Source organism: Mycolicibacterium agri (assembly GCF_002553505.1).
GTDB lineage: Bacteria > Actinomycetota > Actinomycetes > Mycobacteriales > Mycobacteriaceae > Mycobacterium > Mycobacterium agri.
Genome location: NZ_PDCP01000008.1, coordinates 57,672 through 114,786, shown reverse-complemented (window position 1 = coordinate 114,786; position 57,115 = coordinate 57,672). Strand labels below are relative to the sequence as shown.

The following is a 57,115-nucleotide window of genomic DNA, read 5'->3' as shown; positions in this document are numbered from 1 at the left end:
CTGCGGCGAGCGGCGGCGCGACAGGGCCGCGACCTGATCGGCGATCTCCCGATGGCGCAGCCGCATCTTGCGCCCGCGGTAGACGACGACGTCGGCCAGTACCCCGGCCCGCAGATTGCGCGCCAGCACCTTGCCGTGGGGATGCTCGGCGGCCAGCCGGGAGAAAGTCAGCCCGCCGCGGCGCAGCCCGAACCGGTCGCCGTCGTCGCCGAGCCGGATCACGGCGTCCACCAGCAGCCGCGGCGACAGCCGAGATCCGAAGAGCCCGAACAGCTTTCGTACTGCCGCGAGCAGAGCCAACGTCGGCGTGCGGCGCCACATCCGGGCCATCAACTCATCGATGATCTCCCACTCGGTGCGGGCCTGCCCCACCGGTGCGACGACGGCCTCGGTGGCCTGCCGGAACGGGGTCGGCTGCAGCGTCTGGAACGCCAGCGGGAAATCGTCGCGCTCGTACATGCTGGCCGCGGGCAGCACATAGTCGCAGTGCGCGAGCGTCTCGTTGACGTAGAGGTCGATACCGACCGTCAACTCGAGGCCGCGCATCGCTTCTTCGAGTTCATCGCCGTTGGGCACCGACAGCACCGGGTTGCCCGCGCTGATGAACAACGCCTTGATCTGGCCGCGCCCCGGCATGGTCATCTCCTTGGCCATCAGGCCGGCCGGTTCGGACATCAGTACCGACGGGAACCCGCCGATACGGGAGCGCCTGCGCCGGTAGACGGCGCGCAGCAGCGCCGCGCCGGGGATGTTCAACCACCGCTCGCACGGCATCCCGAGCCGGCCGAACATGCTGCCGCCTGCGACGTCTAGATTGCCGGCCACCAGGTTCACCGCGTCGATCAAATACGTTGTGAGCGTTCCGTTTTGGCCTGTGCTGGTGCCGACGCGGCCGTATACCGCCGCGCGCGGGGTGCGAGCCAGGTCGCGCGCCAACGACCGGACGGTGTCGGGCGCGATACCGGTGTGCTGCGCAGTTGCCTCCGGGCTGAACGGTGCGGCCAGCCGCTGCAGCCAGTCCAGGCCGTCGGCCTGGCGGGCGATGCGGGCGCGGTCGGCGAGCCCTTCGTCGAACAGCACGTGCAGCACCGAAAGCAGCAGGAAGGCGTCGCCGTCGGGAACGATGCCCAACCATTCGAATTGCGCGGCCGTTTCGGTGCGGCGCGGGTCGATGACGAGCACGCGGCCGCCGCGCTTGACGATGTCGTGCATGCGGTCCTTGATCCGCGGCACCGTCAGCACACTGCCGTGGCTGACGACCGGGTTCGCCCCCATGACGACGAGGAAGTCGGTGCGCAGCGCGTCGGGCACCGGCATCGCCAACGCAGAGCCGTAGAGCAACTGGCTGGCGACGAACCGGTTGTTGACGTCCTGCGAGCCCGCGGTGAACAGGTGCATCCGCATGCCCGTCGCGGCGACGAACATCGGCAGCCACAGCGTGTGGCTGTAGCTGAACGCCCCGGGATTGCCGAAGTACCAAGCGATTCCGCCTGCGCCGTGCCGCCGGTGAATGTCGGACAGCCGCGCTGCGATGTCCGACATCGCCTCGTCCCAACTGACCGGGGTGAAGGACCCGTCGAGTCCGCGGCGCATCGGCGTCGTCAAGCGATCCGGGTCGTTGACGACCTCGGTGAACGCGATGCCCTTCTGGCAGGCGAACCCCGCCGACAGCGGATGGGTTTTATCGGGCCGCAGGGCGAGCAGGCGGCCGTCCTCGACGGTCGCGATCATGCCGCACAGCGGTTCGCAGATCCGGCAGAACGTCGGCTTCTGCTCGACGTTCATCGCGTCCTAAGTCAGCGCTCTCCAGCGACCGGGATACGGCCCGTGGGGGCGTCCTCCGTCGCGTGCCGCGCCGTCACCGTGTCCTCCGGCAACTCGTGGCTGGCGTACTTGTGCGTGCCCTCGAGGTCGTCGCGGATGGCTTCCTGTGCGCTCGGCGGCAGCGTGTGCAGGATTTCGCGCACGCGGGCCCGCCGACGTTCGACCGCCTGGCGCTCGGGCATACCGGGTGTCGCCGTGATCTGCGGCGGCACGCCGACGATCTCTTCGACGCCACCGTCGTGGTGGCCGGCGTCGACCATCGCCTGCTCCTCGGCCATCTGCGCCTCGTCCTTTTCCTCGGACATGCCGATCGGGCCGATGCGGCGGCCGTTGAGGAATTGGCGCACGACGGGCTCGTCGCTGGTCAGCAGCACCTCACGCGGACCGAACATGACGAGATGCTTGCGGAACAGCATGCCGATGTTGTCGGGCACCGTGCGGGCGATGTTGATGTTGTGCGTCACGATCAGGATCGTGGCGTCGATCTGGGCGTTGATGTCGATCAGCAGCTGGCTCAGGTAGGCCGTGCGGACCGGGTCGAGACCGGAGTCGGGCTCGTCGCAGAGGATGATCTGCGGATCGAGCACCAGCGACCGGGCCAGGCCTGCACGCTTGCGCATACCGCCGGAGATTTCGCCGGGGAACTTGTTCTCATCGCCGGCCAGACCGACCAGCTCGAGCTTCTCCATGACGATGTTGCGGATTTCGCTTTCCTTCTTCTTGGTGTGCTCACGCAAGGGGAAAGCGGTGTTGTCGTAGATGCTCATCGAGCCGAACAGCGCGCCGTCCTGGAACATGACGCCGAACAGCGTGCGGATTTCGTAGAGCTCTTTGGCCGAGCACTCGATGATGTTGGTGCCGTCGACGATGATCTTGCCGCGCTCGGGGCGCAGCAGGCCGATGAGCGACTTCAGGAACACGGACTTGCCGGTACCGGAGGGCCCAAGGAGCACGCTGACCTCACCGGCCGGCAGGTCGAAGGTGACGTCCTCCCAGATTCGCTGGGGGCCGAAGGACTTCGTCAGCCCCTCAATTTGGATTCCAATGCCCACGCGAGATCCTTCCGCCGGTAGCCTTCTGCCGCCACACGCTGCTCGCTTGTGGCTTGAGTCACTGTAGCGTACGACGTCCGTGCGGCGACACTCGTCGCAGGTCTCATATTGGTTTTACCAGCGCGAATAACGACTGTGGGGCTGATCCGTTTGCCAGATCAGCCCCACAGCGTTGGGAAACTACTTGACGGTGACCGTCGCGCCAGCGGCCTCGAGCTTGGCCTTGGCTTCCTCGGCGGCTTCCTTGTTGACCTTCTCGAGCAGCGGCTTGGGGGCGCCGTCGACCAGATCCTTGGCCTCCTTCAGGCCCAGGCCGGAGACGATCTCGCGGACGACCTTGATGACGCCGATCTTCTTGTCGCCGGCGGCCTCGAGAATGACGTCGAACTCCGACTGCTCCTCGGCGGCCTCGGCGGGCGCGCCGCCAGCGGCGGCACCGGGGGCGGCCGCGACGGCGACCGGGGCGGCGGCGGTGACGTCGAAGGTCTCCTCGAACGCCTTCACGAACTCGGAGAGCTCGAGCAGGGTCAGTTCCTTGAACGCGTCGAGCAGCTCTTCAGTGGACAGCTTTGCCATTGGGATGGTCCTTCCTTACTTCTTTACTTCTGCCTGGTGGGGTGGGTGTTATGCGGCTTCCTCAGCGGCCTTCTTCTCCTGCAGTGCGGCAGCCAACCGCGCAACCTGCGATGCGGGCGCTGCGAACAGCGCGGCCGCCTGGCTGGTCTTGGCCTTCATCGCTCCGGCCAGCTTGGCCAGCAGCACCTCGCGGGACTCGAGATCGGCGAGCGTCTCGATCTCGGAGACCGACAGCGGGCGTCCGTCCATGTAGCCGCCCTTGATGACCAGCGCCTTGTTCTCCCTGGCGAACTTCTTGATCGCCTTGGCCGCGTCGACCGCCTCGCCCTTGACGAACGCGATCGCGGTGGGCCCGACGAACAATTCGTCGAGGCCCTCGATACCTGCATCCGCCGCGGCACGCTTGGCCAGCGTGTTCTTGGCGACGGTGTAGGTGGCGGAGTCACCGAGCGAGCGGCGCAGATCCCGCAGGTTGGCCACCGTCAGTCCGCGGTATTCGGTGACGAGCGCAGCCGTCGCCTCCTTGAACTGCTCGGCGATGTCGGCAACCGCAGCGGCCTTGTCAGCCTTGGCCATGCATGCCTCCTCGTGGTTTACGACCGACGGGCGCGAGCAGGGCCGGAAATGACGAACGCCCCGGCGCAGACGGCCGGGGCGCGCTGATACACGACTACCTCGTCCTCCTGCGTGGGCCGCCGGGACAATCCCGGACCTTCAACCGATTTGTCTTGTGCTCGTCGCGCAAGCGCTCATCGGTGACCGACGGTCTTCGGTGGAACGCATCAAGAGTAGCCGATCGCCCCTCATAATGCGATTTCGGCGCGCTCAGCGGCGCTGAGCGCACGTTAGCGCGCCGAAATCGCGAGGGCGGCGGCGCCGACGAGGCCCGCGTTGCTCAACTCGGCCCGCACCACCGTAACGCCGCGCAGGAAGTCCAGCCCGGCGTGCACGGCCAGCGCCTCGCGCACAGGGTCGAACAGCAGCGGACCCGACTTGGCGACACCGCCGCCGATGACGACGCGGTCCAGGTCGCACACCGCGGCGACGGAGGCGATCATCGCGGCCACGGCCGTCGCGCCGCGCCGAAACGCTGCCAGCGCGACGGGGTCACCCGCGTTGGCGGCGTCGGCCAGTTCCTTGGCGTCGGCCTCGGGCGGGGCGTCCCATCCGTGCGCGCGGGCCCACCGGGCCATGTTCGGTCCCGACGCGATCGTCTCGACGCAGCCGCGACCGCCGCACGTGCACGGCGCGCCGTCAGGTTCGACGACGACGTGGCCGACGTGGCCCGCGTTGCCCGTGCGGCCGTCGTAGGGCACGCCGTCGAGCACCAGGCCGCCGCCGACGCCGGTCGATACCACCATGCCGAGCATGAACTGCGCGCCGCGGCCCGCGCCGAGCCATTGCTCGCCGAGCGCCATGCACAGGCCGTCGCCGCCGAGTCGGGCAGGCGTACCCGCCGCGGCCGTCACCCGCTCGACGATCGGAAACCGTTGCCACGCAGTGATGTTGATCGGGCTCACCGTGCCCGACGGCAGATCGATCGGACCCGCGGACGCGATGCCGACGGCGCCGACTCGGCCTCCCGCGGCGACCAGCGCTTCGGTGACCAGGGTGTCGACGACAGCCCAGATCGCCTCGGCGTCGCCGTCGGGTGTCGGCAGTTGCGCGTGGTGTACGAGCTCACCGCCGCCGTCGACCAGGGCGACGGCGATCTTGGTGCCGCCGATGTCGATCGCCAGTGTCGGGTCGGCCATCAGTGCCGGTGGGTGTTGTCGGGCTGACGCGGGTCGCCGGGATGCTCATAGCCGGGCGCGAGCCGGACGAGTTCGGCGCATCGCGCGTCCAGCCAGCGGCGGAAAGCGCGCCTGCGGGCGGCGCCCCGCAGATGTTCGACGAGCAGCGGGCGCACCGACTCCAGCGGCGGCGGGTCGATCGGCTTTGTGCGCCAACCATTTCCGGCATCCGTCGCCGCGGCGAAGCGCAGCGGGTTGCGAGCGTGGTAGTCGGCGACCTCGTCGCCGCCGACGTCGACGGACGCGGTGACGTGGACGAACATCGCCCGGGCAAGCGGATCGGCCAGGGCCGCGGCGGCGACGCTGCCGATCTCGAGCCGCGCCGAATTGTCCGGCAGCAGTTCGCTTTCCGTGGGCGCGCCGGCCGCGGTGATGCCCGCAGCGGCCGCCTCGGCGGCCAGCACGCGTTCGGTGGTCAGCAGTTGGGTGAGCCAACGCCGCAATTGCCTGCCCTCGCTGGTGTCCTTGCGGGGCAGCGCGGCGGCGGGCACCTTGTCCCGCAGTTGCGCTTCGCGTGCGTCGACGTCGGCGACGGATATCTCGATGCCGGCGACGACGGCCGCGACGGGAGCGCTCATCGGACCGTCACCTTCACCGCGGGTGAATACAGCAGCCGCCCTGCGCAGCCCACCCGCACCAGCGCCCACCACTCGCCGGGCTGCACCCATGGCGGTGGAGCGACGTCGAAGCCCAGTTCGACCGTCTCGCCCGGCGACGCCAGCGCGCCCTGTGCGGCGGGCCCGATCCATTCCCATGTCCCCCACGGGCTGATCAGGTGCGCCTCCAGGGCGAGGTCGGCGCGTGCGGCGGTGCCGACGCGCACCACGAGCCTGCTGACCTCACCCGCCGCGACGGTCACGTCGTCGGGATCGCCGACGAAAACGAGAAGGTCCTCCGGCGGCATACCGACCGAGACGGTGGCGACGTCTTCGACGACCTGATGCCAGGACGCGGGTATCGATTGCGCGCCGTCTCCGGTGACGGTGAGTTGGGCGCGGATCGGGTAGAGCCCTGGCGGTGTGTCCGGTGGCATCGTCACTTCGACGTCGCCCTCCAGGTATTCGCCGCTGGGCAGGAAGAACGGCAGGCTCGACGGGCTGGCCGTCCAGCCGTCGGGGCACACCAGCTTGACGGTGCCATGCAGGACCGCATCGGTGCAGGCGCTGGCGGCGGTGAGGCGCAGCACCACCTCATCGCCGGGCTCGGCGACGACGGCCTGCGGGTGCAGGTGCGCGACGGCGGGCAGCCCGCCGAGCGGGGCGGGGCCCCGGTTGTGCAGCCAGTAGCGCGCATACAACGGTTGGGCCGCTTCGACTTCGGGCGCAAGCAGGGTGTGATCGGCGTCGATGAGCTGCGGCATGTTCAGCCGGGTCAGCACGGTAGCGACCTCATACCCGTGCAGCGTCAAGCCGTCCGGCGCGGCGAGCTCCTGGATGCGGGGTTGCTCGAGCAGGTCGACACGGGATGCCTGCGACAGCCGGCGCAGCCCAGAGGTGATCACGACATTGGTTGTGGCCCCGCAGGTTTCAACCAGCCGCACGGCAACGGCGTCGGTTGGATCGACCACGCGGCTGCTGCCGGATGCCAACGGATTTCCCGCGGCCTTCATGGCGCCGAGCTGGACGACGCCTGCCGGCTCGAGCTCCAGCAACGAGCCCCAACTCGGCAATCCCCCTGCGCCGCTGCGGTTTCCGAACACAGCCAACAGCGGATGGGAGAACTCTGCGCTGCGGGCAGGCACGGACGCCGATCGCCAGTCACCGTCGCCGGAAATCAGGGCGTAGTCGAAGGTGTGCGTCCAGTGCTGCAGCTGGAAGTTGGAGCCGTCGGGCGCGGTGCGGCGCGGCTGCGGCTCGATCCAGACGCCGGACGGCCAACCGGTGCACGACCGCATCAGCGACGTGTGCAGGGTGCCGTCGCTATCGACGGCGAAGCCGGGCATACCGCGGTTGAGCACCGCGACCGTGTGGTGCTCGAACGGCTCGACGTGCGGCGGCGTCTGCTGCTCGACCGAAACCTCCGCGTCGGCAAGGTCGTCGACCAGCGATGCGATCGCACCATCGAGCCCGTCGCCGCCCGCGATGACGAGCACCGGCAGCGACCGCACACCGCGCAGGTCGGCGCCGGGCCGCCATATCTCCGACAGCGGTGCGGCGGCGGGTACCCACACCCGCGCCGTGCCATTGGCATACAGCTGCCGCTTCAGCTCCTCGGTGTAGGCCGGCTCGGCGTCGGCCAAAACCGCTGCGGTGAACGGGTTCTGGTCGGGCCCGCCCAGCGCGATCCGCGCGTCGGGCAGGTTGGAATCCACGGCGAGATCGCCATAGCGGGGCTTGTCGGCACTGCTGCAGGTGGCCGTCACCCCGGCCCGCACCAGCGCCACCATCACGTCGCGGGCCAACGCCGCCGACCGCTCCTCCGACGGCGTCACCACCTCGGCCACCGAGACCGCGCGCACCCCGCCGGGATGACGGACCCGCAGCGCCGACGACAGACCGAACCAGCCGTAGGCCGGATTGTCCAGTGTGTAAGGGTGTTTCGCGGTGTCGACCGACTCATCGGAGCCGGGCTCGTGCAGCAGTGCGAAGCCGCGGCCGATCACCGCGTCGCCGACCTCGCTCACCGGCATCGCGCCGCGCACCGGGCACGGCCACCGCACCCGCAGCAGCTTGTCCTCGCCGGTGAACTTGTCGATCGTGGTGCTGCAGTCCACCCTCGGCACGCCGCGCCACAGCGTCAGCGTCTGGGTGTACCGCAGCAGCGAGCCGATCCGGCCGCGCACCACCACCCGTTCGCCGACCGGCGCGCGATAGCACTGCACGGATTCGGCTGCGGCGGCCGACGACACCACCACCGGGCCCTTCGACAGAAGGTGCCACGGCCCCTCCCCCGCCTCCGGATGCGCGGGGTACTCGTCATACACCGCCAGCTCGTTGCCGAGGGCACCGTCGGCGAGCAGTTCGCGACCGTCGTCGGTCAGCGAGCACACCGCCCCGCCGCGCGCCAGGTCGACCCGCAGCCGGTAGCGCTCGTTGCTGATTTCGAGTACGTCCAGTTCGTCCCAACCGGGCTGGGACAGTCCGGGCAGCAGGCGGTAGGCGCGCCAGCCCAACGACGGGACGTCGCGCGCCAGCCATGTCACGGACCGGCCGCCGTGCTCGACCAGTGCAGGCACCTCGTTGCCGCCGGCGTCCACCACCCGCACGCCCTCGCCCATCGGATGTGAGAGCCGCGCCGTCACCACGTCGGTCCGCTTGTGGGTCAAGCTGTTCCACACCACCACCGACCCATCGACGGCGCTGGAGATCAGCGCCAGTGCGTTGTCGCGCGCCGCCCGCCCCAGCTCCCAGGCGTCGCGCCAGCCGGTCAGCAGGTCGAGGTAGACCTGGTCGGACTCCGAGCCGGTGATGGCGTCGTGGTGGGCGCCGTAGGCCAGTTGCACCCACGCCTTCTCCAACGCGGCCTGCGGATAGCTCGCGCCACCGAGCAGACGCGCGAACACCGCGAACCGCTCGCCGTCGAGCACCGCGTTCTCGGCGTCCCGGTTGGCCTGTTTGGTGTCGATGTAGGACACGTCCTTGCCGGTGTAGATCGGGTTCATGTCGCGGGTCTGCGGCGAGGCGGCGATGCCGCGCTCGTCGAGTTCGGCCCGTACCGCCGCGAAGAACTCCCGCGGCAACCCGCACACGAAGCGCGGCCAGGTGTAGCGCGCGTTCCAGTCGCGGTGGATCTCGGTCACCCACTTGTTCGGCGGCGTGTAGTCAGTGCCGACCGGCAAGAGCACATTCCGCGTGAGCGCGACCTTCTTCAGCGTCGAAAACAGTTCGTATGTGGCGGTTTCGGCTTCCTGCAGGCTCGCCGACGAGTCCATCCACCAGCCGGCCGAGTAGTGCGCGGGCATGTAGTGGGTGAGCAGCCCGCGACCCGACGGCGAGATCCACTCGAACTCGCTGCAGAACTGCATCCGCTCGGGGTCGCCCTGGTTCTGCATCGGACCCCACTGGTGTTGCGGCCCGCGCGCCCATGAGCTCGACGTGAGCCCCGCGTCGGCCGCCATCCCGGGGAACTGCGGGTCGTGCCCGAAGGCGTCGAGCTGCCACGCGGTGGCCGGCGAAGCGCCCAGGACGTCTCGCTGAAATCCGGTGCCGTGCACAAAGTTCCGGATCGTCGTCTCCGGACTGGTCAGGTTGGTGTTCGGCTCGTTGTAGGTGCCGCCCATGATCTCGACGCGGCCCTCGGCGATGAACCGCCGCAGGTCGGCACGGTCCTCGGGGTGGGTGTCCCAGTACGGTTTGAGGTAGTCGACCTCGGCCAGCACGAACTTGTATTCCGGTTCCCTGCGCGCCATTTCGAGGTGGGCCGCCACCAGGTTGAACCCGTTGGTCTGCCTGCAGCGGCCCGGCGGATCCTCGGTCCACACGCTGGTGTAGGCGGCCTGTGTGTTCCACCACACCGGGTCGTAGTGGAAATGGCTGACCATGAACATCGTCCAGCCGGGCTCGGCCACCGTGAACTCGAAGTCGGCACCGTCGCCGCCGCAGTGCACGCGGGCGGCGCGGCGCTGGCCGACGACCGGATTCCGCACGGCGACGGCCACCTCGGCCATGCCACCGCCGGGTTCGGCCGACGGCGGCTGCGGCGTGCCCAGGCCGTCGCCGTCGACGATGATCGGCCCTTCACCACCGGTGTAGGCGATGCGGGCCACCTGCAGCGGTGCATCCGCCGGTCCCACGAACAGGTCCGTCGACTCCGCGGAGGTCACGCCGAACGCCACGCCGTCACCCTACGTAGTCACGGCCGCGATACGTCGACAACAAGCGGACGGTGATCGGAGACGGGCAGCCGCGGGGTGTGGCACTCGGCGACCGTCAGCGTCGGGTCGTCGGTGAGGATGTGGTCGAGCTGGCGTTGCGGGTCGTCGGCGGGGAAGGTGGGCGCCGCGCACAGCGCCCGCATGCCGAGCCATCGCCCGGTCCGCGGCGGGGTCATGTTGAGGTCGCCCATCAACACTCGCGGCGGGCCGAAGCCGCGCAGATCGCGCGCGAGATGGCGCAGCTGCACCCGGTTCCAGCCGGGCACGAACGACAGATGGGTGTTGGCGACCGTCATCAGGCCCAGCGGGGTGTCCAGCTGCGCGACCACGGCCGCCCGCGGCTCCTCGTTGACCATGACCACCTTGCCGGGCTCGCGCAGATACATCGGGAAGGTGGTGGGGATGCGCGGCAGCCGCAGCACCTGCCAGCTGCGCACCGGGTACCGCGAGAGCAGCGCGATGCCGTAGGCGGCTGTGCCGGGTTGCTCGCGGCCGGTCGCGGCCATCCACGTGGCCCCAGGCGTCCCGGCGATCGCCGCGACGAACCGGTGGGTCACCGCGCCCATCGCCTCGGCGGCCAGCGCGGTCAGGTCGGCCATCGCCGATCGGGGCTGGTCGCAGTCGACTTCCTGCAGCGCCAGCACGTCGGCGTCGATGCGTCGAACCGATTCCTCCAATCGGTCCAGTTCGACAGCGCCGTCGTGCACGCTGCGTCCGTGCAGGATGTTGAAGGTGGCTATCCGCATCTGCATGGGTACTAGGTACCCACGATGACGCACATCGATCTGCGCGACGCGCTCAAACAGGCCGCATCGGCGCTCAAGGCGCACGGCCCTGAGTTCGCGCTGGCCGGCAGCTACGCGCTGTGGGCCTACGGAGGCCCCGAACCCGTGCACGACGTCGATTTCGTGGTCGCCGAGCAGGACACCGAAGCCGCGGCGCTGACGCTGGAGAAGGCCGGGTTCCGCATCGACCGCACCCCGGAGGACTGGCTGTTCAAGGCGTGCGTCGAGGACGAGTTCGTGGTCGACGTGCTGCACCAGCTCAACGGGACACCGGTCGATGCCGACACCATCGCGGCGGCCGAAGAACTCGATGTGCTGGCCATTCGAATGCGGGTGCTGTCGCCGACGCACGTGATGATCGAGAAGCTGAACTCGCTCAATGAGCATCACTGCGATTTCGCCGCGCTACTACCGGGGGTGCGGGCGGTGCGGGAACGCTTGGACTGGAACCGGTTGCGCGAAGACACCGCCGACAACCCGTTCGCCGCCGCGTTTCTCGTGCTCACAGAGCGGTTGGGCATCGCCCCGTAACCTCCTGCGGGGTGAGGCTTGTCACACCGGTCGCCGCCGACTATGCCGTTTCGTTACCGAATCGTTGAGTGCTGTTGAACGGCAATTCATTTCGTCTTTCAGCACGCGAGCAGGCTCACGGCGTGGCGTCTGCATCGTCAGTGTCGAAGTGCCACAATGGACTCATTATGTCGACGCAACGCAAGACTTCAGGCGGCGCGCTGAGCTGGCCCGACCCACTGTCCATGGGTTTCGAGGCGCACCGTCGCCTGCTGCTTCTCCGCCTGCGCCTGCACGGAACGGGGGCCAGACGCTATCGTCACGGCCTGTTGGCGGCGCGCCGCAGGCGTTCGGCCACGCTGACTGCGGCCTCGGCCACCTCGGCCGGTTCGATCACCTCGAACTCGCAGCCGACCTTCACGAAGTAGAACAGCATCATCTCCGGGTCGTCGGCGCCCGCCGTGACGATGCAGGCGCCGGGCCCGTCGGGTTCGATCGACACGGAGGCCGGCGAGAAATGCTGCGCCACAACGTGTTCAGGCGCAAAGAAGCGGACGCGAGCGACGTATCGGTACGGCGACGCGCTGATTGACCGCCGCACATAGGCTGCGGCGTCGGGGGCGTCGCGGGACGCGAAGGTGCTGCCCTGCGCCGCGACGTCGCGCATGCGGTCCAGCCGCAGGCTGCGCCAATCGCCGCGGTCACGGTCGTATGCCAGCAGATACCACCGCCTGCCCGTCGTGACCAGCTGATACGGCTCGAGCCGACGCTGCGAGGCGGTGCCCGCGCGGTCCACGTAGGACGCCGACACGCGCTCACGGTCGCGACAGGCGCGGGCCAGCGTCATCAGCACGTCGGGCTCGACGGGTGAATCCGACGAGGTCAGGGTGACGGTGGCGTCGTGCACGGCCGCCACCTGCGACCGCAGGCGCGACGGCATCACCTGGTCCAGCTTGCTCAGCGCGCGCAGCGCCGATTCGCCGACGCCTGCCACGCTGCCGCCCGCGGCCAACCGCAGGCAGACTGCCATCGCGACGGCTTCGTCGGGGTCGAGCAGCAGCGGCGGCAGCGCTGCGCCCGCCCCCAGCTGATATCCGCCGCCGTGCCCCTTGCTGGCCAGCACGGGATAACCGAGCTCGCGCAGCCGTTCGATGTCGCGGCGCACGCTGCGGGTGGTCACGCCGAGCCGCTCGGCGAGCTCCTCACCCGACCACACCCGCCGGGACTGCAACAGACCCAGCAGTTGCAGCACGCGACTCGTCGTCTCCGCCACGTAACACAGATTCGCACAGTTTTAGGACCGAAACTGTCCTATATAGGTGGGAGAGTGAGTGGCATGACGGAGAACAGACAACGCTTCGTCGGCCAGCTCGCCGACCAACTCGAGTTTCACTGGACCAATCACCTGCGGCCGCGCCTCGACGGCCTGACCGACGACGAGTACTTCTGGCGCCCGGTGCCCGACTGTTGGACCGTGCACTCCGACGGCTCGATCGACTTCGAGTTCCCGGAGCCCAAGCCCGCACCGTTCACCACGATCGCGTGGGGGTTGGCACACGTCATCGTCGGCGTCCTGGCGATGCGCAACCACTCGCACTTCGGCGGGCCGCCGGCCGACTACCAGAGCTGGCCGTACGCCGCCGACGCGAACACCGCGCTGCGCCAGCTCGACAAGGCCTACCAGACCTGGATGACGGGTGTCCGCAGCCTCACCGACGATGAACTCGACCGGCCCTGCGGCCCCGCCGAGGGCCCGTACGCCGAATATCCGTTGAGCGCGCTGATCTTGCACATCAACCGCGAGACGATCCATCACGGCGCCGAAATTGCCTGCATCCGCGATCTTTACGCACACAGCCCGCAAAAGGAGGACTGACAGATGCCCGGACTACCCTCACCCGCCGGCGACGAACGCCAGACGTTGATCGAATTCCTTCGGTTCAACCAGAACGCGTTCTTCGCGATCGGCTACGGGCTGACCGACGAACAGGCGCGCTCCACCCCGTCGGTGAGCGCGCTGTCGATCGGCGGACTCGTCAAGCACGCCGCAGGCGTCCAGCGCAGCTGGGTCGAGCGCGTCAAGGCGGCACCGGATTTTCCGCCGCGCGACGGGCGGTCGATCGAGGAGCAGCGCGCCGCCTACCAGGACGAGTACGTGATGCGCGACGACGAGACACTGGCCGCGCTGCTGGACAACCTGCGCGAGCAGAACGAGGAGACGCTGCGGGTCTTCGCCGAGGCTGATCTCGACGCGAAAGTGCCTGTCCCACACGAAGTTCCGTGGTTTCCGAAGGACCTGGACTACTGGAACGTGCGCTGGGTGGGCATGCATCTGGTCGAGGAATTGACCCGGCACGCCGGACACGGCGACATCATCCGCGAATCCATCGACGGAGCAACGATGTACGAGTTGATGGCCGCCGCCGAAGGATGGCCGGAGACCGACTTCCTCAAGCCGTGGAAGGCCTCCGCGTAGCGCAGTCGGTACAAAGGAGGACGTGCAAACCCGATCGGGTACCGCGCGGTGCGGCGACGTCGAGCTGTTCTACGAACAGCTTCACCCTTCTTGCTCCTCGCGTGCGCAGTACAACTCCGACGCCCCGCCCGTCCTGCTCATCATGGGCGTCGGCGCGCAGCTGCCGATGTGGCCCGACGGGTTCTGCGCGCAGCTGGTCGACCGCGGCTATCGGGTGATCCGGTTCGACCACCGCGACACCGGGCTGTCGACGAAGATGCACGGCAGACGCGCCAGCGGCTCGGTGTACCCGCGGGTGGCCCGCTATCTGCTGGGGCGGCGCAGCGACGTGCCCTACACGCTCGTCGATCTCGCCGACGACGCGAAGGGTCTGCTCGACCACCTCGGCATCGAGCGCGCCCACGTCGTCGGGGCGTCGATGGGCGGCATGATCGCGCACGTGCTCGCGGGCAGCCATCCCAAAAGGGTGGCGTCGCTGGCGTTGATCATGTCGAGCTCGGGCAAGCCGCTGTCGGCGCTGCCCCGATGGCGGGTCATCAGGCTGGCACTCGGCGGTCCCGGCCGTGACGCGCCATGGGAGCAGCGGTTGGCCGCCGAAGTGCGAAACATCTCAATCATCAACGGCCCCAACTTCTTACCGCCCGTCGACGAGTTGCGTCGACGCGTCGAGCAGCTACGGGCGCGCAGCGACTACCCGCAGGGGATGCTGCGTCAGTTCGACGCCATCCTCGGCACTGGCAGCCTGCTGCGCTACACCCGTCGCGTCACCGCGCCGACGCTCGTCATCCACGGCACCGACGATCCGCTGGTGCGACCGCGCAACGGCCGCAGCCTGGCGAAGGCGATTCCCGGCGCGCGCTTCGTCGTCGTCGACGGCATGGGACATGATCTGCCCCCGCCGGTCTGGCGACCGATCACCGAAGCGCTCGCCGAGAACTTCGCCCTGGCCTGAGAGCTCTCGGCGTTAGCCGAACAGCCCGTCAGCCGGGCAACCCCTGCTCCTCCGGCGGGAGCGGCGCAGGGCCCTTGATGGCCGGTTCGGCACGCCTGACCTGTGGCGCTGACGGCGCCTTGGACTTGGTGACGGTTTCCCCAACGGTGGGTTGCGGCGTCGCTACCGGGCTGAGTGGCAACGGCGCCTGCGCGCTGACGGTGTTGATTCCGACGCCGACCACACTCATCGCGATGGCTGCACTGGCGCCGATGCCCGCGGAGACGAGCTTGAACTGTCGGGACTTCACCCTGACCACTCCCTTCAGTGTTTCCGCGGAAACTACATTGTTTCCCTATATATTAGGCAGCCTAAGCTTTCGCGGAGCATAGGCTGCCCCCGATGCGCGGCCGAGACCGCGCATTTCCGTGTGGCACAAACGTCCCAAACGCCGCAAAAAATCCCGACATTCCCGACGCGAAGCGGAAATTCAGCAGAGAAAGTGCGGATTGGCAGCTGCGCGGACGCCGTTTCGCGCTCAGAGAAACTCAGAGAACGAGCGCCACCGCGTGATCGACGACCGCGTCGAGGTCGTCGCCGAGGTTGCCAGCCAGCCACTGCTGGGCCAGTTCGGCCATCGCGCCGGTGAAGATCGCCGCGCCGACCGCAGCGGCGATCGGGTCGGAATTCGGCGTCAGCCGTCCGCCCTCGGTCAACACCCCTTGCCGCAGCTGCTCCTGGGCCGCCTCACGACGGGCCGCAAGCACCGGGTTGGCCCGCGCCTCGGTGAACAGCACGCGGCCACGGCGCGGGTCGGCGGAGCTGTAGCCGAGCACCGCGGCGATGCCCGCCCGCGTGCGCGCCCGCACGGTGTCGTCGGCCTGCCCGATCGCCGTCTCGACCACCTCGGCCAGCTCGGCGGCGACACGGTCGTAGACCGCGCCGAGCAGCTCGTCGACGTCGGCGAAGCTCTCGTAGAAGTAGCGGGTGTTCAGGCCGCACTCGCGGCACACCGAACGCACCGACACCGCCGACTCCCCCTCGTCGCCGAACAGCCGGAAGGCCGCGTCGACGAGCAGCTCGCGGCGTTCGGCGCGGCGATCGGTCAGCGGCACACCGGCCCAGCGCGTGGGACTCGACATCGGGCCAGACTACGTCGCTCGACGCCGGCGCCGGGCTGTCTGGTCACACCCGTCGCCAAAATGTATTCTGGTTACAGCCGTGACCAGAATTGGGGGAACATTCATGTACCTGCCGCACCAGCTCGTCGGGCAACTACTGAACAAGAAGTTCGACGAGGACGTCCGCAGGCACTACTTCCGCGGCATGGAGTTCGCCGCGCCCGTCGGCGATCCCGGCTGGTTCGGCCCCGGCAGCGCGGTGTGGCACGTGCACTCGCACATGCACGCGCTGATCTTCGGGCTGCAGTGTGCGGCGTTCATGGAGCGCCTCGACCCGTCGATCTACTGGATGGGCATGCACCACTCGCGGCTGGTGAAGCGCGACCCGCAGACCGGCGAGGCGAAGCCTGAACTGGACCCGAAGGGGCTGGCCGTCCGGCTCGGACATTCGATCGCGTTCTTCATCGGCACGGCCTACGGCTCGACGGAGACCGCTGAGCGGCTGGCGCAGTCGGTGCGCGCGATGCACCACACGATCAAGGGCGTGCGACCCGACGGGGCCCGCTACGACGCCGACGACCCGGACTGGTTGCGCTGGAACTACGCGACGGTGGTGTGGGGGCTCGCGACGGCCCACGAGCTGTATCACCCGAACCCGTTGCGCGGCAAGAAGCTTGACCGCTACTACGGCGAGTTCGTGCGGGTCGGCCACGCGTTGGGCGGTACCGACCTGCCGACCACCAAGGCCGAGACGCTGGAGTGCCTCGAGTCGTATCTGCCCAAGCTGGCCGTCACCCACGGCACCGCGACCTCGACGGGCCCCGGCGTGCCGTTTCCGCAGAACATGGTCGATTGGGCGATCCGCGACACGTTGCCCAAGTGGGCGAAGCAACTCGTGGCCCATACCGACCCGAACATCATCGAGCGCACGGCCCGACGCGCGGCGGTGTGGTCGGTGATCAACGGGCTGAGCGCCGCCACCGGCCCGATCCCGGAGTTCCGCCAGGCCCAGGCCCGCGTCAAGGGCGGCACTACGGTGCCGCACACGGTGCCGACCTACGTCCCCGGCACCGACCCGGTGCGCAGCCGCGACGAGGTCGAGCGGTCCTTCGCTTAGGCCGACTCGGCGCTGTGTGACGTGCCGCGGCCCGCGTCGCCCGCTGTGACCGGCTGCACACCGTTTTTACTCGTCTAAGAGAATTTTGAGACACTGCTAACCATGAGTACGACTAAGCACCGCGAGGTGGCCAAACTGGACCGGGTGCCGCTGCCGGTCGAGGCCGCCCGCATCGGAGCGACGGGTTGGCAGATAACCCGCACCGGGGCACGGGTCGTCACCAAGCTTCCCAGCCGTGGCTCGTTGCAGCAGAAGATCATTCGGGAGATCCCGAAGACCTTCTCCGATCTGGGCCCGACCTACGTCAAATTCGGCCAGATCATCGCGTCCAGCCCGGGCGCGTTCGGTGAACCGCTGAGCCGCGAATTCCGCAGCCTGCTCGACCGCGTACCGCCTGCCGACCCTGCAGAGGTCCACAAGCTGCTGGTCGAGGAGCTCGGCGACGAGCCGACCACGCTGTTCAAGTCCTTCGACGAGAAGCCGTTCGCGTCCGCCTCGATCGCGCAGGTGCACTACGCCACCCTGCACAGCGGCGAAGAGGTCGTCGTCAAGATCCAGCGGCCGGGCATCCGTCGCCGGGTCGCCGCGGATCTGCAGATTCTCAAGCGCGGCGCGCGCCTGGTCGAACTGGCCAAGCTCGGTCAACGGCTGTCCGCCCAGGACGTCGTCGCCGACTTCGCCGACAACCTCGCCGAGGAGCTCGACTTCCGGCTGGAGGCGCAGTCGATGGACGCCTGGGTGTCGCACATGCATGCGTCGCCGCTGGGCCAGAACATCCGTGTGCCGCAGGTGTATTGGGATCTGACCAGCGAGCGGGTGCTGACGATGGAGCGCGTCAACGGCACCCGCATCGACGATGTTGCGACCATCCGCCAGAAGGGATTCGACGGCGTCGAACTGGTAAAAGCCTTGCTGTTCAGCGTTTTCGAGGGCGGGCTGCGGCACGGCCTGTTCCACGGCGACCTGCACGCAGGCAACCTCTACGTCGACGACGACGGCAAGATCGTCTTCTTCGACTTCGGCATCATGGGCCGCATCGACCCGCGCACCCGCTGGCTGCTGCGGGAACTGGTGTACGCGCTGCTGGTCAAGAAGGACCACGCCGCGGCGGGCAAGATCGTCGTGCTGATGGGCGCGGTCGGCACCGTCAAGCCGGAGGCCCAGGCCGCCAAGGACCTGGAGAAGTTCGCGACGCCGCTGACCATGCAAAACCTCGGCGACATGTCGTATGCCGAAATCGGTAGGCAGCTTTCTGCTTTGGCCGACGCGTACGACGTGAAGCTGCCGCGCGAGCTGGTGCTCATCGGCAAGCAGTTCCTCTATGTCGAGCGCTACATGAAACTGCTCGCGCCGCGCTGGCAGATGATGAGCGACCCGCAGCTGACCGGTTACTTCGCCAACTTCATGGTCGAGGTGAGCCGCGAGTACGAGGAGCCGGAAGAGTCGGTCACGAACACCGCGAAGGCCGCGAAAGGCGGGGTTGAGGCGTAGTGCAGATCCGCACGGGACTCGCCAAAGCCGGCGAGCTGGAAATCCACTACGAGGACATGGGTGACGAGAACGACCCCGCCGTCCTGCTCATCATGGGCCTCGGCGCGCAATTGTTGTTGTGGCGCAAGGAGTTCTGCCAGAAGCTCGTCGACCAGGGTCTGCGCGTCATCCGCTACGACAACCGCGACGTCGGCCTGTCGACCAAGTTCAGTGGCCGCCACACCGGCGCACCGCTGCTGCCGCGCCTGGTGCGCTCGTTCTTCGGGATGCGCAGCCCCGCCGTCTACACGCTGGAGGACATGGCCGACGACGCGGCCGCGCTGCTGGACCATCTGACCATCGACCGCGCGCACATCGTCGGCGGGTCGATGGGCGGCATGATCGCCCAGATCTTCGCGGCCCGCTTCCCCGAGCGCACCAAGTCGCTGGGCGTGATCTTCTCGAGCAACAACAAGGCGCTGCTGCCCCCGCCAGGACTCCCGCAGCTGCGGGCGCTGCTGGGGCGGCCCGCCGACAACACCAGAGAGGCTGTCGTCGAGAACGCGATCCGGGTCGCCCGGATCATCGGCAGCCCCGGCTACCCGGCGCCCCAGGAACGGCTGCGCGCCGACGCCATCGAGGGCTACGACCGCGCCTACTACCCCGCGGGCATCGCCCGCCACTTCGCCGCCATCCTGGGCAGCGGCAGCCTGCTGCACTACGACCGCCGGATCACCGCGCCGACGGTCGTCATCCACGGCAAGGCGGACAAATTGATGCGACCCGCCGGCGGCCGGGCCATCGCCCGCGCGATCGAGGGCGCGCGACTGGTTCTCCTCGACGGAATGGGCCATGACCTGCCCGAAGAGCTGTGGGACGACATCGTCGGCGAACTGAAGTCGAACTTCGCGGAAACGGCCTGAACAGGCACGATCGATAAATAGGGCGCAACCGTCCGAATGCGTTAGCATTCCGAGCGGGACGCACCGGGGGGTTGACACCGGCGTCCCGAGGCAGTTTCTTTCATGACATGTCATGCGGGGAATGCCTTCGCAATTAGAGAGGCACATATCGACATGTCAGATAAGGGCAAACCCAGCCTGAAACCGCACTTCGAGGACGTCCAGGCGCACTACGACCTGTCCGATGACTTCTTCGCGCTGTTCTTGGATCCGACGCGGACCTACAGCTGTGCGTACTTCGAGCGGGAGGACATGACGCTCGAGGAGGCCCAGCAGGCCAAGGTCGACCTGGCGCTGGGCAAGCTGGGGCTTCAGCCCGGGATGACGCTGCTCGACGTCGGCTGCGGCTGGGGGTCGACGATGATGCGGGCGATCGAGAAGTACGACGTCAACGTCGTCGGCCTGACCCTGTCGAAAAACCAGGCCGCCCACGTCGAGAAGGTCTTCGAAACCTCCGACAGCCCCCGCAGCAAGCGGGTCATGCTCAAGGGCTGGGAGGAGTTCGACGAGCCCGTCGACCGCATCGTGTCGATCGGCGCTTTCGAGCACTTCGGTTTCGACCGCTACGACGACTTCTTCAAATTCGCCTACGAGGCGATGCCCGACGACGGCGTGATGCTGCTGCACACGATCACCGCGCTGACGGGTCCGCAGATGGTCGAACGCGGCATGCCGCTGACCTTCAACTTCGCCCGCTTCGTCAAGTTCATCATCACCGAGATCTTCCCCGGCGGCCGGCTGCCGTCGATCGAGAAGGTCGAAGACCACAGCAGCAGAGCGGGTTTCAAGCTACAGCGCCGCCAGTCGCTGCAGCTGCACTATGCGCGCACCCTTGACATCTGGGCGGAAAACCTCGAGGCGCACAAGGGCGAGGCGATCGCCATCCAGTCCGAAGAGGTCTACGAGCGCTACATGAAGTATTTGACCGGGTGCGCCGACGGATTCCGCGTCGGCTACATCGACGTCAACCAGTTCACGTTGGCCAAGTAGATGGCCGACAAGGCGGCGGCCTCGACGAAGAAGAGGCGAAGCGTCGAGGAGGTCCGCGCCCACTACGACCTCTCCAACGAGTTCTTCCAGCTGTTCACCGACCCGACGGTGACCTACAGCTGCGCGTACTTCCCGCGCGAGGACATGACGATGGAAGAGGCGCAGATCGCCAAACTCGATCTGAGCCTGGGCAAACTCGGGCTACAGCCGGGGATGACGCTGCTGGACATCGGCTGCGGCTGGGGCTCGCTGATGAAGCGGGCGCTGGAGCGCTATGACGTCAACGTCATCGGTGTGACGCTGTCGAAGAACCAGCACGCCTACTGCGAGCAGCTACTCGCCGGCGTCGACACCGAGCGGTCACATCAGGTGTTGCTGGCCGACTGGTCGGAGATCAAGCAGCCGGTCGACCGCATCGTGATGATCGAGGCGTTGGAGCACTTCGGATTTGAGCGCTACGACGACTTCTTCACGTTTGCCCACAATCTGATGCCCGACGACGGCGTGATGATGGTGCACTGCATCACGGCGCTCACCGCACCGCAGATGGCCGAGCGTGGCATACCGATCACCTTCTCGTTCGCGCGCTTCATCAAGTTCGTGATGACGGAGATCTTCCCCGGCGGCCGTTTGCCGTCGATCGAGAAGGTCGAAGAGCATTCCGCGAAGGCGGGATTCACGGTGACCCGCATCCAGTCGCTGCAGTCCGACTTCGCCAAGACGCTCGACATGTGGGCCGACGTGCTGGAGTCCCGCAAAGCCGAGGCGATCGCCATCCAGTCCGAAGAGGTCTACGAGCGGTACATGAAGTTCCTGCGCGGAACCGCAGACGGTTTCCGCATCGGATACGTCGACATCAACCAGTTCACGCTGGAAAAGTAAATCATTTTCTCAGGCCAACGGGCACGTCAGAATGCTTCGGGCCGCGTTGATGCGGGTAAGGTGCCCGTCAACTATTACCGGGAAAGCGGGTTGACGGATGACCGTTAAAACAGAAAACCGGTTGCAGCCCCACTTCGAAGAAATCCAAGCCCATTACGACCTTTCCGACGATTTCTTCGGGCTGTTCCAAGATCCGACCCGCACCTATAGCTGCGCCTACTTCCAACGCGAGAACATGACACTCGAGGAAGCACAGCTCGCGAAGGCCGATCTGAACCTCGACAAGCTGGACCTGGCGCCGGGAATGACGCTGCTCGACATCGGCTGCGGCTGGGGCGCGACGATGAAGCGGGCGCTGGAACGCTACGACGTCAACGTGATCGGCCTGACGCTGTCGAAGAACCAGCACGCCTACACCTCGCAGCTGTTGGACACCGTCGATTCCGACCGCTCGCATCGGGTGCTGCTGTCGGGGTGGGAGGAGTTCGACGAACCGGTCGACCGCATCGTGTCGATCGAGGCGTTCGAGCACTTCGGTTTCGAGCGCTACGACGACTTCTTCAAACTCACCTACGACATCCTGCCCGACGACGGCCGCATGACGATCCAGAGCAGCACCGCGTTTCACCCCGACGACTACGTGGCCCGCGGCAAGAAGCTGACGTTCGACGTGGCCCGGTTCATCAAGTTCATCATCACCGAGATCTTCCCCGGCGGCCGCATCCCGACCGCCAAAATGATGATCGCCCACGGCGAGAAGGCGGGATTCGTTGTCCCCGAATGTCTTTCGCTACAAGCGCATTATGCGCGGACGCTGCGCACGTGGGCCGACACGCTGGAGGCCAAGAGGGACACGGTGCTGACGATCACCACCGAACAGGTCTACGACAGATACCTCAAGTACCTGCGCGGCTGCCAGCATTACTTCGCCGACGAGATGCTCGACTGCAACCTCGTCACCTACTTGAAGCCGGCCGCAGAGGCGTAGCGGTACCGCCCTAGCGGGTGCCGAGCGTCCCGTCTAGGTATTCCTGCCTGCACGCGCGGCGCGCCAGCTTGCCGCTGGTGGTGCGGGGGATGACGCCCGCGGCGACCAACGCGACGTCGTGCACATTGACGGCGTGCCTGCGCGACACCGCGCGGCGCACGGCGTCGACGATCGGCTTGGGGTCGGCGCGGCCGGCGCCGGGGCCACGCTCGGCGACGATGATCAGCTTCTCGCTGGTGTCGTCGGGCGAACCGCCGGGCAGCTCGCGTGCGGGCACCGAGAACGCCGCGACGAAGCCGGCGCGGATCGCCGGGGACGCCTCGGCGACGGTGGCCTCGATGTCCTGCGGGTAGTGGTTGCGGCCGTCGACGATGACCATGTCCTTGATGCGGCCGGTGATGTAGAGGTCGCCGTCGATGTAGACGCCAAGATCGCCGGTGCGCAGCCAGGTCGCGTCGTCGTCGGCGCCCTCGGCGTGGCTGCCGGTCTGCAGCCGCGACTGCAGCTTGTTGCCGAAGGTGTATTCCGTCTCCTCGGGCCTGGCCCAGTAGCCGCGGCCGATGTTGTCGCCGTGCAGCCAGATCTCGCCGACGTGCTCGTCGGGCAGTTCCTCGCCGGTCTCGGGGTTGACGATCGCCGCCCACTGGTCCACCGAGACCTTGCCGCACGACACCTGCGCGAGCGCATTCGGCGCGTCGGGCGGCACCCGCACGGCCCGGCCGCGCCCCAACTCCTCGCGGTCGAGATAGACGGCCGTCGGCTCGGTGTAAGGCGGGATGGACGACACGAACAACGCCGCCTCCGCCATGCCGTACGACGGCCGCACCGCGGTTTTGGAGAGCCCGTACGGCAGGAACGCCTCGGTGAAGCGCTTGATCGATTCGAGGTTCACCGGCTCGGAGCCGTTGATCAGCACGACGTTGCTCAGGTCGATCGGGGTGTCCCCTGGCATGCCGCGCTGGACCACCAGATCGAACGCGAAATTCGGTGCGGGAGAGACGATCAGACTGTTCTGCGACTCGTTGGACAGCACCTGGATCCAGCGGAAGGGCCTGCGCACGAACGCCATCGGCGACATGAACGTGAGGTGTCCGCCGTAGAGGACGGGGAAGCCGATCATCATCAGCCCCATGTCGTGATACAGCGGCAGCCAGCTCACGCCGTTGATGTCGAAATCGCCCTCCAGTCCGATCGAGAGCACCATCTGCAGCAGATTGGTTCCGGCGGCGCGGTGGCTGATCTCCACGCCGGTCGGCACGCGCGTCGACCCGGAGGTGTATTGCAGGTAGGTGATTGCATCGCTGTCCAGCTCGATCGGCTCGAACGTCGACTGCACCGAGTCGGGGATGGCGTCGACGGCGATGATGCGCGGGCGCACCTCACGGGGCATCAGCCGGACGAACTTCTGCACGGCGTCGGCCACCGGAGTCGTCGTCAGCACCACCGCGGGCTTGGCGTCGGTCAGGACCGCGTCGAGGCGTTCGGCGTGGCCGGGCAACTCGGGGGCGAACAGCGGAACCGCGATGTTTCCCGCCTGAATGGCCGCGAAAAAGCTCGTCACGTAGTCCAGCCCCTGCGGGCAGAGGATGGCCACCCGATCGCCCAGCGACGTCACCTGCTGCAGGCGGGCACCGATGGCCCGCGACCGCGTGCCGACCTGCGACCAGGTGAGCTCGACGGCCCGCCCCTCGGGGTCCTGGCTGTAGTCCATGAAGCGGTAGGCCAGCGCGTCGCCGAAGTCGGCGATGTTCTTGTCCAGCAGCGCAGACAGGTTCGTGCCATCCGGCAGGGCGATCCGACCGTTTTCATCCAAGTACGGTTCGGTCTTCGCCCGTCCCGCCCTTGGACCGGCTGCGCCATGCACAGATGCACTTTCCATAAGCGCAGTCTAAGAGATGAGGCCCTTCAGCCGTGAATCGGCGCGGGGTCATGCGGGTTATTTCACTTTTGACTTCTATGCCCCGATCAGCGGAAACGGATTTTGGCGTTCACTTGCGCCACATCCGCACCGAGTCCGCGAGGATCGCCCGCAAAATGAGACGCTCTGCCATATTTGTTGGCACGCGCGTACGCAAACTTAGCGAATTGGCGGAAGGGGCGGGTTTTCAGTCCATGTGACCTGGTTATGCGGGTGGTGGCTGTCGGGAGGAAGCGCTATGTCGCAAAAATTGATACCGCAATTGGAACCGCGCTTCGAAGAGGTCCAGCACCACGACGACCTTTCCGACGATTTTTACCGCCTGTTCCTCGATCCGACTCAGACCTACAGCTGCGCCTATTTCGAACGCGACGACATGACCCTGGAAGAGGCGCAGCTCGCCAAGATCGATCTTGCTCTCGGAAAATTGGACCTGCAGCCCGGCATGACGCTGCTCGACATCGGCTGCGGGTCGGGCGCCACGATGCGCCGCGCCATCGAGGTCTACGACGTCGACGTCGTCGGGCTGACGCTGTCGGCCAACCAGGCGGCCCACGTCCAGCGCAGCTTCGACGAGATGGACAGCCCCCGCAGCAGGCGCGTGCTGCTGGAGGGCTGGGAGCGGTTCGACGAGCCCGTCGACCGCATCGTGTCGATCGGCGCGTTCGAACACTTCGGCAGCGACCGCTACCCGTACTTCTTCGCGAAGGCCGCCGATCTTCTCGGCCCCGACGGCATCATGCTGCTGCACACGATCGTGCGGGTCACGCTGCAGGAGCGGCGGCAGAGAAATGCGCACACGACCGCCGAGGTGGTGCACTTCTGCCGGTTCATCCTGGCCGAGATCTTCCCCGGCGGCTGGCTGCCGACGATCCCCGTCGTCGAAGAGCATTCCGCGCGTGCGGGATTCGGCGTACGCCGGGTTCAGCGCCTGCAGCCGCACTACGCCAGGACGTTGGATCTGTGGGCGGCCGCCCTGCGGGCCAACAGGGACAAGGCGATCGCGATCCAGTCGCAGGAGGTCTACGACCGCTACATGAAGTATTTGACGGGCTGTGCGGAGATGTTCCGACAGGGCTACACCGACGTCTGCCAATTCACCCTCTGCAAGTGATCTCTCGGGTCCCTTCTTGCGCGAGCGTGCGTGTCTGAAGGCGACATGCCGGGAAAATCCCGGAGTTTGCGCACGCTCGCGAGGCCGATCGCGGGAGCTAGCGGGACACTAGTTCAGCGGCACGTCGACGATCGGCATGTTCACGTCGGCGTTGGGGCCGTCGAAGTGCCACCATTCCCCGGCGTACACATCGAGCCCGCCGACCCGCATGCCGTCGCGCAGCCAAGCCCGGTTCGCCTGCTGCTGCTCGGTGACCCCGGCGGTGGCGAAAGCCTGTGCCCGCGGCGAGAAGTCGTCGAACCCGGTGCCCATGTCGATGAGCTGGCCGGTGCGCACGTCGGCCAGGGTCACGTCGACGGAACGGCCCGACTCGTGGCTGCGCGCATACGACCCCGGCCGCGCCACCCAGTTCGGGTCCGGCACCGCCTCGAACATTTCGACCTGCACGGCGTGCGGGCGATAGCAGTCCCAGAACACCAATTGCGCGCCGCGCGTTCGGAACGCGGCGTCTGCGGCGGCCAACCCACCCGACAGCGACTCGTGCACCAGGCAGCGGGCATCGGCGGGGTACAGGGGTTTACCGACGAAGTTGTCCGCGGTGGCGTAGCGCAGATCGACGCGGGCGTCCGGTATTACGGTGCGCACGTCGACGAAGCCGGCGTCAGCGGCCGTCGCTGGGTCCGCGCCCGCTACGGGTGAGGCCGTCGCTGCGACGACGGCCAGCGCAGCCAAACCCGCAGCGGCAGCGCGCAATACGGCTTAAACCTCAGCGAAGTTGCGGGTGACGGACGGGTCGACCGGAATGCCGGGGCCGGTCGTCGTCGACATGACGATCTTCTTGAGATAGCGACCCTTCGACGACGGCGGCTTGGCCCGCAGCACCTCGTCGAGCGCGGCGCCGTAGTTCTCGGCCAGCGCCTTCTCGTCGAATGAGGCCTTGCCGATGATCAGGTGCAGGTTGGCCTGCTTGTCGACGCGGAAGTTGATCTTGCCGCCCTTGATGTCGTTGACGGCCTTGGCGACGTCGGTGGTGACGGTGCCGGTCTTCGGGTTCGGCATCAGGCCGCGCGGACCGAGGATGCGGGCGATGCGGCCCACCTTGGCCATCTGGTCGGGTGTGGCGATCGCGGCGTCGAAGTCCAGGAAGCCGCCCTGAATCTTTTCGATCAGGTCGTCGCTGCCGACCACGTCGGCGCCTGCGGCCTCGGCCTCGGCGGCCTTCTCGCCGACGGCGAACACGGCGACGCGGGCGGTCTTACCGGTGCCGTGCGGCAGGTTGACGGTGCCGCGCACCATCTGGTCGGCCTTGCGGGGGTCGACGCCGAGGCGGATGGCGACCTCGACGGTCGCGTCCTGCTTCTTCGACGATGTTTCCTTCGCGAGCTTGGCGGCCTCCAGCGGCGTGTACAGCCGGGTCCGGTCCACCTTCGCGGCGGCTTCGCGATATGCCTTGCTGGTCTTGCTCATTGATATCTCCTGTTCAGAGTTGTGGTTGGCGGGCCGAAGCTGGCCCTCCCACTGGATCTACTCGTTGAGTTTGCGTCCTTGGCGGCGGCTACTCGCACTTGTCCGCCATCACCGCAATCTCAACGGGATCGCGCCGAACTACTCGACCGCGATCCCCATCGACCGGGCCGTGCCGGCGATGATCTTGGACGCCTGATCGATGTCGTTGGCGTTCAAGTCTTCCTTCTTGGTCTCGGCGATCTCGCGCACCTGATCCCAGGTCACCTTGCCGACCTTGGTCTTGTGCGGCTCGCCCGAGCCCTTCTGCACACCGGCGGCCTTTAGCAGCAGCTTGGCAGCGGGCGGCGTCTTCAGGTTGAAGGTGAAGCTGCGGTCCTCGTAGACGGTGATCTCCACGGGGATGACGTTGCCGCGCTGGTTCTCCGTCGCGGCGTTGTACGCCTTGCAGAACTCCATGATGTTGACACCGTGCTGGCCGAGCGCGGGACCAACCGGCGGGGCGGGGTTGGCCTGCCCAGCCTGGATCTGCAGCTTGATCAGCCCGATGACTTTCTTCTTCGGGGCCATCCTTTTCCTTTCTCCTGCGATTTCGGCGCGCTAAACGGCGCTGGCCGCCGCTGCGCGCGCCGAAATCGCCTAGCTAGATTTTGGCGACCTGGTTGAAGGTCAGTTCCACAGGTGTTTCGCGGCCGAAGATGGACACCAGCACCTTGAGCTTCTGTTGTTCGGCGTTGACCTCGCTGATCGAGGCGGGCAGCGTCGCGAACGGTCCGTCCATGACGGTGACCGACTCGCCGACCTCGAAGTCAACCTCGACGGGCGCCCGCTCGATCCCACCGGTCTCCGCCGCGGCTGCCGTCGACGCGGCCTTCCCGGGCTTCTTGGCGGCGGCCGGCGGGAGCAGGAACTTCACCACGTCGTCGAGCGACAGCGGCGACGGCCGCGACGTCGCGCCGACGAAGCCGGTGACGCCGGGGGTGTTGCGCACCGCGCCCCACGACTCGTCGTTGAGCTCCATGCGGACCAGGATGTAGCCGGGCAGCACCTTGCGATTGACCTGCTTGCGCTGGCCGTTCTTGATCTCGGTGACCTCTTCGGTGGGCACCTCGACCTGGAAGATGTAGTCGCCGACGTCGAGGTTCTGCACGCGGGTCTCGAGGTTGGCCTTCACCTTGTTCTCGTAGCCGGCGTAGCTGTGGATGACGTACCACTCGCCGGGCTTGCTGCGCAGCTCCCTCTTGAGCTTCTCGGCGGGGTCTTCCTCTTCTTCCTCCTCGGCAGCCGTCTCGTCAGCAGGCGCTTCGGCGGTCTCGTCGGCAGCAGCCTCCTCGGCGGGAGCCTCGTCAGCAGAGGTCTCGTCGGTGTCTTCGGTTGCCGGGTCGACGTTCGTTTCGTCGACGTCGGTTCCGATCACGTCGACCGTTTCACCCGAGGGCGTATCGCCGTCGAAGGTAGTCACGGTTTCTCAGTCCTCTCAATAATCAGGTCAGCCGAACACCAGCATTACGAGCCTGGCCACACCGAGGTCGACCAGCCCGATCAGCGTCACCATGAACGCCAGGAAGAACAGCACCACGGCGGTGTAGGTGACCATCTGTTTGCGGTTCGGCCAGATGACCTTGCGCAGCTCGCCGAAAACCTCGCGCAGGTAGTTGATGACGAACGCGAGGGGGTTGCGCCGCGGCCCCTTGGCCTTCTTGGTCTTCTTGCGCTTACCGGTCTCCTCGAGCGCGGGAGCTTCCTTGGCGCCAGTCGAGGTTTCGGCGTCGTCGGCGGCACCCCGCCGCGACCGCTTGCCGGTGGGTCGTACCGGCTGCGTCACCACGGAGCCCGCACCTTCGCGCTCGTCGGTCACCGCATACTTCCTTTGTCTGATGGACGGTTGTTGTGGGTCACCTTCCAGTGTCCACACTTGTCGAGTATTCAGTTTGAGCAGGGGCGACAGGACTTGAACCTGCAACCTGCGGTTTTGGAGACCGCTGCTCTGCCAGTTGAGCTACGCCCCTTCGTGAGAAAACGCTGCTGACAGGGCAAACACCCCGCCCGAGGCTCACACAATTTGCGCGCTCCCCGATCGGTCGATCGACAAACCGACGGACAGCGCGCTTGACTGGGAAAACCCCGAGGTCCGAGTGTACAACGGGGCTGGTCTTAGTTACTAATCAAGCTTTGCATCGCCGCCGGCGGCCGCTCCCTCGACCTTGGCCGCAGAAGCCTCGCCAGGAGCGCCGCCCGAAGCATCCGCCGAAGACTCGCCCGAAGCGTCGCCCGGTGCAGGCTCGGCGGCGGCCCTGCGGGCATTGGCGGGCACCCGCATGACCTGGCCGGTCTCGGGGTCGTAGCGCGCCGAGATCGAGTTGTCACCCTCGTGGCCCATCAGCGTGGTGAAGGCCTCCAGGTAGAGCTCGCCGTTGTCGTCGAGGGCCAGGTTGCGGGTGACGACGATGTCGGCGCCGAAGCGCTCATCGACCGAGACGACCTCCATGCGGCCCCATACCTTGTCGCCGGCCAGCAGCGGCTTGTAGTACTTGAACTTCTGGTCGACCTGCACGATCTGCATGGTCTCGAAGCCGGTGTCGACCTTGCGGAAGAAGTCCTGCTGCATGATCAGCGCGAACGTCGACACGAAGGTCAGCGGCGCCACCAGCGCCTGGTACCCGAGTTCGGCCGCGGCGGCCTCGTCGTGGGAGGCCGGGTGGTAGGACTTTACGGCGTTGGCGTACTCGCGGATCTTTTCCCGGCCCACGATGAAGTAGTCGTGGTACTCGTGGACCATTCCAAGGACATTTGTCTTGATCGCCATCCGCTACGCCAGCTTCGCGCTTGCAATGGCGCGGCCGAAAATCTTCTTCCCACCGCTCGTCGCCGACAAAGCGATGGTCACCGACTTCGTCTCGGGGTCAACGGATTTCACCTTGCCGCTGAAGGTGATCTCGGCGCCGACACCGTCGTTGGGCACCGGTACGACGGCGGTGAAGCGGACGTTGTACTCGGTGACGGCGGCCGGGTCGCCCACCCAGTCGGTGACGTAACCGCCACCGAGGCCCATGGTGAGCATGCCGTGGGCGATCGCGGTGTCCAGGCCGACCTGCTTGGCGATGTCGTCGTCCCAGTGGATCGGGTTGAGGTCGCCGGAAACGCCCGCGTAGTTCACGAGGTCCTGACGGGTCAGCGGGATGACCTTCTCGGGAAGTACGTCACCCACCTTCACCGAGTCGAAGCTACGCAGAGCCATCGTTGAAGCCACCTTCCCCGTCTTCCCCCGTACGGCCCGCGAGGGTCGTGTAGGTCTCCTGTACCACTTCGCCGTCCTGATTGGTCACGATGTTCTTGGTCACGATGATGTCTGCGCCGAACGACTGGCGAATCGAGTGCACATAGGTGTCCGCATAGAGCCGGTCGCCCGCCTTGATGGGCCGAACGAACTTCAGCGACTGGTCGACTTGGACGATCTTCTCGTCGGCGATCGCGACGCCATTGGAATGGAACATCGCCAGCTGGGCCTGGTATCCGAACACCGAGATGAACGTCAGCGGTGCCAGAAGCGCGTCGAAGCCGAGTTCAGCGGCTGCCTTCTCGGTGAAGAACGCCGGGTGATCGTTCTTGACAGCTCCGGCGTATTCGCGAATCTTCTCCCGCCCTACCTCATAGAAGTCGGGGTGCCGGTAATGCAGCCCGACCAGCTTTGGAGACAATGCCACGGTTGGTGAACCTATCGCAGTCGTCCGGCAAACACCCGCGAGTGTCGTCTAGCGCGACTCTTTGTGCGGCTGGTGCTTACCGCAGTTCGGGCAGAACTTCTTGATCTCGAGGCGGTCGGGATCGTTTCTGCGGTTTTTCTTGGTGATGTAGTTGCGGTGCTTGCACACCTCGCAGGCCAAGGTGATCTTTGGCCGTACGTCGGTACTCGACGCCACGTCAGCTGTCTCCCTACTAATGAGAAGCCACGCTTCTCTACTTTTGTCTTGTAGCGATGGCCGGACTCGAACCGGCGACCTAACGATTATGAGTCGTTCGCTCTAACCGACTGAGCTACATCGCCCTGCGTCGCCAGAGGCTATGGGATTTCTCCCGTCGCATCGCTCGCCCAGGCGTCCACCGAGCCCCCTAACGGAATCGAACCGTTGACCTTTTCCTTACCATGGAAACGCTCTGCCGACTGAGCTAAGGGGGCCTGACCCCGCGCGGTTACGCCCGTGGGCCTTGTAGAGGGTACATTCTCGCCGATTGCCTCGCCAAACCGCTTAAAGCTCGACGGTCACGCCGTCCGACCGCGGACCGCCATGCAACTCGATGGACTGCGGCTCGGTACCCACCGGCACATCGAAGACGACTTCGGTGTCGATCGAATCGCCGGGGTTGAGATCGGCCAGGGTGTTGCCCAGATATATCCAAGCCTCGTCGTCGGCCCGGTATTCCGTGTCGCCGTCGGAGAGCGTGTTGTAGGACACGAAGAAGCTCTGCGGTTCGGTGCCGACGTTGGTCACGGTCATGTTGACCAGCACGTACTCCCCCTCGGCGGCCTTCTGCAGCTCGGGGAACTCCGGGTCGGCGACGGCCGGCGCCCGCTCGATGCCGGTGACGACAAACTCGAAGCCGCCGTCGCGCACCGGCGTGCCGATGTCGTAGGCCTGGTCGCCGAGCGTGGGCGCCTCGATCGCCTCCTCGTCCTGGGCCACCGTTGAGCTCTGCGCCGACGCCTCGGTACGGGTGACGGTCGAGTCGCCGGCGTCGGCCCGCAGCGTCATGACCACCGCGGCGGCGCCGACGACCAGCAACACGACGACCCCGGCGACGATGCCGGCGATGACCTTCCCGCTCGGCGCCGACGACGGCTGCAGGGCCGGTGCCCGCTGATCGGTCCAGGCGTGGCCGTCGAAATAGCGCTGACCGCCCGACCCGTCGGGATCCGGATACCAACCTGCAGGTGTGGTCACCGCCGCGACCTTCCTTGGGCTGCCTGCCAGCCCACCCTGTCGGACACTAACCCAGGTCGCCGCCGCGCAGAAGGCGTAACACCCACCGTCCCCTCCTCGCCCAAACCAACGTATGGGCGTGAAAGGGCGAGAAGATCGCGCCATTTCGTCGGTCTCGGCGTGAAGCGAGCGGCGCCGACGGGCGGTCGAGCTGTGATAGGACAGACCCATGCCGGAGACGGGGGTGTCCGATACGCCGCGCGTCGCGGTGTACCTCGACTTCGACAACATCGTGATCTCCCGTTACGACCAGGTGCACGGCCGCAACTCGTTCCAGAAGGACAAGGCCCGCGGGCTGAGCAAGGAGAAACTGGCCAAGGCCACCGTCGACGTCGGCGCCATCATGGACTTCGCCTCGTCCTTCGGCACGCTCGTGCTGACCCGCGCCTACGCCGACTGGTCGAGCGACATCAACGCCGACTACCGCGACCAGCTCGTCAGCCGCGCGGTCGATCTGGTGCAGCTGTTCCCGGCGGCGGCCTACGGCAAGAACGGCGCCGATATCCGCCTGGCCGTCGACGCCGTCGAGGACATGTTCCGGCTGCCCGACCTCACGCACGTGGTCATCGTCGGCGGCGATTCCGACTACATCCCGCTCGCGCAGCGGTGTAAGCGCTTGGGCCGCTACGTCGTCGGCATCGGCGTCGCGGGCGCCACCAGCAAGTCGCTGGCCGCGGCCTGCGACGAGTTCGTCACCTACGACGCGCTGCCGGGGATCCCGACGCCCGCGCCCGAGCCGCCGAAGAAAGCCACCAAGCGCGCCAAGTCCAAGGAGCCCGACGACGAACCCGAGCCCGCCGACCCGCAGGCCGCCGCGACGGGCCTGCTGGAGCGGGCGCTGCGGATCGGCCACGAGAAGGACGACGCCGACTGGCTGCACAACTCGGCGGTCAAGGCGCAGATGAAGAGGATGGACCCGTCGTTCTCCGAGAAGTCGCTGGGATTCCGGTCGTTCAGCGACTTCCTGCGCTCCCGCAGCGACATCGTCGAACTCGACGAGAGCAGCACCACCCGCATGGTGCGGCTGCGCCGTCCCTAGGCTGTGGTCATGACCGAACGCCTGTACTTTCGGCAGCTGCTGTCCGGCCGCGACTTCGCGAAGTCCGACATGATCGCCCAGCAGATGCGCAATTTCGCGTATCTGATCGGCGACCGCGAGACCGGCGACGCCGTCGTGGTCGATCCGGCCTACGCCGCCAACGATCTGGTCGACGCGCTCGAAGCCGACGGCATGAAGTTGTCCGGCGTGCTGGTCACTCACCACCACCCCGACCATGTCGGCGGCTCGATGATGGGCTTCGAACTCAAAGGCCTCGCCGAGCTGCTGGAGCGTCAGAGTGTGCCCGTGCACGTCAACAGTCTTGAGGCAGATTGGGTTTCGCGGGTCACCGGCATCGCGCGCAGTGACCTCACCGGTCACGAGCACGGCGACAAGATCAGCGTCGGCGACGTCGAGATCGAGCTGCTGCACACACCAGGACATACGCCAGGCAGCCAGTGCTTCCTGCTCGACGGGCGACTCGTCGCGGGCGACACGCTGTTCCTCGAGGGCTGTGGGCGCACCGACTTCCCCGGCGGCAACGTCGACGACATGTTCCGCAGCCTGCAGCAGCTCGCCCAACTCTCCGGCGACCCGGTCGTCTACCCCGGGCATTGGTATTCGGCCGAGCCCAGCGCCTCGCTGTCGGAGGTGCGCCGCACCAACTACGTGTACCGCGCCAGCAACCTGGAGCAGTGGCGGATGCTGATGGGCGGCTGAACGCAGCCCCCTCCCTCCCGGTTGCTATGTATCGCGACAAAGACGTCGACGACGGCCAAACTTGAATGACTACAGCAACGGCCCAGAACACCCCTTGAACCGCCGGCAACCGCGCCCCTGCGCATTGCGCAGCCACGTGACCAGCGCCGATACCCGCGACGTGGACGCGGAATACTCCATTCGCGGGTTTTCCGGCGACTGATTCCGCACAAGTTAACGCCTACTCGCGTCGAAATCGGAGAAGAAATTCATTCGAGTAGCGCAATACTCATGACATCTCGGCCCGACCCTGGCAAAGTCGAATTGTCAGCGTCCGCGCGTTCGCGGTCGTGCGGTCAGGGAGTTTGCTATGAGGAACGTCATCGTCTGCTTCGACAGCACAATGCCTCTCACCGGCGCACGTGACGCCACGAATGCCGAAGCATTGTTCCGGCTGCTCGACGCCAGCGACGACGACAACCAGGTCACCTGGTATGACGCCGGCGAGGCCGCATTGAACTCGCCGCACCTGTTCAATCCCGCTGCGCGTCGCTGGCGGAAGGACACCGTGGCCGCGGCGCGCCAGGCGATCGTCGACGCGTATTTCTTCATCGCCGAGAACTGGCAACCGCAGGACCGGATCTTCCTGCTCGGCGCCGGCCGGGGCGCCTACTGCGCCCGCAGCCTCGCCAGGATGCTCGGCGTGGTCGGCCTGATGGGCGACGCCGACGACCACTTCGTCGAATACGCACTGGGCGCCTACGCGCTGCCGACGCAATACCGCACACCCGAGGAGTGGCAGCAGGTCCATCGATTGGCCTGCATCATCCAGGGACGAAGCGACATCGCGGTGCCGGTACATTTCCTCGGGCTGTGGGACACCGTGAGAGTTCCTGGCACACCGGCTCTTTCGGAGAGCGACTATCTCGGTAACGTCGTCGCCGGACGTCACGCCGTGGCCATCGACGGCGGCGCGGGCCCGTTCGCCGAATGCCGCATCGGCACCAGCGACGCCATCGAGGAAGTCTGGTTCCGCGGCACGCACTGCGACATCGTCGGGGGCCGCAACGCGTATTGGCCGCTGGCCGACATCACTCTGGACTGGATGCTCGACGGTGTGGTGGCGGCGGGCGCCAGCATCGGCGATGCCGGCCAGCGCATCCCCGCGCCGACCGAACTCGATGCGCTCGCCGAGGGCGTCCGCTCGCTGCGCTTCCGCACCGTGCCCGAGGGCGCGCTCGTGCACGCCAGCGTCGAGGTGTACGTGCGCGCCCACCCCAGCTACTGGCGACGGCTGCCCAGCCACTTCGAATGGTGCGACCTCGATTGGGCCGCACGCGCCGAACGGCTGCCCGCGGAGCCGCCCGCGCTGGAGGAGCCTGCGGCGGCCGATTCCGACGAGCTAACTGCCGTCGCGTCATAGGAGTCGGATTTCAGCGCAACGAGCGAATTTCCGGCAATGTCATCGGTTAACCACGCTAGGCACTTCAGCCTCATCTAACGCACCAGAAATTAGCACGGCAGCAAATTATTGTCGTCCGCGATAAGCGAGTGCTGACCGGAGTGGCCGATCATGGTATAGACATCGCGTGGGGATTACCGATTGGTTCGACAACATCGCAGATCTGTCCCCCAGCGCGTGGACGGCGCTGGCCGCATGGTTGGCGCTGTGCATCACCGTCGCCGCCCTCATCTACGCGTGGCGGCAGTTCCAACACGCCAAGCAGGAGAACGACGACCGCTCGCAGCCCAACGTCTCCATGTACATGGAGCCCAGCGCGTCGGACTGGCATCTCATCGAATTGGTCGTCAAGAACTTCGGCCAGACGCCTGCCTACGGAATCAAACTCGAATTCGCCACTCCCCCAACGGTTGCCCGCTATGAGGGCGCCGACGCCGACAACTACGTCGACATCGTCCCGCTTCAACTGCCGCAGGAGATCCCCTACCTGGCGCCGTCACAGGAATGGCGCACGGTGTGGGATTCGGCGCTGGACCGCAAGCAGCTCGGCGAGGCGATCGGTTCGCGCTTCGCCGGAGCCGTCACGTTCTACGACCAGCCGGCGACAGCGCAGAAGAAGGGCAAGCGGGCACGCAAGCAGTTCCGCACGCCTGCGGTGCTGGATTGGGCGACGCTGCATCCCGTCGAGCGGCTGGAGTTGCTGACCACCCACGATCTGGCTCGCCAGGAGAAGCAGAAACTCGAACTGTTGCGCGCCGTGCTGGCGTACTACCACTACGCGACGACCGAGAGCCGCCAAGAGGTCCTGCAGGCCGAGATCAACAAGATGACCGCGGCCGCCAACGCGCAGCGCGACCGCTACCGCAGCCAGTTCCGCATCGTGCACGAATCCGCGGCCCCCCAGCACGGCGCGGCCCGCCAGCAGGTCCCGGCTCCGCCCTCTGCGCCCCGGGAAGCCCGGCTGCGTCAGGAATCGCCTGCGGCCCCCGTCGCGGTCGACGAACTGCCGCAGCAACAGCAGCGCTACGACGGCCCGCCGCAGCCGTATAACGAGCCGCCGCCGCAGTACGACGAGGAACCGCCGTATGACGACGACGACGCGCAGTACGACGAGGAACCGCCGTATGACGACGACGACGCGCAGACGCGGGTGATCAACGGTAGGCATCGGCGCATCGGCTGACAGGCGTTTGGTTTTCGGAACGCGGTTTCGTAACATCGTTCCGAAACAAATGCCCACGTCTTGGAGGCCTTGATGACCAGCCCGGTGCGCTACGAGCTCGCTGATTCCATCGCCACGATCACGATGGACGACGGCAAGGTCAACGTGCTCAGCCCTGCCATGCAGACGGCGATCAACGAGGCGCTGGATCGGGCCGAGAAAGACGACGCCAAGGCCGTCGTGCTGGCCGGCAATCAGCGGGTGTTCAGCGGCGGGTTCGACCTGTCGGTGTTTCAGTCCGGCGATGCGGAGGCCGCGCTGGGCATGCTGGCGGGCGGTTTCGAGTTGTCGGTGCGGTGCCTGACGTTCCCCAAGCCGGTGGTGATGGCGGCGACGGGCCCGGCGATCGCGATGGGAGCCTTCCTGCTGCTCAGCGGGGACCACCGCGTCGGTGCGCCGAAGTCGCGGTGCCAGGCCATCGAGGTGGCGATCGGTATGACGATCCCGATCTCGGCGATCGAGATCATGCGAATGCGGTTGATGCCCCCGGCTTTTCAGCGCGCGGTGTCGATGGCTGCGACGTTCGTCGGTGACGAGGCGATCGCGGGCGGCTGGCTCGACGAAATCGTCGACGAGGATCAGGTGCTGCAGCGGACACAGGACGTCGCGAAGGAGGCGGCCTCGACGCTGCATGCGGGCGCGCATCTGGCGAGCAAGTTGAAGGCGCGCGACTCCGCGCTGGCCGCGATCCGCGCCGGAATCGAAGGTCTGCCAACAGAATTCACCGCAATCTAGGCCTGTGCGATGCCGAGGGCGAAGCAACGCACGCCCGAGCTTCGGGACCGGGTGCTCGAGGTGGCGATCGCGACGCTCGGCGAGGAAGGCTTCGCCCGGTTCACCACGCGGCGGGTGGCCGAACGAGCAGGCACATCGGTGCCCGCGGTGTATGAGCTGTTCGCCGACAAGGCCGGTCTGGTGCGGGCGATGTTCTTCGAGGGGTTCCGCATGTTGGGCGCCGAACTGGCCAAGATCCCGCAGACCGACGATGCGCTGGGCGATGTCGAGCGACTTGTGCCGGTGTTCCGGTTGTTCTGCCGCGCCTATCCGAGGCTGGGCCAGGTGATGTTTACGCGGCCGTTCGCCGACTTCGAGCCCGGCCCAGAGGATCTCGCGGCAGGCGCGGCCGTGCGCGACATCTTCGTCGGCCGCATCCAGCGCTGTATCGACGAGGGCGTGCTCGGCGGAAATGCCGTCGACATCGCACACGTGTTGTTGGCGCTCGCACAGGGTTTGGCGGTGCAGGAGGCCGGTCGATGGCTGGGCACCTCGCCGACCGAGATCGAGCGGCGGTGGAAGGTGGGGGTGACGGCGGTGCTCGACGGCTTCGGTTGGGCCCCGCCGGCCGGATAGCGCCGGGCGCGGGTTAGACACCCCATTCGCCACATGGACCCCATCCGCCACAGCAGACGTCGCCGAGACTCCGCTAGTTGCGGAAATTTCGTCGATTTTTCGTCAATTTCCGTGGTCTCGGCGCGGTTCGCTGATCGTTCGACCTGCGCCTTCGGGCACCCGTATGCCCCTCGCCAGCGGAATTCTTCGGATCGGGGGCACTGGCTGTAGGCTGAGCCAGGTTGAGTTTGCAGCCTCCGGAAACGTCGTAGGCGTGCAGGACTCTCACAAGCCCGCCCGTGCGGGCCTTCCCACAAAACAGCTCTCTTTCTAACGATTCACGCTTGGAGTCGATTCATCGTGTCCCCTATTGCATCAACAACCCTGATAGCTTCACGCCCGCCCACCGCCACCCCTGGCGACCCGTTGCGGATGTCAACCGCTTGGCAGAGCGCCACGGTCGTGCGCATCAGCGCCGGCGGTGAAGTCGACGCCGCGAACAGCGAACGACTGGCCCGCTACGTGTTTCGCTACGGCGCCAACTGCCGCCACCTGATCCTGGACTTGTCCGGCGTCGAATTCTTTGCAGTGGACGCCTTTTCGACCTTGCGGACCATCGGACATCGTTGCGCAACGGCTCAGGTCAACTGGACACTCATCCCGAGCCGTGCGGTATCGCGCGTGCTCACCCTCGCTGACCCGCGCGGCGTACTTCTGTCGGATGCGCTGATCGCGAGTTAAGCGCTGACATGATGGTCAGATGAGCGCCGACGTACGGGGTCGGGTGTGGCGAGGCGGTGCGCCGCAGGACGACTTCGTCTTCTCCTCGATATCGGACTATCTCGTCGAGGACGACACGCTGGTGTGGTGCGATATCTACGACCCCGACAGCGACACGTTGTCCGCCCTGGCAGACGAACTCGGGCTCAATGACTGGGCGGTCGAGGACGCCGTCGCCGAGGCCGAACGCACCAAGGCCGTGGTCTACAGGTCCCACACCTTCTTCACCGTCTATGCGGTGTCGTGCCGCGAGCCTGCCGAGGACTCCCAGTCGGCGATAGAGTCCCACCGCATCTCGGGTTTTGTACTGCCGCAGGGCCTCGTCACGGTCCGGTTGTCCCCCTGGTACGACATCGACACCGTCTCCCGCCGCTTCGACGAACTCGGCGGCCAGGAATACGGGGTGGGCGCGTTGGTGCACGGCCTGCTCGACGTCGTCGTCGACGGCCACTTCGACGCGGTGCAGATGCTTGACGACGCGACCGAGGCTCTCGAGGACGAACTGTTCGAAAACGGTACTCCGCGAGGAGGACTGCAACGCAAGACCTTTCGCTTACGCAAGAACCTCGTCGAGCTGCGCAGAGTGGTGTTGCCGATGCGCGAAGTGGTTAACACGATTCAGCACCGCAGGCTGGACGCCAAGACGTCGCCGCAACTCGATCCGCTCTACGCCGACCTCTACGACCACGTGCTGCGGGTCTCGGAGTGGACCGAATCCTTACGGGACATGATCACGACAGTCTTCGAGACGAACCTTTCGCTGCAGGACGCGCGGTTGAACACGGTGGTGAAGAAGCTCACCGGTTGGGCGGCGATCATCGCGGTGCCCACGGCGATCACCGGGTTCTACGGGCAGAACGTGGACTTCCCCGGCATCGACACTGTCGGCGGCTTTGTGACCAGCACGGCCCTCATCGTCATCCTGGTGCTGCTGCTGTACTGGGTGTTCAAGCGCCGCGACTGGCTGTAGCGGCTAGTTCGGTGCCGGCGAGCTCGGAATGTCGAGCCGGTCCTTGATGGAGTCGATTTTGGCCTCGATGCGCTCCATGTCTTCGGCGTCCACCTTGAACAGCCAGTGCTTGGCGCCGAGCAGAAGGATGGCCTGGAACACCAATTGCAGCCACTCGCTTTGCCAGTTCTCAAAAGTCGCACCAAGAAAGGTGCTCCAGTACTCCGACCAGATGAACGGCTGACCGTGGGCCTGTTGGTCGGAGCGGAATTCGGCCAGCATCGCGAAGAACTGGCCGAGCCAGGACCCGACGAACAACAGCAGAAGTACGTAGACAGCGCCCCACCGCCGAAAGTGTTTCATGGCTGACTCCTTCGCTGCGCCTTACGAATTGGTGATTCCCCACACCAGGCAGAAGGTGTGGCCCGCGGGGTCGCGGAAGACCCGGAAGGTGCCGTCTTCGCTGGCATCGGTGACGCGGGCCGCGCCCAATGCCAGCACTCGCCGTTCAGCGTCGTCGACGTCGTCGTCGCCGACTTGGATGTCGAGGTGGAATTGCTGTGAGCCACGGGGATCGGGAAATATCGGCGGCTCGTGTTCGGGGGCTAGCTGAAAGGCCAGCCGTCGCCCTGTCGGGTCGGTCAGTACCGACCACGTGTCGTCTTCTTTGTGCACGGTGCCGCCGAGGACTCCCTGATAGAAGTCTGCGAGTGCCTGCGGGTCCCGGCAGTCCACCACCACTGAGCGAATGTTTCCGATCATGACCTTCGGGTTGCCGTTTTGCGACTTCACAAACGCCGGAAGAGGTGTCAGCGCTTCTGCAGACTGGGCGGCTCAACGAGCAAATCTGTGGGACCATCTGCGCATGACGCGCGAGGAGGATCCCGAGGAGAGGATCAGGCAACTCGAACGCCCCCTGGCCGAACTGGCCCAGACGAGCGAGCTCGGCGGTGAGCAGCCCAGCAGCACGGCTTATCTCCCGCCACCGGTTCCGGGCTACAGCCCGCAGGACTACACCCCACCCACCTACGCCGGCCCGCCGCCGTACGGCGCCCCGCCGTATTCGACCCAGCCGCGCAAAGTTTCCGGCGGAATCCCGTGGATCGTGTTCGGCCTGATCGCGGTCGTGCTTGTGGCGATGGCGGCAGGCGTCATCGCCTTCGTCTCGAAAATGTCGGCGACGTCGGGCATCTCGGGCGGCGGCGGCTCCATCGACCTGCCGTCGATACCGTCGATTCCGCCGATGCCGTCGGTGCCGTCTATCGAGATTCCGAACATCCCCGTACCACCCGGGCTTCCCGGCTCGGCTCCCCAGACGATCACCGCAGCACCCGGTGAGACCGTCTCCGTCGCGGGCGTCGAGAACACCAGAACCGTCGTCTGCAACGACTCGTCGGTGTCAGTCAGCGGCGTCAGCAACACTGTCACGATCACCGGGCATTGCGTGAGCGTGACGGTGTCCGGGATGGACAACGTCGTCACCGTCGATGCCAGCGACACGATCGGCGCCTCGGGGTTCGACAACCGCATCACCTACCACTCGGGGGCGCCGCAGATCAACGCCACCGAGTCGAACATCGTCGTGCAGGGCTGACCGCAAGTCGGTCCTCTCAAGCGTGGTTGGGGGCCACATGTCCGAGACGTCCTCATCTGCCTCATCTGCCGAGCCTGCCGTATCTGCCGATTCCGGTGTCACCGCGCGCCGTCCCGCGGGCGCCGTCGCCACCGCCTGGCTTCTCGGCGCGGGCATCCCCCTTGTCGCAATCGGTGTCGGCACCTGGTTGCTCGCGCGGAATTTCGCGGCGGCCGGCCCGGACTTCCTGATGCGCTACGTGTTCGGCGAGCGCGATCCGGATCTGTACGCCGCTATCCGCTCCGCCATCGCTCACGACTGGGCCGTGATCGCGGGCTATGTCCTGATTCTGTTGACGTGCGCGCTGCTCTTCTTCGTCATCATGTCGGCGTTCTCGAATACGGGGACGACGCTGGGCTACGTGCTCCTGGGTGCGCTCGGTGTTGCGGCAGGCATGGACGTCGTCGAGAACCTCCTGGTGCTGTGGTCGTTAGACGCGGCCGGACGGTTATGGATCGTGTTACCTGCCGCGGCGGCGACGGTCAAATGGTGTGCGCTTCTTGTGGCGATTTTCGCGGTGCCGGCAGCGGTCTTCGCGTCGTCGCGGGTGGTGGTCTCCTACATCGCGCGCTGGATCCGCAGAAATGCGCCGAACTGGTGGGACCGTGTTCTGGTCACCGAACCGCGACGGGATCCGGCCGAGTCGCAGGAGGATGGCGAAAGCTCTTGGCGTAAATCCTATTTCGTACCGGACGCGGACCAACTGCTGACGGCGGAGGATGGCTCGCCGAGAATTGCCAGCGCGCTGTGCCTGTCCGGAGGCGGAATCCGGTCGGGCTGCGTGGCCATGGGCGCGATGCAGACTCTGTCGCGTGAGCCCGACGGCGACGAGCCACCGCGCTGGGACAGTGCACCGCTGCTCGACGAGTTCGACTACATCATCTCGGTGTCCGGCGGCGGCTACACCGCCGGCGCGCGCCTCCTGTCGATCCAACGGGACACGGTCGGCGGACCCGTCGCCGCGTTGGCCGACCGGTTCAACCCCGGCTCACCCGAATTCGCGTTCCTGCGCAGCCGCGCCAGCTACATCGCCGACACGCCAATGGGTCTGGTGCGCGCGCTCGGCGAGGTGTTGAAGAACCTGCTGGCGTCGGCGGCCATGGTGTTGCTCGTGGCGGTGATCGCCGGCTGGGCGTTCGGCTGGTTCACGGCGCGGGTGCCGGTCGCCGCCTTCGTGCCGTCGCGGACAGCGTGGTCCTCCGATCACTTCCAGGCGCTCGATCAGCACCCGATGGCATCGACGCTGGCGATCGCGATTCCGATCCTCTTCGCGATCCTCTTCGGTGCGGCAGGCCTGGCATGCGAATACGTCTCGGTGTCACGCGGGTTCACCCAGGCCAAGGCGGTACTGAACCAAGCCGCGACGGCCACGGCGCTGCTTGCGGTGCTGGTGTTCGTGGTGACGGTCGCGCTGCCGGGCCTGATGTGGCTGTGCGCGCCCATGTCGCCGACGCAGACCACCAAATGGCCCTCGCTTGCAGCGCTAGGTGGTCTGGCCGCCGCCGCGGCGCTGCAGTACGGCGCGACCCTGATCTCGATGGTCACCTCGAAGAAGGACGGACCAGGGCAGGTCTCTCGCGCGCGAAAGAGGCTGCCGCCGGGAGTCGTTCAACTCATCATCGTGCTGGCGACGTTGGTGGTGCTGGCCGCAGGCTGGCTGCTGATCCTGGGGATCGCGGCGGCGCAGGTGTTCGAGTGGGTCAGCCAGGCGTCGGCTCCGATCCCGCATCCGAGCCTCATTCTCGTCGCGATCGTGCTGCTCGTCGTGATGCTCAGCACCATCGATGTCACCTCGCTGAGCCTGCACCCGTTCTACCGCGGGCGTCTCGCGCGGGCGATGGCGGTGCGGCGGATCGACGGTGAAGCCAAGGGTTATCCGCCCGAGGAAGGCACCTGGCTGGACCGCTACGGCCGCACGGACGGCGGCCCCCGCTTCGTGTTCGCAGCGGCCGCCGCGCTGTCGGGCGAAGCCAAACCCGCGCCAGGGCTCAATGCGGTGTCGTACGTGTTGAGCGCTGACCACATCGGCGGGCCCGCGCTGGGCTGGCTCGACACCAAGGAGATCATCGCCGTTGCGCCACCGCGCCTGAAACGCGATCTGACCGTGCAGGCCGCGATGGCGATCAGCGGTGCGGCGTTCGCGTCGGCAATGGGACGGATGAACAAGGGATTTCAAACACTGTTGGCGGTGTCGGGCGCACGCCTGGGCACCTGGCTGCCGAACCCGAAGTTCGTCCGGTACGCGAAGGCTCATGCGGCAGAGCCGCTGTACCCGAAGGCGTTGCCGTCGATGCGCGGGGCCGGCTACTTCTATCGGGAACTGTTCGGTATCAACAAACTTCACGCCCGGCTCGTCCAGGTCACCGACGGCGGGCACTACGAGAATCTCGGGCTGGTCGAGGCGTTGCGGCGTCGCTGTCGCCTGATCTATGTCATCGACGGCGGCGGCGACACTCCCCCGCTGCTGTCCGGGCTGTCGGATGCCATCCGGCTGGCGCGCTTCGAGCTCGGCGTTCAGATCGAACTCGACGAGCGCGGACCCTACGGCGTTCCCAACCTGGCGCCGGGCTCGGCCCCGCAGTTCCCCGACGGGCACGCCTTCCGCTCGCTCAACGAGCGGCTGACGGCTGGTGCGGTGGTCCGCGGCACGATCACATACCCGGCCGCCGCGGGTCTCGGCGCCAACAACACCGGGCTGTTGATCGTCGCCAAGGCGGTGTTGTGGCGGGAGCTGCCCGACTGGGTGCTCACCTACGGCGCAGGCAAGAGCGGCGCCAGCTTCCCGAACGACAAGACGTCGGATCAGTGGTTCAACGAGGCCCAGTTCGCGGCCTACACGGAAGTGGGCAGGCGCATCGCGGTGGCGGCGCGGGCGGTGCGCTCGCATGCCGAGGAACCGATTCCCAGCCAGCCGGAAAGTCACGGGTTTGACGAGGCGACCTATCGGGATCACGGTGACGGTCATGTAAGCCGCCGGTGAGACACCCATTACGCGCCTCCACCTTACGCCCGGCCGGTCGGCGCCTTCAGGTCCCGTCGAACTTTGCGTTCCGAGGCAGTTTCCGGGGCATCGTCACAGGTGGCGGTGAGGAGCCGGTCGGGCAGTGCCAGCTTGTGAATCGTCCGCAGCGTCAAGAGGTATTGGCGCACAAGCGAACCGGTGGTATAGGGCAGGCCATACTTGTCACATTGAGCCCGGACCCGCACCGCGATCTCCGCATATCGGTTACTTGGCAGGTCGGGAAACAGGTGGTGCTCGATCTGATAGCAGAGATTGCCGCTCGAGAATCTAAGCAGCGGACCCGCTTTGAAGTTCGCCGCACCAAGCATTTGCCGCAGATACCAGTCCGCCCTAGTTTCGTTGTTCACAACGTCGGCGGTGAACTTCTCGGCACCATCGGGGAAATGCCCGCAGAAAATCACCACGTATGCCCAAATGTTGCGAATCAGGTTGGCGGCCATGTTCGCGGCCAGTGTTCTGCGCCAGCGGGAGCGATTGAGTGCGGGAAAGAGCACGTAGTCTTTGAGTGCTTGGCGGCCGATCTTCCCGACCAAGGCCCTGCGCACCTGAGCGAGCTTCCCAAGATCGGCCGTCCGGTCACGCTCGGCATGGATCCCATGAAGCGCGATGCCCCACTCGAAAACAACGGCCAGCAGGATGTTTCGCAGTGGCTGGAGAAGGTGCACCAACCGCCACTTCTCGTCGCGGGTCACCCGCATCACGCCGAAACCGAGGTCATCATCCATGCCGACCACATTGCTGAAGACGTGGTGGCGGTAGTTGTGCGAGTACCTCCACTGCGACGAGACGGCGACCATGTCCCATTCCCACGTGCTCGAGTGAATCTCCGGGTCGTTCATCCAGTCCCATTGCCCATGGGAGATGTTGTGGCCGAGCTCCATGTTTTCAACGCTCTTGGCGAAGGCGAGCGCGGCCGTCCCGACCAACCAACCGGCCCGTGATCGACTGCAGCCGATGACCAGGCGTGCCGCCGCGTCAACCGTCCGTTGGAACGTGATCGTGCGTCGGATATAGGCAGCGTCCTTCTCGCCGAGCGACTCCTCAATGTCTCGCCGGATGGCGTCTAGCTCGTCGCCCAGGGCGTCGATGTCAGCCTTGCTGAGATGCGCGTAGGCTGCGATGTCGGCAATTGCCAAAAGATGTTCCTGTTTCCTGCTGTGACTCAGCCGATTGACACCAGCTGGTCGATTGAATCTACGGGGAGACGGCCGTCGACGACGGCCGTCACCTCTATCTTGCTGAGCCTAATCGCTCCCCTGTGGTTGTCCAGGAAAGCGGTGTCGGCGGCATCACGCCCCGTCGCGATCCGCACCAGCGTCTGCCGGGGAGCCAACAATGTCCCATCGACAACTCGCCACTGTCCGTCAACGAACGCTTCGGCAACGGCATGGAAATCCATCGGTGACAACCCAGGTGCGTAGACGGAGACGACGCGAGCAGGCACGTTCACGGCGCGCAACAACGCGACCACCAGATGTGCATAGTCCCGGCAAACGCCTTCACCGGCGAGAAGTGTGTCAACGGCACCGTCGATCGGGTCGCTGGATCCCGGTACGTAGTTCAATCGCGTGCCGACCCAGGAAGACACCTTCTCCAGCAGCGTCGCCGAATCAGCGTAACTACCAAATTCGGTTGACGCGAAACCGTAAAACTTATCTGCCTCGGCATAGCGGCTGGGCCGTAGGTATACCGACAGGTCGTATTCGCTCACCGGTGCCGGGCCGGTTCGTCCGCAAATGGTGGCGCTGTAGTCGACCCTCAGATTGCCAACCGGAACTGCGAGCTTGTGAATGCGATTGCCGTGCGTGCCGCTGATCTCCGCGGCGGGCACGCCCATACCGTCCAACACAAACGACAACGCCTCGTGCACATCGGTGTTGGGATGCGGTGCAACCGCGATCTGGAACTCCAGTGTCGTCGGCGCTTCGATCTCGACCTCAAGCACTGCCGCAACCTCGCGTTTCAAGTCTGTCCTTCCCCACGGCACCAGGACACCCGATACCGGCGTCGTCGATGCGGCAGCCGTGTTTGGGCATAGGCTCGGCGAGCCGGGCACGTTCCACTGTGCCGCGCTGATCTCCTCAGCCACAGCAGATATTCGAACAGCGGAGCCGGAAACGTTACCGCCATGCCCATGCCGGCCTTCGTGTGAGGATTGCGCGCGCCAAGCGATGGTAAGCACTCGCGACGACTGGCCAGGCCATGTCCGGGGCCAACCGGCGCGCTTCGGCGGCCATCGCGCCGGACAAGCGCGGCTGTGTGAGTACCCGGCGCAGTGCGGTGGTCAATGCCTCAGGGTCGTCATGGGGCACCACAATTCCGGCCCCGCTTGCGAGCAGTTCGACCGCATGCGGAAATGCGGTCGCCACAACGGGTCTGCCATTTGCGACGGCATCGACAAGCACGCCCGAGGTGACCTGATCGCCCGAGTCGTACGGCACGACGACAACTGCGGCGGACTGGATGAGGGCGGTCAGCATCGCAACGTTGCGGTAGCCCGTGTCGAAATCCACCGATGCCTCGACGCCACGGCTTCGAGCCCGCTCCGCGAGCGCGTAGCGATAAGATTCGCCCCCTGCAGCAGACATTTTGCGGTGCATGCGGCCCGCGACAAGGTATCGCGGTTGTCCCGGCAGATCTTTGAGCGTCGCCATCGCGTCGATCACCCGCTCGATGCCCTTTCCCGGGCCGAGCAATCCCCACGTCACCAGTGTCGGTCGGCCACCCCGGACGCCCGAGGCATCGGTCGAAACCGTTGCCCCGTGCGGGATCATGGTGATCTTGCGAGGGTCGACCTCGTACTCGCATCGCAGCCGCTCGCGGGCGGCATCGGTCATCACGACGACCTGATCCACCGCTGTCGCAAGCTTCTGCATGACCGAACGTTGATGTCGCGTAGGATTTTCGGGATTGCTGTGCGCAACCAAGATGGTCGGCCCCTGCAAGCCGTCGACGACGTCGAGAATCTCTTCTCCGTCGACGCCTCCGTGGTGTCGTAGTCATGCTGAATGACGGCGACGTCGCGTCTACTCAGCATCCCAACGCATGCACTAACCGATGCGGACGAGCCATTGACCATTTCGCCGACGACATTTCTGCTCTCTGATCGCGGCCCGTCGGAAAGTCGCACGATGTCGACGAGGCCACCGTTTGCGACCAACCCCCTGGCCAGCCCGGCGGCGAACGTCGCCAGTCCGCACGGCGTCGGGGGATAGGTACTGAGAATGCCGATACTCGGCGGGTCAGCGGCGAGCTGACGCGCAACGCGAACCGTCGATGACGGGAAAACAGACGAAGTGCTCAAAGTGGTCCCAATTGGCGATTGCTGCCTTGGTGTCCATCGTGAGCGGTTGCTCGGCGATGATCGGTCTGGTGGGTGGAGCAGCCGGTTGAACCCGATGAGTCTTCGACGTCTCAGCTGTTGTGCCTCAACGCTTGTGCTTGAGAGAAGCGTCGGCAACCGACGCGGAGCCGTCGGTCTTGGCACGCTTGTCCGCCCGCTTCTGCTTCAGCGACTTGGCGGACTTCTTGCTCATGGACTGGCGTGGAGATTTATCCAACAGAGGCCCCTTGATTGCGGAGCCTGGCCGGTTCCGATGCCTCGAGCCTACGCCACAACGTCAAGTCGCGGCCGGATCGCGACCTCCACAGCGGACGCGGGGCGCGTGGAATACTCGCCGATCACGGCCACAAACGCGGTGGTCGGCCGTTATCGTGAGCCGGTGGAGGAGGGCACGCCGTTCGGCCGCTACCGGCTGCTCGAGTTGTTGGGCCGCGGCGGCATGGGCGAGGTTTGGCGCGCCTACGACACCGCGATCGACCGCGTCGTTGCGCTGAAGATGCTGCTGCCCGCCTTCGCTGAAGACGCCGACTTCGAGCAGCGGTTCCGCCGCGAGGCGCGGGCGGCCGCGCGGCTGGACGATCCGCACGTCGTGCCGATCTACGACGTCGGCGAGATCGACGACCGGCTGTATGTGACCATGCGGCTGATCAAGGGCAAGGACCTGCAGACAATGCTCGATGCCGGGCCGCTTGAGCCGGCGCGGGCGGTGTCCATCATCGAGCAGATCGCGTCGGCGCTGCACAGCGCGCACAAGGTGGGTCTGGTGCACCGCGACGTGAAACCGTCCAACATCCTTGTCGACGAGAACGACTTCGCCTACCTCATCGATTTCGGAATTGCCCGCGGCGCCAACGACACTCGGCTGACATCGGCGAGCTCGGCGATCGGCACGTGGGCCTACATGGCACCGGAGCGGTTCAACTCCGGCGACATTCACCCGAGCTCGGACATCTACGCGTTGGCCTGCGTGCTCTACCAATGCCTGACCGGTCAGCAGCCGTTCCCCGGCAGCACGCTCGAACAGGTCGCCGTCGGGCACATGGTCAGCCCGCCGCCGCGGCCGTCGGAGAAGTCGGGCGCGGTCCCGCCTGCGCTGGACGAGGTCATCGCGATCGGTCTGGCCAAGCAGCCCGCCCAGCGCTATCCCACCGCGATCGAGATGGCCTCGGCGGCAAGGCAAGTCATCACCGGGTCCGCGCCGGTTCCGGCTGCTCCGGCAGTAGACAGTCCCAGCGCGTCCGGCTGGCCCGGTCAACCGTGGACCCAGGCCGGCCCGACACCAGTGCCGTATCCGGCGACGGCACCGACGATGTTCAGCGGACCACACGCGGTGCCACCACACGCGCTGCCACCACAAGTGGCCGCACCGAAGTCACCGAAGAAATCGAAGCGCCACCACGGCGTGCTGATCGGCGCGGCGGTGTTCGTCGCGACCCTGGCAGTGGTGGGCGGTGTGATCGCCGTCGTCGAACTCACGTCGCGCGACGAGCGCAGATCCACGACGCCGAGTACGGCCGCCGCCAGCGCCGCCGAATTCACCGGCCGCTACCGCGCCGACTACGGGCCTGGCACCGACCTCGACGACAAGCCGGTGCCGAATGCCCCTGCCACGACCAGCAATTGGGACGTCCGCTCGGAGTGCGGCGCCGGCGGCTGCGTCGCGACCGCCGCCAGCGCGAGTGGCGATGCCCTGCTGTCGAACATGACCTTCGATCAGTTGGGCGGCAAGTGGGTTGCCGTCGGGCTGGCCTCGGCGCAGTGCGGCACGCCTGAGCCCGTCGAGATCTGGGTCGTCATGACGCTCGAACCGCACCCCGACGGAACGCTTTCCGGCGAAACCGTGCGGGCCTCCGCCAACGGCGCGTGCGCGGCCAAGCGGACTGTGAAGTTCACCCGCACGGGAGATCCCGACCCCAACAAGGTGGCCGACCCGGCCGTGATGCCGCCGCGGGGCGTGAGCCCGGCCAACGGCTTGCAGGGCAGCTATCGGCAGACGACGACCTTCGCCGACGGCACGGTCCTGCCGGGAAAGGTTCTGCAGGCCAACACCTACTGCCTGCGCACCGGCGACCGGTGCATGAGCCTGTTCCATACCGGTCCCGAGGTCGTCACGCTCCTGTACGCCGACGACAAGTGGACGCGCAACGAGCACGGCACTGCGTCATGCCCGGCGGGTACGGCCGAGGTGACGATCACCGCCGAATACCCGATGCCGCAGGCGTTGGACGATCCGATCTCGGTGCTCACCGGCCACGGAACCCAGACGATCGCGCCCGGCAGCCCATGCACCGGCGGCGGCGAGTTTCAGGACAGGTTCGAACGCACCGGCGACTGAGGCAGTTCTAGCGATCTAGCAGGCGCAGCGGGAGAAGAACGCGCCGGTGAAGATGGCGATGATCAGGGCCTCGGTGGTCAGCCCCATGAGGACGGTGACGACAACCGCTGACAGCGCCGCCACCCCGACGACGCCCATGAGGACGTTCCACCACACGTGCGCATGGGTGTGAGCGGACGCGGAACGCTGGCTGACCTGCGACGCGACCACTGCACCGTTGTGCACCTCTGCCATGGCATGCCCCTTCGTTGTGACAGCAAGCACAATATAGCGCCTTTCGTGACGGGGATCACATTCTCTGCAGTTCGTCCGGGTTTAGATTTCGCATCAACCAGGCACTCCGCCTGTGGCGTAAACCACAGCCCGGGGGAACGGAGCGTGCCATGACCACCGAAAATCAGGTCACGCCGACCGACGTCGACAAGGCGCTGTTGGGCACAGCAACCTATCGCAGCCTTGGTGAACAGCGGCTATCACCGCGTGAGGAACGCTTCGAGAAGGGCCGTCGCACGGTGGGCCTTTTTCTGGCGCCGCTGCTGACGGTCGTCTTCCTGATCGTGCCCCTGGACATCCCGCGTGAGCAGCAGGTGCTGGCCGCGGTGCTGCTCGGCGTCATCGCGCTGTGGATCAGCGAGGCGGTGCCGATCCCGATCGGCGGCCTGCTCGGTGTCGCCGTCATCGTCTTCCTGGGTGTGGCACCGGTCGACGACGTGCTCAGCCCGTTCGGGTCGTCGACGATCTTCACGTTCATCGGGGCGTTCATCCTCGCGCAGGCGATGCTGAAACACGGTGTCGCTCGCCGTTTCGCGTTCCGGATTCTGTCGCTGCCCCGGGTGGGCCAGTCGACCACCGGCGTGATCCTCGCATTCGGCGTGGTCACCTGCCTGCTGTCGGCGTTCGTGTCCAACACCGCGACGGTGGCGATGCTGCTGCCCACCGCGATCGGCATCCTCAGCGTCATCGCCAAACTGCTGCAGAGCCGCGGGGACGTCGAACCCGACTTCGATCCGCAGCGCCTGCGAGTGGGCGCCGCGATCATGCTGATGCTCGCTTACGGCGCCAGCGTCGGCGGCCTGCTGACGCCGGTGGGCAGCCCGCCCAATCTGATCGGACGCGGCCTCATCGAGGAGGCCACCGGCGAGCGAATCAGCTTCGGCCAGTGGATGGTTCTGGCGCTGCCGATCTGCTTCGTGATGTTCGTGCTGCTGGCACTGATCCTGCTGCGGCTGAACAAGCCGGAGATCAAACGGATCGACGGTGTCGCGGAGTACGTCGCGGAACAGCGCGCGAAGCTGGGCTCGATGTCGCGGGCCGAGAAGAACACGCTGATCGCGTTCGGGATCACGGTGACACTGTGGGTCTTCCCCGGCATCGTCGCGCTGATCACCGGGACCGACTCCAGCGCATACGAATTCGTCAGCGACCGGCTCGACGAAGGCGTGGTGGCCGTGTTCGGTGCGTCGCTGCTGTTCCTGCTGCCGACGGACTGGCAGCAGCGCGAGTTCACCCTGCGCTGGAGCGATGCCGCCAAGATCGACTGGGGCACAATCATTCTCTTCGGTACCGGCATCATCTTCGGGTCGCTGATCGCCGACACCGGGCTGGCCGAGACCATCGGCACGTCGATCAACGACGCGCTGGGCCTGTCGAGCATCGTGCCCATCACGATCTTCGCGGTGATCCTGGCGATCCTCGTGTCGGAGACGACGAGCAACACCGCGTCGGCCGCCGTGGTGGTGCCGATCATCATTCCGGTTGCGATGGCCGCCGGCGTCAACCCGTTCGTGCCTGCGCTGGCGGCGACGTTCGCCGCGTCGTTCGGTTTCATGCTGCCGGTGTCGACGCCGCAGAACGCGATCGTCTACGGTTCGGGCGTCGTCAAGATCACCACGATGATCCGCTCCGGCATCACGTTCGACATCGCGGGCGCGATCCTGATCGTCATCCTGCTGCCGATCATGGTCGGCCTGCTCGGCCTGGGCGGCTGATGCGGGCTAACCCTCGGCGGCGGTCCAGTCGTAGGGCAGGAACTTCCCGTCGAACGTGACGACGACGCGGTCGCCCGCGGGGTGCGGCTTCTTGTCGACGCTGACGCTGAAGGTGATCGCGCTCATGATGCCGTCACCGAACTGTTCGTGGATCAGCTCTTTGATGGCACCGCCGTAGACTTGCAGCGCTTCATAGAAGCGGTAGATGGTCGGGTCGGTCGGCACCGCCGTCGGCAGGCCGCCGCGCATCGGCACACCCGCCAGCACCGGCACCGCCGACTCGTCGAGGCCGAGCATCTCGACGAGGGTCTTGCCGTGCTCGGGCGGGATGGGGTGCTGGCCGAGAAGCGCCGCGGTGGTCCAGACGACCGGCTTGCCGATGGCGTCGGCCAGCTGCTGCCAGGTCAACCCCTTCGCCAAGCGGGCAACGACGATCTGTTCGGTGATTTCGGCTCTGGTGGTCATCCATCAATCATCGACCGGTCGGCGGGCATCCGCCACGCGTCGTTGTCCCTTGGTTTCTGCGGCCATGGTCGTGGTTGCGCGCCAAGACAACGACCCCTGCCGCAAATCGGAGAACGTGCGGTTACACGGTGCTGGCGATCGGCGGCCCGATCTCGTCTTCGAGCGTCCGAATCACCCGCGCCAGCTCCTCGACCAGCCAGCTGTCGCTGCGGCGTCGATACACCTCCAGCAGCGACCGGTAGTACCAGAGATGGTCGTGCGGATTGTCGGTGTTGAACCGCTTCCACACGCTCGGGCCTTCCCGGCGCAGGTCCCGCAGAATCGCCCTGGCGTTGTCGAGCTTGTCGGCCATCGACACCCGAATCGTACTGTCCGACACCTCATCCAGGTGCGCGATGTAGTTCTCCTTGCGCTCACGCCACGGCGGCTTCGGCGTGACGACGGTGTCGCTGCACTCCTCGACGATCGCCGCGACCTCGGCGCCGAACCGCTCCTCGATCTCGGCCAGCGTCGCGTCGCCGCCCTGATCTTCGGCCGCGTCGTGCAGCAGCGCCGCAATCACTTCGATCTCGCTGCCGTCGGCCTCGATGATCAGGCCGGCGACCGACAACAGATGCCCCACGTACGGGACCGCGCTGGCCTTGCGGGTCTGGGTGTTGTGCAGCTCGGCGGCATAACCCAAGGCCTCCTGGAACTTCGGGCCCAGCCGCGGCGACGTCGTCATCTCGCTCATGGTGACTCCATTCTCCTCCCCCACTGTGGCACTGGCCACGTTCGCCGAGCCGGGCGGCACCCCTCTATACGACTCGGACCAGCGCAAGGCGCCTCGGACCAGCGCAAGGCGCCACGGAAAGGAGGCGGTTCAACGTATCCACTCTGCGAGCCATCGCGCCGTCCGCCGACCTAGAGCGCGTCCAGCCTGAGCGGCGGGACGCCGACACCTCGGCGACAACGGATTATCCATGAACAGCGGCACCGTGCTCCGGTCCGCTTGGATGACGGCGACTCGGGCGGGTGCAAGTGCGGCGATCTCGGCTCGGAGGTCCCACCACCGCGTCGTCGGTCCGGTGAGCGGAGTGATAACGAGGACTTGATCGCAGCCTCCGGCCAGATCGGCGTTCGTCACCGACGGGGTCGCACCGTCGATGAATTGGCACCCGTTGATCACGGCGAGAGGCCATATGCCAGGGATCGCACAACTCGCCGTCACAGCGTCTGCCAACTCGATGCCATCCTCGCCGGTAAAGACAACGCGCTCGGCGCTATTCGCATCAATGGCGGTAATCCATAGATTCCGTTGTGCTGGCCAGGAGGCCGCTGCCGTCATCCGCGCGCCGACGACTTCCCGTCTTCGACTCTGCGCTACCGTCTCTGTCCCGCGCGCGAGAGCAACAAGGCGCATCCGATACTCGCGCACTGAATGCGCTCCCGTGGTCACGTCCAGAACAGTTCTCTGATAGGACGTCTCGTCGAAATTGATCTCAATCTCGGCGGTCTGATCCGTGAGTTGGCTCAGGTACAGGCCGTAGAGCGCAGCCGGACCGCTGAGATGAGCGGCCACGACCGAGCCCGCCGAACTGCCCACTATCACGTCGGCCGTCCCGATCCGAGCGGCCAATTCAGGGTCGATGTCGGCAATCCCGGTGAGCACTCCTGCTTCCCACGCGATTCCCGCTAGCCCTCCGCCCGCCAGGACGACTCCCGTCGTGACCGCCATCACGCGCTGTCTTGCTCGATCACAGGCAGATCGAGGTACGAGGCCCGCGCCCCGCCCACTCCGATGCGTTGGGCGGCAACGTGGTATTCGGCGCGCAGTTGGTTGCCGGTGTTCAAGTTTCGATCCCACCTCGGGAACGAACTGCTAGTCACGTGCACACGCAGCCGGTGGCCGGCCAAGAAGACATTGCTTGTCGCCCACAGGTCGATTTCGTAGCGGCGCCACCCGTCAGCAGCGTCCGCTCGGCAGATTCCGTCGCAGATGTTGAAGGAGCGCCCGTCCGGATGCACATCGCAGAGTCGCGCCACCCAATCAGTCGACGGAGCCGAGCTTGACGCCCAGAGGACGACGCGGATCTCCCCGGTCACTTCCAGATCCGCAACCAACGGCGCCGAACTGAAAACCAGGACGTCCCCGCGGGATTCGATAGCGGTTTGATCGAATGGCCCCGCCGTGTAGTCGTTCACCGGCACACCGTGGCCACCGATGGTCGGCACTGGGCGAGCGGGATCGTATTCGAACTCGACATCGGCGTCCGCGTCCAGCGGCGTTTTCGGGCGGAGATCCCCGTCTGGAAGCAGATACCACCGTTGACGGATCGCTCGCTCGGGTGGCCATTCTTGTTCGTCACGCCAGTAGTTTCGGCCCATGACGAATATGCGGATCGGCGCCGCCTCTTGAGACTCAACTTCCTCTGGAGCGAGGTGCGCTGAGAACCAATCGCATTGTGCCTCAGTCCAATCACCTTGCGGATGAGAGGGCGCCCCATCCATCGAAGCCAGCATTCCGAAGCGCCGCTGGCCGATCGGGTCTCGGTGGACATCATGACTCCACGGCCCGACCATCAATCGGGACTGGTGCCCCAGAGCGCGCATGGCTGTGAAGTTGCGCAGCGTGCCGCCAAGGAAGATGTCGTACCAGCCGCCTGTGTGGAAGACCGGCACGGTGACGTTGCGGTGCTCGACAGTGCTGACATCAGCCACGCGGTCATCGTCGATGGGCCGGATGCCGGTCAAGGTGGGAATGCCGTGGCGCCGAAGGATCGCAACGTCGTTGACGGGAAGTTCCCAGTATCCGCGTTCGGCCAGCTGATCCCACTCACGTCTGAGAAGCTCACCGCGACTGTCCGCCTCGACCTCGGACTTCACTGAGCGAGCGATGACATCGAATCCGTTCTCCACAGCCCAGTACAAGGCCAGGCCCAGCTCGAGCGCACCGCCACGCGAGAGCAGGCCGTCGCGGGCATCCGACCAGGAAAACGTCGGCGCGATCGCGGCGAGCGGCGGCGGCTGCGCACCAGCAGCCAACCATTGCACGTTGCCGCAATAGCTGGCACCGGCCATGCCGACAGCCCCATTCGACGTTGGTAAAGAAGCTGCCCACTCAACCGAGTCGTAGCCGTCCTGCGCCTCGAAAAGAAACGGCTCCCAGCGACCTTCGGAAGCAAACCGGCCGCGTGTGTCCTGAATGATCACCTGAAACCCGCGCCGCGCCCATAGCGCCGGATCCATCTCGGGCTGCTGAACATTCTTGTCGTATGGCGTGCGCACCAGGACGGTTGGGTACTGGCCTGCTGTGTTGGGTCGAAAGATGTTGGCACGCAGGGTTACACCGTCACGCATGACCGAAGGGACGTCGTACTCGATGATCACCGAGTCGCGGCCGCGCTGACCGTCGCCGTCGTCTGAGTCAACCACGGGTTGCTTGAAGCGCTGTTGGTGAGTCATCGTGCGTTGTCCGTTACGACATTGTCATCGGAATCCTCCGACCGGGCAGCTTCTTTGACACCGGGCCGTCGGGAGATCAATGCGCTGACACCGACGATCGCTGTCAGAAGCGTCAGGCACACCCATACCGTGCTCCTGCCGAGCTTGCCGTCGACATGCCACAGTGCATCGAAAAACCCCTTATAGAAGAACCATCCGACGGCCGCTATGCCGGTCATCGGTATTACTCCGTTCCAGAGCCAGTGGAATTCTGTGCGGTAGCGGCGCAGGAACAGAAGCGGATTACACACATTGATGAGGAGATAGGTGGACATCGAGAAGAAGGCCACCGCGTTGACGACCCACAGCGAGATATCAATGCTCACCGACAGGTAGAACGCCAGGACGACGTCGACAATGACGACGAATGCGGTGATGGCGGTGATGCTGAACCACGGGGTCTTGAACTTCGAGTGCACTGCTCCGAACCGCTCGGAGAGCACACCGTCGCGACCCATGCGGTAAAGGATCCGGGTACTGCCGATGAAGGCGCCCAGTGTCAAGGCGAAGGTCGCTTCCATGCCCATGATGTCGGTGATAACGCGGCCCGTCTCACCGAATGCGACCTCCGCAGCGGCGCCGAGGGGGAAGCCCCCTTCGTCGAGGGCGGCTTGATACGCCTCCGGGCTGAGAGCGTTGCTGAGGACAGTGGATATGACGACCCAAAACACGCCCACCGCAACGGCTGACAGAATCGTCGCCTTCGGGATCAGGCTGCGCGCCGCTTTCGTCTCTTCAGCGATCGTCGAAATCGCGTCGTAGCCGGTGTAGGCGAGAAACGCAAGCACCAAGGCCGGCATAAGGGTTGTCAGCCCCGGCAGCCGCGTCGGATCCAGCGGCTCGAGCGACACCTGGCCGGTACCCGACCGGAAGAACGCGACGGCGGCAACGAGAACGACGATCAGGACCTCGATGACGGTCATGATGATCGCGGTCTTGAGGCCAAGGCTGACACCGCGATACGTGAGCGGTAGTGCGAGCAGCAAAGTGGTTACCGCGATCACGGCGAACAGGACGGGTGAGGAGTTCCTGAAGAGATCGGCAACGAACTGTGCCTGCAGCGGAAACGTGAAGGCCACGATGAAGCCGTAGAAGAACACGCCGCAGAATCCGGCCGCGATCCCCACGGTCGGGCTGAGAAGTCGCGAAGCCCATTTGTAGATTGCGCCGGCCGATGGCATACGGCGGTTGATGGCCGCGTAGCTGTAGGCCGTCGGCAGCGTCAGCGCCAGGCCCATGATGAACAACACCGCGGTTGACCTGCCCACGCTGGGGATCATGTATCCCCACGAGAACAACACCGCCAGAGCGGGGCCCATGATGACGATCCCGAGCATTGTGGCCCCGACAAGACCGATGGCGTCGCCTTGGAGACCATTTCGTTTCGACTCCGGCGATTCTGCACCTCCGTCGGGGGGAAGGGTGGCGTAGGCGGGCCCGTCGGTCGTCGTTGGCTCGTGGGTCATGCAGCGAAACGTAACGAGGGCCCGACCCAGGCGGAAGTTAGCTTTCTCGATGGGCTGATAACCAAAGTTGATAGGCGCCGAACGGGCCCGGCCGGGTTCGCCGACTGCGGTCGGTCCGCGCGTGTACGCCAGCCC

The 57,115-nt window shown here is 66.2% G+C and carries 55 protein-coding genes, 3 tRNA genes and 2 pseudogenes (1 of these 60 running past the window's edge); 23 read left to right on the top strand and 37 right to left on the bottom strand.

The features are described from left to right. From CQY20_RS06685 to CQY20_RS06650, 8 genes are all read right to left on the bottom strand, one after another. Positions 1–1,785, bottom strand: partial view of a molybdopterin-containing oxidoreductase family protein gene (locus CQY20_RS06685; RefSeq protein WP_097939229.1) — the 5' portion only. It extends 399 nt beyond the left edge of the window; the window shows 1,785 of its 2,184 coding nt (coding positions 1–1,785); it begins with the start codon at positions 1,783–1,785; its stop codon lies off the left edge, out of view. A gap of 11 nt (positions 1,786–1,796) precedes the next feature. After that, complete coding sequence (locus tag CQY20_RS06680; RefSeq protein WP_097939227.1) at positions 1,797–2,876, bottom strand: ABC transporter ATP-binding protein; 1,080 nt, start codon at positions 2,874–2,876, stop codon at positions 1,797–1,799. A 180-nt stretch (positions 2,877–3,056) separates the two neighbouring features. Further along, positions 3,057–3,452 carry a 50S ribosomal protein L7/L12 gene (gene rplL / locus CQY20_RS06675; RefSeq protein ID WP_097939225.1) on the bottom strand — a complete coding sequence of 132 codons (396 nt, stop codon included), beginning with the start codon at positions 3,450–3,452 and terminating at the stop codon, positions 3,057–3,059. 48 nt (positions 3,453–3,500) lie between these two features. Next, positions 3,501–4,028, bottom strand: coding sequence for a 50S ribosomal protein L10 (rplJ, locus tag CQY20_RS06670; protein WP_097939223.1), 528 nt, complete (start codon positions 4,026–4,028; stop codon positions 3,501–3,503). A 269-nt stretch (positions 4,029–4,297) separates the two neighbouring features. Beyond that, entirely contained in the window at positions 4,298–5,206 is a 909-nt protein-coding gene (locus CQY20_RS06665; protein WP_097939221.1) for an ROK family protein, read from the bottom strand. Beyond that, complete coding sequence (locus tag CQY20_RS06660) at positions 5,206–5,823, bottom strand: DUF7158 domain-containing protein (protein WP_097939219.1); 618 nt, start codon at positions 5,821–5,823, stop codon at positions 5,206–5,208. Before CQY20_RS06660 ends, CQY20_RS06665 begins: the two co-directional genes overlap by 1 nt. Beyond that, positions 5,820–10,019, bottom strand: coding sequence for a glycoside hydrolase family 38 N-terminal domain-containing protein (locus CQY20_RS06655; RefSeq protein WP_234816130.1), 4,200 nt, complete (start codon positions 10,017–10,019; stop codon positions 5,820–5,822). The genes CQY20_RS06660 and CQY20_RS06655 overlap by 4 nt, the downstream gene beginning before the upstream one ends. Before the next feature lie 17 nt (positions 10,020–10,036). Next, positions 10,037–10,804, bottom strand: a complete 768-nt coding sequence (locus CQY20_RS06650; protein ID WP_097939267.1) for an endonuclease/exonuclease/phosphatase family protein — start codon at positions 10,802–10,804, stop codon at positions 10,037–10,039. A gap of 24 nt (positions 10,805–10,828) precedes the next feature. On the opposite strand from CQY20_RS06650, the gene CQY20_RS06645 reads away from it, so the two are divergent. Continuing rightward, on the top strand, positions 10,829–11,374 hold the full coding sequence (locus CQY20_RS06645; protein WP_097939217.1) for a nucleotidyltransferase: 546 nt from the start codon (positions 10,829–10,831) through the stop codon (positions 11,372–11,374). Positions 11,375–11,672: 298 nt separating this feature from the next. Here CQY20_RS06645 and CQY20_RS06640 read toward each other — a convergent pair whose 3' ends face one another. Continuing rightward, a complete protein-coding gene (locus tag CQY20_RS06640; protein ID WP_097939215.1) occupies positions 11,673–12,626 on the bottom strand; it encodes a helix-turn-helix transcriptional regulator in 954 nt (317 codons plus the stop codon). 63 nt (positions 12,627–12,689) lie between these two features. Between CQY20_RS06640 and CQY20_RS06635 the strand changes: the two genes are divergently transcribed. The 3 genes from CQY20_RS06635 to CQY20_RS06625 are packed head-to-tail and all read left to right on the top strand — an operon-like array spanning position 12,690 to position 14,781. Then, entirely contained in the window at positions 12,690–13,229 is a 540-nt protein-coding gene (locus tag CQY20_RS06635) for a DinB family protein (RefSeq protein WP_097939213.1), read from the top strand. Between the two features lie 3 nt (positions 13,230–13,232). Continuing rightward, positions 13,233–13,829, top strand: a complete 597-nt coding sequence (locus tag CQY20_RS06630; RefSeq protein ID WP_097939211.1) for a DinB family protein — start codon at positions 13,233–13,235, stop codon at positions 13,827–13,829. 22 nt (positions 13,830–13,851) lie between these two features. After that, the gene (locus CQY20_RS06625; RefSeq protein WP_097939209.1) at positions 13,852–14,781 is read left to right on the top strand and encodes an alpha/beta fold hydrolase; all 930 of its coding nucleotides are present in this window, start codon (positions 13,852–13,854) and stop codon (positions 14,779–14,781) included. 28 nt (positions 14,782–14,809) lie between these two features. On the opposite strand, the gene CQY20_RS06620 is transcribed toward CQY20_RS06625, so the two are convergent. After that, the gene (locus CQY20_RS06620) at positions 14,810–15,070 is read right to left on the bottom strand and encodes a hypothetical protein (RefSeq protein ID WP_133119032.1); all 261 of its coding nucleotides are present in this window, start codon (positions 15,068–15,070) and stop codon (positions 14,810–14,812) included. A gap of 238 nt (positions 15,071–15,308) precedes the next feature. Then, the gene (locus CQY20_RS06615) at positions 15,309–15,902 is read right to left on the bottom strand and encodes a TetR/AcrR family transcriptional regulator (RefSeq protein WP_097939205.1); all 594 of its coding nucleotides are present in this window, start codon (positions 15,900–15,902) and stop codon (positions 15,309–15,311) included. 103 nt (positions 15,903–16,005) lie between these two features. Here CQY20_RS06615 and CQY20_RS06610 point away from each other — a divergent pair, with 103 nt between their 5' ends. The 6 genes from CQY20_RS06610 (at position 16,006) to CQY20_RS06585 (ending at position 22,290) form a co-directional block, all read left to right on the top strand. Further along, complete coding sequence (locus CQY20_RS06610; RefSeq protein WP_097939203.1) at positions 16,006–16,998, top strand: oxygenase MpaB family protein; 993 nt, start codon at positions 16,006–16,008, stop codon at positions 16,996–16,998. A 102-nt stretch (positions 16,999–17,100) separates the two neighbouring features. Continuing rightward, a complete protein-coding gene (locus CQY20_RS06605) occupies positions 17,101–18,489 on the top strand; it encodes an ABC1 kinase family protein (protein WP_097939201.1) in 1,389 nt (462 codons plus the stop codon). After that, positions 18,489–19,391, top strand: a complete 903-nt coding sequence (locus tag CQY20_RS06600; protein WP_097939199.1) for an alpha/beta fold hydrolase — start codon at positions 18,489–18,491, stop codon at positions 19,389–19,391. Before CQY20_RS06605 ends, CQY20_RS06600 begins: the two co-directional genes overlap by 1 nt. Before the next feature lie 153 nt (positions 19,392–19,544). Then, the gene (locus CQY20_RS06595; protein WP_097939197.1) at positions 19,545–20,420 is read left to right on the top strand and encodes a cyclopropane mycolic acid synthase family methyltransferase; all 876 of its coding nucleotides are present in this window, start codon (positions 19,545–19,547) and stop codon (positions 20,418–20,420) included. Then, positions 20,421–21,302, top strand: a complete 882-nt coding sequence (locus CQY20_RS06590; RefSeq protein ID WP_097939195.1) for a cyclopropane mycolic acid synthase family methyltransferase — start codon at positions 20,421–20,423, stop codon at positions 21,300–21,302. It abuts the gene before it with no gap. A gap of 97 nt (positions 21,303–21,399) precedes the next feature. Next, positions 21,400–22,290 carry a cyclopropane mycolic acid synthase family methyltransferase gene (locus tag CQY20_RS06585; RefSeq protein ID WP_097939193.1) on the top strand — a complete coding sequence of 297 codons (891 nt, stop codon included), beginning with the start codon at positions 21,400–21,402 and terminating at the stop codon, positions 22,288–22,290. A gap of 10 nt (positions 22,291–22,300) precedes the next feature. On the opposite strand, the gene CQY20_RS06580 is transcribed toward CQY20_RS06585, so the two are convergent. Beyond that, complete coding sequence (locus CQY20_RS06580) at positions 22,301–24,169, bottom strand: fatty acyl-AMP ligase (RefSeq protein WP_097939191.1); 1,869 nt, start codon at positions 24,167–24,169, stop codon at positions 22,301–22,303. Positions 24,170–24,458: 289 nt separating this feature from the next. Here CQY20_RS06580 and CQY20_RS06575 point away from each other — a divergent pair, with 289 nt between their 5' ends. Then, entirely contained in the window at positions 24,459–25,322 is an 864-nt protein-coding gene (locus CQY20_RS06575; protein ID WP_371871103.1) for a cyclopropane mycolic acid synthase family methyltransferase, read from the top strand. A 108-nt stretch (positions 25,323–25,430) separates the two neighbouring features. Here CQY20_RS06575 and CQY20_RS06570 read toward each other — a convergent pair whose 3' ends face one another. The 13 genes and pseudogenes from CQY20_RS06570 to CQY20_RS34440 form a co-directional block, all read right to left on the bottom strand. Continuing rightward, complete coding sequence (locus CQY20_RS06570) at positions 25,431–26,075, bottom strand: M15 family metallopeptidase (RefSeq protein WP_097939187.1); 645 nt, start codon at positions 26,073–26,075, stop codon at positions 25,431–25,433. A 6-nt stretch (positions 26,076–26,081) separates the two neighbouring features. Beyond that, complete coding sequence (rplA, locus tag CQY20_RS06565; RefSeq protein WP_097939185.1) at positions 26,082–26,789, bottom strand: 50S ribosomal protein L1; 708 nt, start codon at positions 26,787–26,789, stop codon at positions 26,082–26,084. A 138-nt stretch (positions 26,790–26,927) separates the two neighbouring features. Further along, the gene (rplK, locus tag CQY20_RS06560) at positions 26,928–27,356 is read right to left on the bottom strand and encodes a 50S ribosomal protein L11 (protein ID WP_097939183.1); all 429 of its coding nucleotides are present in this window, start codon (positions 27,354–27,356) and stop codon (positions 26,928–26,930) included. 73 nt (positions 27,357–27,429) lie between these two features. Then, positions 27,430–28,248 carry a transcription termination/antitermination protein NusG gene (gene nusG / locus CQY20_RS06555; RefSeq protein WP_097939181.1) on the bottom strand — a complete coding sequence of 273 codons (819 nt, stop codon included), beginning with the start codon at positions 28,246–28,248 and terminating at the stop codon, positions 27,430–27,432. A 27-nt stretch (positions 28,249–28,275) separates the two neighbouring features. Beyond that, positions 28,276–28,644, bottom strand: a complete 369-nt coding sequence (gene secE, locus CQY20_RS06550; RefSeq protein ID WP_163700841.1) for a preprotein translocase subunit SecE — start codon at positions 28,642–28,644, stop codon at positions 28,276–28,278. 78 nt (positions 28,645–28,722) lie between these two features. After that, a tRNA-Trp gene (locus tag CQY20_RS06545) sits at positions 28,723–28,795 on the bottom strand. A 299-nt stretch (positions 28,796–29,094) separates the two neighbouring features. Next, a pseudogene (gene hadC / locus CQY20_RS06540) lies at positions 29,095–29,592 on the bottom strand ((3R)-hydroxyacyl-ACP dehydratase subunit HadC); the annotation flags it as partial. Between the two features lie 3 nt (positions 29,593–29,595). Continuing rightward, positions 29,596–30,024 (bottom strand): (3R)-hydroxyacyl-ACP dehydratase subunit HadB, encoded by a 429-nt coding sequence (gene hadB / locus CQY20_RS06535; RefSeq protein WP_097939177.1) that lies wholly within the window; start codon positions 30,022–30,024, stop codon positions 29,596–29,598. Next, on the bottom strand, positions 30,011–30,490 hold the full coding sequence (gene hadA / locus CQY20_RS06530) for a (3R)-hydroxyacyl-ACP dehydratase subunit HadA (protein ID WP_097939175.1): 480 nt from the start codon (positions 30,488–30,490) through the stop codon (positions 30,011–30,013). The genes hadB and hadA overlap by 14 nt, the downstream gene beginning before the upstream one ends. Before the next feature lie 48 nt (positions 30,491–30,538). Next, positions 30,539–30,706 carry a 50S ribosomal protein L33 gene (rpmG, locus tag CQY20_RS06525; RefSeq protein ID WP_059101288.1) on the bottom strand — a complete coding sequence of 56 codons (168 nt, stop codon included), beginning with the start codon at positions 30,704–30,706 and terminating at the stop codon, positions 30,539–30,541. 51 nt (positions 30,707–30,757) lie between these two features. Continuing rightward, positions 30,758–30,831 (bottom strand) — tRNA-Met (locus CQY20_RS06520). A gap of 59 nt (positions 30,832–30,890) precedes the next feature. After that, positions 30,891–30,963, bottom strand: a tRNA-Thr gene (locus tag CQY20_RS06515). 70 nt (positions 30,964–31,033) lie between these two features. Continuing rightward, positions 31,034–31,726, bottom strand: coding sequence for a DUF4352 domain-containing protein (locus tag CQY20_RS34440; RefSeq protein WP_163700843.1), 693 nt, complete (start codon positions 31,724–31,726; stop codon positions 31,034–31,036). Positions 31,727–31,934: 208 nt separating this feature from the next. On the opposite strand from CQY20_RS34440, the gene CQY20_RS06495 reads away from it, so the two are divergent. The 8 genes from CQY20_RS06495 to CQY20_RS06460 all read left to right on the top strand — a co-directional run bounded on the left by CQY20_RS06495 (position 31,935) and on the right by CQY20_RS06460 (position 39,266). Then, positions 31,935–32,804, top strand: coding sequence for an NYN domain-containing protein (locus tag CQY20_RS06495; protein ID WP_097939171.1), 870 nt, complete (start codon positions 31,935–31,937; stop codon positions 32,802–32,804). Positions 32,805–32,813: 9 nt separating this feature from the next. Continuing rightward, positions 32,814–33,524 carry an MBL fold metallo-hydrolase gene (locus tag CQY20_RS06490; RefSeq protein WP_097939261.1) on the top strand — a complete coding sequence of 237 codons (711 nt, stop codon included), beginning with the start codon at positions 32,814–32,816 and terminating at the stop codon, positions 33,522–33,524. Between the two features lie 349 nt (positions 33,525–33,873). Beyond that, the gene (locus CQY20_RS06485; RefSeq protein ID WP_097939168.1) at positions 33,874–34,926 is read left to right on the top strand and encodes a phospholipase effector Tle1 domain-containing protein; all 1,053 of its coding nucleotides are present in this window, start codon (positions 33,874–33,876) and stop codon (positions 34,924–34,926) included. A 166-nt stretch (positions 34,927–35,092) separates the two neighbouring features. Further along, a complete protein-coding gene (locus CQY20_RS06480; protein WP_234816129.1) occupies positions 35,093–36,148 on the top strand; it encodes a DUF8453 domain-containing protein in 1,056 nt (351 codons plus the stop codon). A gap of 72 nt (positions 36,149–36,220) precedes the next feature. Continuing rightward, entirely contained in the window at positions 36,221–36,922 is a 702-nt protein-coding gene (locus CQY20_RS06475; protein WP_097939166.1) for a crotonase/enoyl-CoA hydratase family protein, read from the top strand. A gap of 9 nt (positions 36,923–36,931) precedes the next feature. Then, positions 36,932–37,537 carry a TetR/AcrR family transcriptional regulator gene (locus CQY20_RS06470; RefSeq protein ID WP_097939164.1) on the top strand — a complete coding sequence of 202 codons (606 nt, stop codon included), beginning with the start codon at positions 36,932–36,934 and terminating at the stop codon, positions 37,535–37,537. 441 nt (positions 37,538–37,978) lie between these two features. Continuing rightward, the gene (locus CQY20_RS06465) at positions 37,979–38,257 is read left to right on the top strand and encodes an STAS domain-containing protein (RefSeq protein WP_234816128.1); all 279 of its coding nucleotides are present in this window, start codon (positions 37,979–37,981) and stop codon (positions 38,255–38,257) included. A gap of 19 nt (positions 38,258–38,276) precedes the next feature. Next, positions 38,277–39,266 (top strand): magnesium transporter CorA family protein, encoded by a 990-nt coding sequence (locus CQY20_RS06460; RefSeq protein WP_097939160.1) that lies wholly within the window; start codon positions 38,277–38,279, stop codon positions 39,264–39,266. Between the two features lie 3 nt (positions 39,267–39,269). Here the strand turns inward: CQY20_RS06460 and CQY20_RS06455 are convergent, their stop codons facing one another. Both CQY20_RS06455 and CQY20_RS06450 read right to left on the bottom strand, forming a co-directional pair. After that, positions 39,270–39,608 (bottom strand): DUF6766 family protein, encoded by a 339-nt coding sequence (locus tag CQY20_RS06455; RefSeq protein WP_097939158.1) that lies wholly within the window; start codon positions 39,606–39,608, stop codon positions 39,270–39,272. Positions 39,609–39,629: 21 nt separating this feature from the next. Beyond that, positions 39,630–40,007: a VOC family protein gene (locus CQY20_RS06450; protein ID WP_097939257.1), complete on the bottom strand. Its 378-nt coding sequence runs from the start codon at positions 40,005–40,007 to the stop codon at positions 39,630–39,632. 103 nt (positions 40,008–40,110) lie between these two features. On the opposite strand from CQY20_RS06450, the gene CQY20_RS06445 reads away from it, so the two are divergent. Continuing rightward, positions 40,111–40,839, top strand: coding sequence for a DUF3060 domain-containing protein (locus CQY20_RS06445; RefSeq protein WP_097939156.1), 729 nt, complete (start codon positions 40,111–40,113; stop codon positions 40,837–40,839). A 37-nt stretch (positions 40,840–40,876) separates the two neighbouring features. Further along, complete coding sequence (locus tag CQY20_RS06440) at positions 40,877–43,858, top strand: patatin-like phospholipase domain-containing protein (protein WP_097939154.1); 2,982 nt, start codon at positions 40,877–40,879, stop codon at positions 43,856–43,858. 23 nt (positions 43,859–43,881) lie between these two features. Here the strand turns inward: CQY20_RS06440 and CQY20_RS06435 are convergent, their stop codons facing one another. The 4 genes and pseudogenes from CQY20_RS06435 to CQY20_RS35905 form a co-directional block, all read right to left on the bottom strand. After that, on the bottom strand, positions 43,882–45,036 hold the full coding sequence (locus tag CQY20_RS06435) for a fatty acid desaturase family protein (RefSeq protein WP_097939152.1): 1,155 nt from the start codon (positions 45,034–45,036) through the stop codon (positions 43,882–43,884). Between the two features lie 26 nt (positions 45,037–45,062). After that, positions 45,063–45,866 carry a transglutaminase-like domain-containing protein gene (locus CQY20_RS06430; RefSeq protein WP_097939255.1) on the bottom strand — a complete coding sequence of 268 codons (804 nt, stop codon included), beginning with the start codon at positions 45,864–45,866 and terminating at the stop codon, positions 45,063–45,065. Between the two features lie 154 nt (positions 45,867–46,020). After that, a pseudogene (locus tag CQY20_RS36170) lies at positions 46,021–47,204 on the bottom strand (glycosyltransferase). 124 nt (positions 47,205–47,328) lie between these two features. After that, the gene (locus tag CQY20_RS35905) at positions 47,329–47,460 is read right to left on the bottom strand and encodes a hypothetical protein (RefSeq protein WP_272938799.1); all 132 of its coding nucleotides are present in this window, start codon (positions 47,458–47,460) and stop codon (positions 47,329–47,331) included. Positions 47,461–47,622: 162 nt separating this feature from the next. On the opposite strand from CQY20_RS35905, the gene CQY20_RS06415 reads away from it, so the two are divergent. Then, positions 47,623–49,578, top strand: a complete 1,956-nt coding sequence (locus CQY20_RS06415; protein WP_234816127.1) for a serine/threonine-protein kinase — start codon at positions 47,623–47,625, stop codon at positions 49,576–49,578. A gap of 15 nt (positions 49,579–49,593) precedes the next feature. On the opposite strand, the gene CQY20_RS06410 is transcribed toward CQY20_RS06415, so the two are convergent. After that, positions 49,594–49,812 (bottom strand): hypothetical protein, encoded by a 219-nt coding sequence (locus CQY20_RS06410; protein WP_097939146.1) that lies wholly within the window; start codon positions 49,810–49,812, stop codon positions 49,594–49,596. A 149-nt stretch (positions 49,813–49,961) separates the two neighbouring features. Here CQY20_RS06410 and CQY20_RS06405 point away from each other — a divergent pair, with 149 nt between their 5' ends. Continuing rightward, positions 49,962–51,566 carry an SLC13 family permease gene (locus CQY20_RS06405; protein WP_097939144.1) on the top strand — a complete coding sequence of 535 codons (1,605 nt, stop codon included), beginning with the start codon at positions 49,962–49,964 and terminating at the stop codon, positions 51,564–51,566. Between the two features lie 6 nt (positions 51,567–51,572). Here the strand turns inward: CQY20_RS06405 and cynS are convergent, their stop codons facing one another. The 5 genes from cynS to CQY20_RS06380 form a co-directional block, all read right to left on the bottom strand. After that, positions 51,573–52,031, bottom strand: a complete 459-nt coding sequence (gene cynS, locus CQY20_RS06400) for a cyanase (protein WP_097939142.1) — start codon at positions 52,029–52,031, stop codon at positions 51,573–51,575. A 121-nt stretch (positions 52,032–52,152) separates the two neighbouring features. Next, positions 52,153–52,764 (bottom strand): HD domain-containing protein, encoded by a 612-nt coding sequence (locus CQY20_RS06395; protein ID WP_097939140.1) that lies wholly within the window; start codon positions 52,762–52,764, stop codon positions 52,153–52,155. A gap of 129 nt (positions 52,765–52,893) precedes the next feature. Beyond that, the gene (locus CQY20_RS06390) at positions 52,894–53,748 is read right to left on the bottom strand and encodes a patatin-like phospholipase family protein (protein WP_133119030.1); all 855 of its coding nucleotides are present in this window, start codon (positions 53,746–53,748) and stop codon (positions 52,894–52,896) included. After that, positions 53,748–55,400, bottom strand: coding sequence for a CocE/NonD family hydrolase (locus tag CQY20_RS06385; RefSeq protein WP_163700846.1), 1,653 nt, complete (start codon positions 55,398–55,400; stop codon positions 53,748–53,750). The genes CQY20_RS06390 and CQY20_RS06385 overlap by 1 nt, the downstream gene beginning before the upstream one ends. A gap of 71 nt (positions 55,401–55,471) precedes the next feature. Then, on the bottom strand, positions 55,472–56,980 hold the full coding sequence (locus CQY20_RS06380; protein ID WP_097939134.1) for an APC family permease: 1,509 nt from the start codon (positions 56,978–56,980) through the stop codon (positions 55,472–55,474). Between the last annotated feature and the right edge of the window lie 135 nt (positions 56,981–57,115).

Bases quoted from the DNA above. Each gene is read 5' to 3' on its own strand.
- rplL (WP_097939225.1), bottom strand. From the start codon at position 3,452: ATGGCAAAGCTGTCCACTGAAGAGCTGCTCGACGCGTTCAAGGAACTG.
- rplJ (WP_097939223.1), bottom strand. From the start codon at position 4,028: ATGGCCAAGGCTGACAAGGCCGCTGCGGTTGCCGACATCGCCGAGCAG.
- CQY20_RS06665 (WP_097939221.1), bottom strand. From the start codon at position 5,206: ATGGCCGACCCGACACTGGCGATCGACATCGGCGGCACCAAGATCGCC.
- CQY20_RS06660 (WP_097939219.1), bottom strand. From the start codon at position 5,823: ATGAGCGCTCCCGTCGCGGCCGTCGTCGCCGGCATCGAGATATCCGTC.
- CQY20_RS06650 (WP_097939267.1), bottom strand. From the start codon at position 10,804: ATGCGGATAGCCACCTTCAACATCCTGCACGGACGCAGCGTGCACGAC.
- CQY20_RS06645 (WP_097939217.1), top strand. From the start codon at position 10,829: ATGACGCACATCGATCTGCGCGACGCGCTCAAACAGGCCGCATCGGCG.
- CQY20_RS06635 (WP_097939213.1), top strand. From the start codon at position 12,690: ATGACGGAGAACAGACAACGCTTCGTCGGCCAGCTCGCCGACCAACTC.
- CQY20_RS06630 (WP_097939211.1), top strand. From the start codon at position 13,233: ATGCCCGGACTACCCTCACCCGCCGGCGACGAACGCCAGACGTTGATC.
- CQY20_RS06615 (WP_097939205.1), bottom strand. From the start codon at position 15,902: ATGTCGAGTCCCACGCGCTGGGCCGGTGTGCCGCTGACCGATCGCCGC.
- CQY20_RS06610 (WP_097939203.1), top strand. From the start codon at position 16,006: ATGTACCTGCCGCACCAGCTCGTCGGGCAACTACTGAACAAGAAGTTC.
- CQY20_RS06605 (WP_097939201.1), top strand. From the start codon at position 17,101: ATGAGTACGACTAAGCACCGCGAGGTGGCCAAACTGGACCGGGTGCCG.
- CQY20_RS06595 (WP_097939197.1), top strand. From the start codon at position 19,545: ATGTCAGATAAGGGCAAACCCAGCCTGAAACCGCACTTCGAGGACGTC.
- CQY20_RS06590 (WP_097939195.1), top strand. From the start codon at position 20,421: ATGGCCGACAAGGCGGCGGCCTCGACGAAGAAGAGGCGAAGCGTCGAG.
- CQY20_RS06585 (WP_097939193.1), top strand. From the start codon at position 21,400: ATGACCGTTAAAACAGAAAACCGGTTGCAGCCCCACTTCGAAGAAATC.
- CQY20_RS06580 (WP_097939191.1), bottom strand. From the start codon at position 24,169: ATGGAAAGTGCATCTGTGCATGGCGCAGCCGGTCCAAGGGCGGGACGG.
- rplA (WP_097939185.1), bottom strand. From the start codon at position 26,789: ATGAGCAAGACCAGCAAGGCATATCGCGAAGCCGCCGCGAAGGTGGAC.
- rplK (WP_097939183.1), bottom strand. From the start codon at position 27,356: ATGGCCCCGAAGAAGAAAGTCATCGGGCTGATCAAGCTGCAGATCCAG.
- hadB (WP_097939177.1), bottom strand. From the start codon at position 30,024: ATGGCTCTGCGTAGCTTCGACTCGGTGAAGGTGGGTGACGTACTTCCC.
- CQY20_RS06495 (WP_097939171.1), top strand. From the start codon at position 31,935: ATGCCGGAGACGGGGGTGTCCGATACGCCGCGCGTCGCGGTGTACCTC.
- CQY20_RS06490 (WP_097939261.1), top strand. From the start codon at position 32,814: ATGACCGAACGCCTGTACTTTCGGCAGCTGCTGTCCGGCCGCGACTTC.
- CQY20_RS06485 (WP_097939168.1), top strand. From the start codon at position 33,874: ATGAGGAACGTCATCGTCTGCTTCGACAGCACAATGCCTCTCACCGGC.
- CQY20_RS06475 (WP_097939166.1), top strand. From the start codon at position 36,221: ATGACCAGCCCGGTGCGCTACGAGCTCGCTGATTCCATCGCCACGATC.
- CQY20_RS06470 (WP_097939164.1), top strand. From the start codon at position 36,932: ATGCCGAGGGCGAAGCAACGCACGCCCGAGCTTCGGGACCGGGTGCTC.
- CQY20_RS06460 (WP_097939160.1), top strand. From the start codon at position 38,277: ATGAGCGCCGACGTACGGGGTCGGGTGTGGCGAGGCGGTGCGCCGCAG.
- CQY20_RS06455 (WP_097939158.1), bottom strand. From the start codon at position 39,608: ATGAAACACTTTCGGCGGTGGGGCGCTGTCTACGTACTTCTGCTGTTG.
- CQY20_RS06450 (WP_097939257.1), bottom strand. From the start codon at position 40,007: ATGATCGGAAACATTCGCTCAGTGGTGGTGGACTGCCGGGACCCGCAG.
- CQY20_RS06445 (WP_097939156.1), top strand. From the start codon at position 40,111: ATGACGCGCGAGGAGGATCCCGAGGAGAGGATCAGGCAACTCGAACGC.
- CQY20_RS06440 (WP_097939154.1), top strand. From the start codon at position 40,877: ATGTCCGAGACGTCCTCATCTGCCTCATCTGCCGAGCCTGCCGTATCT.
- CQY20_RS06410 (WP_097939146.1), bottom strand. From the start codon at position 49,812: ATGGCAGAGGTGCACAACGGTGCAGTGGTCGCGTCGCAGGTCAGCCAG.
- CQY20_RS06405 (WP_097939144.1), top strand. From the start codon at position 49,962: ATGACCACCGAAAATCAGGTCACGCCGACCGACGTCGACAAGGCGCTG.
- cynS (WP_097939142.1), bottom strand. From the start codon at position 52,031: ATGACCACCAGAGCCGAAATCACCGAACAGATCGTCGTTGCCCGCTTG.
- CQY20_RS06395 (WP_097939140.1), bottom strand. From the start codon at position 52,764: ATGAGCGAGATGACGACGTCGCCGCGGCTGGGCCCGAAGTTCCAGGAG.
- CQY20_RS06390 (WP_133119030.1), bottom strand. From the start codon at position 53,748: ATGGCGGTCACGACGGGAGTCGTCCTGGCGGGCGGAGGGCTAGCGGGA.
- CQY20_RS06380 (WP_097939134.1), bottom strand. From the start codon at position 56,980: ATGACCCACGAGCCAACGACGACCGACGGGCCCGCCTACGCCACCCTT.